This is a genomic window from Citrobacter sp. TBCP-5362, assembly GCF_005406305.1.
Taxonomy (GTDB): domain Bacteria; phylum Pseudomonadota; class Gammaproteobacteria; order Enterobacterales; family Enterobacteriaceae; genus Citrobacter_B; species Citrobacter_B koseri.
Genome location: NZ_CP040234.1, coordinates 2,246,922 through 2,304,592, shown reverse-complemented (window position 1 = coordinate 2,304,592; position 57,671 = coordinate 2,246,922). Strand labels below are relative to the sequence as shown.

51 protein-coding genes and 1 riboswitch (2 of these 52 cut by a window edge) are annotated in these 57,671 nt (G+C 55.4%); of the genes, 18 read left to right on the top strand and 33 right to left on the bottom strand.

Annotated elements, in window-relative coordinates; translation table 11 throughout:
- A protein-coding gene (gene pqqU / locus FD428_RS10990; RefSeq protein ID WP_012132367.1) for a TonB-dependent receptor PqqU crosses the window boundary here: on the top strand, nt 1-1,476 show its 3' portion. 648 nt of this gene lie to the left of the window's left edge; the window shows 1,476 of its 2,124 coding nt (coding positions 649-2,124); its start codon lies beyond the left edge, outside the window; it ends in the stop codon at nt 1,474-1,476.
- A 75-nt stretch (nt 1,477-1,551) separates the two neighbouring features.
- Here the strand turns inward: pqqU and FD428_RS10985 are convergent, their stop codons facing one another.
- Together FD428_RS10985 and FD428_RS10980 are read right to left on the bottom strand one after the other, a co-directional pair.
- Nucleotides 1,552-2,589 carry an NADP-dependent oxidoreductase gene (locus FD428_RS10985; RefSeq protein ID WP_114847896.1) on the bottom strand — a complete coding sequence of 346 codons (1,038 nt, stop codon included), beginning with the start codon at nt 2,587-2,589 and terminating at the stop codon, nt 1,552-1,554.
- Nucleotides 2,590-2,637: 48 nt separating this feature from the next.
- Nucleotides 2,638-3,213, bottom strand: a complete 576-nt coding sequence (locus FD428_RS10980; protein WP_012132365.1) for a helix-turn-helix domain-containing protein — start codon at nt 3,211-3,213, stop codon at nt 2,638-2,640.
- A gap of 37 nt (nt 3,214-3,250) precedes the next feature.
- On the opposite strand from FD428_RS10980, the gene mddA reads away from it, so the two are divergent.
- The gene (gene mddA, locus FD428_RS10975; RefSeq protein ID WP_114847895.1) at nt 3,251-3,769 is read left to right on the top strand and encodes an L-methionine sulfoximine/L-methionine sulfone acetyltransferase; all 519 of its coding nucleotides are present in this window, start codon (nt 3,251-3,253) and stop codon (nt 3,767-3,769) included.
- The gene (locus tag FD428_RS10970) at nt 3,766-4,215 is read left to right on the top strand and encodes a DMT family transporter (protein ID WP_104868649.1); all 450 of its coding nucleotides are present in this window, start codon (nt 3,766-3,768) and stop codon (nt 4,213-4,215) included. The genes mddA and FD428_RS10970 overlap by 4 nt, the downstream gene beginning before the upstream one ends.
- An 82-nt stretch (nt 4,216-4,297) precedes the next feature.
- Here FD428_RS10970 and FD428_RS10965 read toward each other — a convergent pair whose 3' ends face one another.
- Both FD428_RS10965 and FD428_RS10960 read right to left on the bottom strand, forming a co-directional pair.
- Nucleotides 4,298-4,531 carry a YdcY family protein gene (locus FD428_RS10965; RefSeq protein WP_012132361.1) on the bottom strand — a complete coding sequence of 78 codons (234 nt, stop codon included), beginning with the start codon at nt 4,529-4,531 and terminating at the stop codon, nt 4,298-4,300.
- Nucleotides 4,532-4,548: 17 nt separating this feature from the next.
- On the bottom strand, nt 4,549-6,147 hold the full coding sequence (locus FD428_RS10960) for an ABC transporter substrate-binding protein (protein ID WP_024130321.1): 1,599 nt from the start codon (nt 6,145-6,147) through the stop codon (nt 4,549-4,551).
- 282 nt (nt 6,148-6,429) lie between these two features.
- On the opposite strand from FD428_RS10960, the gene FD428_RS10955 reads away from it, so the two are divergent.
- From FD428_RS10955 to FD428_RS10945, 3 genes are read left to right on the top strand one after another with little or no spacing between them, the layout of a single operon-like run.
- Entirely contained in the window at nt 6,430-7,761 is a 1,332-nt protein-coding gene (locus FD428_RS10955; protein ID WP_114847894.1) for an SrfA family protein, read from the top strand.
- A gap of 4 nt (nt 7,762-7,765) precedes the next feature.
- Complete coding sequence (locus FD428_RS10950; protein ID WP_114847930.1) at nt 7,766-10,747, top strand: virulence factor SrfB; 2,982 nt, start codon at nt 7,766-7,768, stop codon at nt 10,745-10,747.
- Nucleotides 10,744-12,906, top strand: a complete 2,163-nt coding sequence (locus tag FD428_RS10945) for a virulence factor SrfC family protein (protein ID WP_114847893.1) — start codon at nt 10,744-10,746, stop codon at nt 12,904-12,906. Before FD428_RS10950 ends, FD428_RS10945 begins: the two co-directional genes overlap by 4 nt.
- A gap of 65 nt (nt 12,907-12,971) precedes the next feature.
- Here the strand turns inward: FD428_RS10945 and FD428_RS10940 are convergent, their stop codons facing one another.
- The gene (locus tag FD428_RS10940) at nt 12,972-13,145 is read right to left on the bottom strand and encodes a GhoT/OrtT family toxin (protein WP_049008504.1); all 174 of its coding nucleotides are present in this window, start codon (nt 13,143-13,145) and stop codon (nt 12,972-12,974) included.
- A gap of 191 nt (nt 13,146-13,336) precedes the next feature.
- On the opposite strand from FD428_RS10940, the gene yncL reads away from it, so the two are divergent.
- A complete protein-coding gene (yncL, locus tag FD428_RS10935; protein ID WP_071818853.1) occupies nt 13,337-13,432 on the top strand; it encodes a stress response membrane protein YncL in 96 nt (31 codons plus the stop codon).
- Nucleotides 13,433-13,530: 98 nt separating this feature from the next.
- Here yncL and patD read toward each other — a convergent pair whose 3' ends face one another.
- The 6 genes from patD to FD428_RS10905 form a co-directional block, all read right to left on the bottom strand.
- Entirely contained in the window at nt 13,531-14,955 is a 1,425-nt protein-coding gene (gene patD / locus FD428_RS10930; RefSeq protein WP_012132353.1) for an aminobutyraldehyde dehydrogenase, read from the bottom strand.
- 319 nt (nt 14,956-15,274) lie between these two features.
- Nucleotides 15,275-16,684: a PLP-dependent aminotransferase family protein gene (locus FD428_RS10925; RefSeq protein WP_114847892.1), complete on the bottom strand. Its 1,410-nt coding sequence runs from the start codon at nt 16,682-16,684 to the stop codon at nt 15,275-15,277.
- 50 nt (nt 16,685-16,734) lie between these two features.
- A complete protein-coding gene (locus tag FD428_RS10920) occupies nt 16,735-17,151 on the bottom strand; it encodes a type II toxin-antitoxin system HicB family antitoxin (RefSeq protein WP_123907537.1) in 417 nt (138 codons plus the stop codon).
- A 46-nt stretch (nt 17,152-17,197) separates the two neighbouring features.
- Nucleotides 17,198-17,374: a type II toxin-antitoxin system HicA family toxin gene (locus FD428_RS10915; RefSeq protein WP_071818852.1), complete on the bottom strand. Its 177-nt coding sequence runs from the start codon at nt 17,372-17,374 to the stop codon at nt 17,198-17,200.
- Nucleotides 17,375-17,593: 219 nt separating this feature from the next.
- Entirely contained in the window at nt 17,594-19,555 is a 1,962-nt protein-coding gene (locus FD428_RS10910; protein WP_114847929.1) for a U32 family peptidase, read from the bottom strand.
- 78 nt (nt 19,556-19,633) lie between these two features.
- Nucleotides 19,634-20,170: a helix-turn-helix domain-containing protein gene (locus FD428_RS10905; RefSeq protein ID WP_104868641.1), complete on the bottom strand. Its 537-nt coding sequence runs from the start codon at nt 20,168-20,170 to the stop codon at nt 19,634-19,636.
- A gap of 92 nt (nt 20,171-20,262) precedes the next feature.
- On the opposite strand from FD428_RS10905, the gene FD428_RS10900 reads away from it, so the two are divergent.
- Entirely contained in the window at nt 20,263-21,429 is a 1,167-nt protein-coding gene (locus tag FD428_RS10900) for a benzoate/H(+) symporter BenE family transporter (RefSeq protein ID WP_104868640.1), read from the top strand.
- On the opposite strand, the gene FD428_RS10895 is transcribed toward FD428_RS10900, so the two are convergent.
- Nucleotides 21,406-22,281: an AraC family transcriptional regulator gene (locus tag FD428_RS10895; protein WP_012132344.1), complete on the bottom strand. Its 876-nt coding sequence runs from the start codon at nt 22,279-22,281 to the stop codon at nt 21,406-21,408. The genes FD428_RS10900 and FD428_RS10895 overlap by 24 nt on opposite strands.
- 193 nt (nt 22,282-22,474) lie before the next feature.
- Between FD428_RS10895 and FD428_RS10890 the strand changes: the two genes are divergently transcribed.
- Nucleotides 22,475-23,383: a DMT family transporter gene (locus FD428_RS10890; RefSeq protein ID WP_114847890.1), complete on the top strand. Its 909-nt coding sequence runs from the start codon at nt 22,475-22,477 to the stop codon at nt 23,381-23,383.
- Nucleotides 23,384-23,415: 32 nt separating this feature from the next.
- Here the strand turns inward: FD428_RS10890 and FD428_RS10885 are convergent, their stop codons facing one another.
- The 3 genes from FD428_RS10885 to tehA all read right to left on the bottom strand — a co-directional run bounded on the left by FD428_RS10885 (nt 23,416) and on the right by tehA (nt 25,833).
- Nucleotides 23,416-24,084, bottom strand: a complete 669-nt coding sequence (locus FD428_RS10885) for a DUF3313 domain-containing protein (RefSeq protein ID WP_047463635.1) — start codon at nt 24,082-24,084, stop codon at nt 23,416-23,418.
- 151 nt (nt 24,085-24,235) lie between these two features.
- Nucleotides 24,236-24,832, bottom strand: coding sequence for a tellurite resistance methyltransferase TehB (gene tehB / locus FD428_RS10880; protein ID WP_114847889.1), 597 nt, complete (start codon nt 24,830-24,832; stop codon nt 24,236-24,238).
- A complete protein-coding gene (tehA, locus tag FD428_RS10875; protein WP_058669188.1) occupies nt 24,832-25,833 on the bottom strand; it encodes a dicarboxylate transporter/tellurite-resistance protein TehA in 1,002 nt (333 codons plus the stop codon). Before tehA ends, tehB begins: the two co-directional genes overlap by 1 nt.
- Before the next feature lie 112 nt (nt 25,834-25,945).
- On the opposite strand from tehA, the gene ydcK reads away from it, so the two are divergent.
- The gene (gene ydcK, locus FD428_RS10870) at nt 25,946-26,926 is read left to right on the top strand and encodes a YdcK family protein (protein ID WP_114847888.1); all 981 of its coding nucleotides are present in this window, start codon (nt 25,946-25,948) and stop codon (nt 26,924-26,926) included.
- Here the strand turns inward: ydcK and rimL are convergent.
- The 6 genes from rimL to FD428_RS10840 form a co-directional block, all read right to left on the bottom strand.
- Nucleotides 26,918-27,463, bottom strand: coding sequence for a 50S ribosomal protein L7/L12-serine acetyltransferase (gene rimL, locus FD428_RS10865; protein WP_012132338.1), 546 nt, complete (start codon nt 27,461-27,463; stop codon nt 26,918-26,920). The two genes, ydcK and rimL, sit on opposite strands and share 9 nt — an antisense overlap.
- Before the next feature lie 141 nt (nt 27,464-27,604).
- Nucleotides 27,605-27,829 carry a YdcH family protein gene (locus FD428_RS10860; protein ID WP_012132337.1) on the bottom strand — a complete coding sequence of 75 codons (225 nt, stop codon included), beginning with the start codon at nt 27,827-27,829 and terminating at the stop codon, nt 27,605-27,607.
- A gap of 178 nt (nt 27,830-28,007) precedes the next feature.
- Complete coding sequence (locus tag FD428_RS10855; RefSeq protein WP_024130319.1) at nt 28,008-29,663, bottom strand: glucan biosynthesis protein D; 1,656 nt, start codon at nt 29,661-29,663, stop codon at nt 28,008-28,010.
- 244 nt (nt 29,664-29,907) lie between these two features.
- Nucleotides 29,908-31,416: a carboxylesterase/lipase family protein gene (locus FD428_RS10850; protein WP_114847887.1), complete on the bottom strand. Its 1,509-nt coding sequence runs from the start codon at nt 31,414-31,416 to the stop codon at nt 29,908-29,910.
- Nucleotides 31,417-31,457: 41 nt separating this feature from the next.
- Nucleotides 31,458-32,801, bottom strand: a complete 1,344-nt coding sequence (locus tag FD428_RS10845) for a VOC family protein (RefSeq protein ID WP_049011627.1) — start codon at nt 32,799-32,801, stop codon at nt 31,458-31,460.
- A gap of 81 nt (nt 32,802-32,882) precedes the next feature.
- Nucleotides 32,883-33,785 carry a DHHA2 domain-containing protein gene (locus tag FD428_RS10840; RefSeq protein ID WP_114847886.1) on the bottom strand — a complete coding sequence of 301 codons (903 nt, stop codon included), beginning with the start codon at nt 33,783-33,785 and terminating at the stop codon, nt 32,883-32,885.
- 75 nt (nt 33,786-33,860) lie between these two features.
- Nucleotides 33,861-33,933, bottom strand: a riboswitch (Fluoride riboswitch).
- A gap of 230 nt (nt 33,934-34,163) precedes the next feature.
- On the opposite strand from FD428_RS10840, the gene FD428_RS10835 reads away from it, so the two are divergent.
- Nucleotides 34,164-35,087 carry a LysR substrate-binding domain-containing protein gene (locus FD428_RS10835; RefSeq protein WP_012132331.1) on the top strand — a complete coding sequence of 308 codons (924 nt, stop codon included), beginning with the start codon at nt 34,164-34,166 and terminating at the stop codon, nt 35,085-35,087.
- Between the two features lie 62 nt (nt 35,088-35,149).
- Here the strand turns inward: FD428_RS10835 and FD428_RS10830 are convergent, their stop codons facing one another.
- From FD428_RS10830 to cybB, 4 genes are all read right to left on the bottom strand, one after another.
- Nucleotides 35,150-36,838, bottom strand: a complete 1,689-nt coding sequence (locus tag FD428_RS10830; protein ID WP_012132330.1) for a methyl-accepting chemotaxis protein — start codon at nt 36,836-36,838, stop codon at nt 35,150-35,152.
- 169 nt (nt 36,839-37,007) lie between these two features.
- Entirely contained in the window at nt 37,008-38,126 is a 1,119-nt protein-coding gene (locus tag FD428_RS10825) for an S-(hydroxymethyl)glutathione dehydrogenase/class III alcohol dehydrogenase (protein WP_012132329.1), read from the bottom strand.
- A 32-nt stretch (nt 38,127-38,158) separates the two neighbouring features.
- Nucleotides 38,159-38,434 (bottom strand): metal/formaldehyde-sensitive transcriptional repressor, encoded by a 276-nt coding sequence (locus tag FD428_RS10820; RefSeq protein WP_012132328.1) that lies wholly within the window; start codon nt 38,432-38,434, stop codon nt 38,159-38,161.
- A gap of 203 nt (nt 38,435-38,637) precedes the next feature.
- Nucleotides 38,638-39,168: a cytochrome b561 gene (gene cybB, locus FD428_RS10815; RefSeq protein ID WP_012132327.1), complete on the bottom strand. Its 531-nt coding sequence runs from the start codon at nt 39,166-39,168 to the stop codon at nt 38,638-38,640.
- A gap of 190 nt (nt 39,169-39,358) precedes the next feature.
- Between cybB and gap the strand changes: the two genes are divergently transcribed.
- Together gap and FD428_RS10805 are read left to right on the top strand one after the other, a co-directional pair.
- Entirely contained in the window at nt 39,359-40,360 is a 1,002-nt protein-coding gene (gene gap, locus FD428_RS10810; RefSeq protein ID WP_047463617.1) for a type I glyceraldehyde-3-phosphate dehydrogenase, read from the top strand.
- Between the two features lie 132 nt (nt 40,361-40,492).
- On the top strand, nt 40,493-41,419 hold the full coding sequence (locus FD428_RS10805) for an alpha/beta hydrolase (RefSeq protein ID WP_114847885.1): 927 nt from the start codon (nt 40,493-40,495) through the stop codon (nt 41,417-41,419).
- 39 nt (nt 41,420-41,458) lie between these two features.
- Here the strand turns inward: FD428_RS10805 and aldA are convergent, their stop codons facing one another.
- Together aldA and FD428_RS10795 are read right to left on the bottom strand one after the other, a co-directional pair.
- Nucleotides 41,459-42,898, bottom strand: coding sequence for an aldehyde dehydrogenase (gene aldA, locus FD428_RS10800; RefSeq protein WP_058669193.1), 1,440 nt, complete (start codon nt 42,896-42,898; stop codon nt 41,459-41,461).
- 204 nt (nt 42,899-43,102) lie between these two features.
- Nucleotides 43,103-43,903, bottom strand: a complete 801-nt coding sequence (locus FD428_RS10795; protein WP_114847884.1) for a YdcF family protein — start codon at nt 43,901-43,903, stop codon at nt 43,103-43,105.
- Between the two features lie 270 nt (nt 43,904-44,173).
- On the opposite strand from FD428_RS10795, the gene FD428_RS10790 reads away from it, so the two are divergent.
- From FD428_RS10790 to FD428_RS10780, 3 genes are read left to right on the top strand one after another with little or no spacing between them, the layout of a single operon-like run.
- Nucleotides 44,174-45,826 (top strand): MFS transporter, encoded by a 1,653-nt coding sequence (locus FD428_RS10790; RefSeq protein ID WP_047463611.1) that lies wholly within the window; start codon nt 44,174-44,176, stop codon nt 45,824-45,826.
- Between the two features lie 41 nt (nt 45,827-45,867).
- Nucleotides 45,868-46,950: an HlyD family secretion protein gene (locus FD428_RS10785; RefSeq protein ID WP_110494243.1), complete on the top strand. Its 1,083-nt coding sequence runs from the start codon at nt 45,868-45,870 to the stop codon at nt 46,948-46,950.
- Nucleotides 46,947-48,323, top strand: a complete 1,377-nt coding sequence (locus FD428_RS10780; protein ID WP_114847883.1) for an efflux transporter outer membrane subunit — start codon at nt 46,947-46,949, stop codon at nt 48,321-48,323. The genes FD428_RS10785 and FD428_RS10780 overlap by 4 nt, the downstream gene beginning before the upstream one ends.
- A gap of 2 nt (nt 48,324-48,325) precedes the next feature.
- Here FD428_RS10780 and FD428_RS10775 read toward each other — a convergent pair whose 3' ends face one another.
- Complete coding sequence (locus FD428_RS10775; protein WP_114847928.1) at nt 48,326-48,961, bottom strand: LysE family translocator; 636 nt, start codon at nt 48,959-48,961, stop codon at nt 48,326-48,328.
- 128 nt (nt 48,962-49,089) lie between these two features.
- On the opposite strand from FD428_RS10775, the gene FD428_RS10770 reads away from it, so the two are divergent.
- Nucleotides 49,090-49,998 (top strand): LysR family transcriptional regulator, encoded by a 909-nt coding sequence (locus FD428_RS10770; RefSeq protein WP_114847882.1) that lies wholly within the window; start codon nt 49,090-49,092, stop codon nt 49,996-49,998.
- Nucleotides 49,999-50,006: 8 nt separating this feature from the next.
- Here the strand turns inward: FD428_RS10770 and hrpA are convergent, their stop codons facing one another.
- Complete coding sequence (gene hrpA, locus FD428_RS10765; RefSeq protein WP_114847881.1) at nt 50,007-53,909, bottom strand: ATP-dependent RNA helicase HrpA; 3,903 nt, start codon at nt 53,907-53,909, stop codon at nt 50,007-50,009.
- Nucleotides 53,910-54,110: 201 nt separating this feature from the next.
- Here hrpA and azoR point away from each other — a divergent pair, with 201 nt between their 5' ends.
- Complete coding sequence (azoR, locus tag FD428_RS10760) at nt 54,111-54,716, top strand: FMN-dependent NADH-azoreductase (RefSeq protein WP_114847880.1); 606 nt, start codon at nt 54,111-54,113, stop codon at nt 54,714-54,716.
- A gap of 62 nt (nt 54,717-54,778) precedes the next feature.
- Here azoR and FD428_RS10755 read toward each other — a convergent pair whose 3' ends face one another.
- From FD428_RS10755 to FD428_RS10740, 4 genes are all read right to left on the bottom strand, one after another.
- Nucleotides 54,779-55,648, bottom strand: a complete 870-nt coding sequence (locus FD428_RS10755; protein WP_012132313.1) for an aldo/keto reductase family oxidoreductase — start codon at nt 55,646-55,648, stop codon at nt 54,779-54,781.
- Between the two features lie 117 nt (nt 55,649-55,765).
- Complete coding sequence (locus FD428_RS10750; protein ID WP_024130313.1) at nt 55,766-56,089, bottom strand: YdbL family protein; 324 nt, start codon at nt 56,087-56,089, stop codon at nt 55,766-55,768.
- Nucleotides 56,090-56,096: 7 nt separating this feature from the next.
- Nucleotides 56,097-56,279: a YnbE family lipoprotein gene (locus tag FD428_RS10745; protein WP_012132311.1), complete on the bottom strand. Its 183-nt coding sequence runs from the start codon at nt 56,277-56,279 to the stop codon at nt 56,097-56,099.
- Nucleotides 56,276-57,671: the 3' portion of a YdbH family protein gene (locus FD428_RS10740; protein WP_114847879.1), read on the bottom strand. The gene runs 1,244 nt beyond the window's last position; 1,396 of the gene's 2,640 nt are visible here — the last part of the coding sequence; its start codon lies beyond the right edge, outside the window; the stop codon is at nt 56,276-56,278. Before FD428_RS10740 ends, FD428_RS10745 begins: the two co-directional genes overlap by 4 nt.

Genomic DNA, 57,671 nt, shown 5'->3' with positions numbered 1-57,671 from the left:
CGCGATCGCAGCAGCGCGCAAAAGAATCTGGCTAACGCAAAACTGGGGGTGCGTCTGGACGATGCCAGTAAGTTAAGCCTGATTTTCAATAGCGTAGACATTCACGCGAACGACCCCGGCGGCCTGACCGAATCCGAATGGAAAGCCAACCCGCAGCAGTCGCCGCGCGCCGAACAGTTCAACACGCGAAAAACCATCAAGCAGACTCAGGCAGGCCTGCGCTATGAGCGTCAGCTCAGCGAACACGACGATCTGAGCGTGATGATGTATGCCGGTGAACGTGAAACCACACAATACCAGTCCATACCGATGGCGCCGCAGCGGGATAACCCCGCGCATGCAGGCGGCGTAATCGTGCTTCAGCGTCATTATCAGGGTATCGACACCCGCTGGACGCACCGGGGCGAGCTGGGCGTACCTGTGACGTTCACCACCGGCCTGAACTATGAAAATATGAGCGAAAATCGCAAGGGATACGAGAACTACCGCCTGAATAACGGCGTGCCGCAGTTTGGCGTGAAAGGCGATTTGCGTCGTAATGAGCGCAACCTGATGTGGAACGCCGATCCCTACCTGCAAACGCAGTGGCAACTGACCGAAAAACTTTCGCTTGATGCTGGCGTACGGTACAGCTCAGTCTGGTTTGACTCTAACGATCATTACGTTACGCCTGGAAACAGAGATGACAGCGGCGAGGCCAGCTACCATCAATGGCTCCCTGCCGGGGCGCTCAAGTATGCGTTCACCGATGCGTGGAACGTTTATCTGGCCGCAGGGCGCGGTTTTGAAACGCCGACCATCAATGAACTCTCCTATCGCCCGGACGGACAAAGCGGCCTGAACTTCGGCCTGAAACCCGCCACCAATGACACGGTGGAAATTGGCAGTAAAACGCGTATTGGCGATGGTTTACTGACGGCGGCGCTCTTCCAGACGGATACGGATGATGAAATTGTCGTCGCCACCAGCGGCGGCGGGCGCACCACATATAAAAACGCCGGTAAAACCCGCCGCCAGGGCGCGGAATTATCGTGGGATCAGCGTTTCGCCGGTAACTGGCGGGTAAACGCCTCCTGGACCTGGCTGGATGCGACCTACCGCAGCAACGTCTGCAAAAGTGGCGATTGCAACGGTAACCGCATGCCGGGCATTGCGCGTAATATGGGGTTCGCCTCGTTGGGATATGTACCGGATGAAGGCTGGTATGCCGGCACCGATGCCCGCTATATGGGGGACATTATGGCAGACGATCACAACACGGCAAAAGCGCCCTCGTATACCGTGGTTGGCCTGAACACCGGGTATAAGTTTAACTACAGCAACTTAACGGTCGATGTGTTTGGCCGGGTCGATAACCTGTTTGATAAAGAGTATGTCGGTTCGGTGATCGTCAACGAATCAAACGGACGCTATTACGAACCGGCGCCGGGGAGAAACTACGGCGTTGGCGTCAATCTGGCATGGCGTTTTGAGTAAGCGCCAGAGCTAAAAAAGCTAAAAAAATAGCGGGGAATCGCCCCGCTATTTTTTAATGTCATGCAGCGTCAATTCTCAGGCATCATCCGCCAGGCGAATCACGACCTTGCCGAAGTTCTTCCCGGTCAGCAGACCGATAAACGCCCCCGGCGCTTTTTCCAGTCCGTCGGTGATCTGTTCGCGGTAGTGGATCTTCCCTTCTTTGACCCAGCGCCCCATCTCCTGCTGAAACTCATGAATCCGGTGCCCGTAGTCCTGACCAATAATAAACCCTTGCAGGTGGATGCGTTTTTTTAACAGCGTCGCCATTAATAGTGGCAGCCGGTCAGGTCCGTCGGGGAGTTTTGTGGCGTTATATCCGCTCACCAGACCACACAACGGGATACGTGCCGAAGTATTCAACAGCGGCAGAACCGCATCAAACACCTTGCCGCCGACATTTTCATAATACACATCAATTCCCTGCGGGCAGGCTTTCGCCAGTTGTTCCGCAAAATCCGCCGCGTGGTGATCGAGGCATATGTCAAAACCGAGAATCTCGGTCGCGTAGCGGCATTTTTCTGCGCCGCCTGCGACACCCACCACATGACAGCCCTTCAGTTTGCCGATTTGCCCGACGGTTGCGCCGACCGGCCCGGTGGCGGCCGCAACGACCAGCGTTTCCCCTGCTTTGGGCTGGCCGATATCCAGCAGTCCCATATAGGCGGTAAAGCCCGGCATCCCCAGCACGCCCAGCGCCCATGACGGATGCTCAGGGTTGTCACCGAGTTTCACCAGCCCTTTCCCGTCGGAAATATCATAATCCTGCCAGCCGCTGTAACTTAATACCCATTCTCCCGGACGGTAATCAGGGTGACTGGACTCCACGACCCGGCTGACCGTTCCGCCAACCATCACGCCGTCGATCTCCACTGGCTGTGAGTAGGACGGTTCGTCGCTCATTCTTCCGCGCATGTAGGGATCGAGGGACAGGAAAATTGTACGTAACAGCACTTGCCCTTCACCGGGCGTCGCCACGTCGTCCTCTTCCATGCGGAAGTTGCTCTCAACCGGCGCGCCATGCGGACGCGAAGCCAGAACCCAACGACGATTACGGTATGCTTGTTGGCCCATTATGTTCTCCTCTGCTTGTGGCATGAATCCCTCAATAGTAGCCGAACATTAATTACCCGCGTGGTTTAAGCGCACAACCAGGTAAACGCATGTTTCCTGCGTCTCATTGATAAAACGGCAGTCGTTTGGCGGCCCCAGCTCCAGGCAGTCGCCCGCTTTCATCTCATGGCGAACCCCGCCTTCGACAAAGACCAGTTCACCCTGCTGTAGCCAGATAAGCTGTCTTGCCAGCGCGTAGGATGCCGCAGGCATCGGTACGTCACTCCCCGCTGGAAGCGAGATTTGTACGAGATCGATGGGCAGGTCGCTGCGCGGTGAAACGTGGCGACGCAGGTAGTGCGTCTGCGGGTCGTGCCAGACGGGTTGATCGGCAAAACGCAGCAGCTTGCCCTCCTGCATTTCTGCCCGCGCGATCAGCGTTGACATGCTGATGCCAAACGCCCCGGAAAGCCGCCCCAGCAGCGTGGCCGTCGGGCTGCTCTCTCCGCGTTCGATTTTGTGGATCATGGCGCGCGATACGCCTGCCCGCTCGGCAAGCTCCGTCAGCGACCAGCCCCGCGATTCACGCTCAATGCGAATTCTTGCACTGATCCGTTGATTTATGCTGTCTTCGATAGTATTCATATCGTAATACTATAGTGAACAACAACTGAGGTTCAACATGTCTATTCGATTTGCTGGCAAAGAAGACTGCGCCGCCATCGCCGAAATCTACAATCACGCGGTATTGCACACGGCGGCAATCTGGAACGATCAAACGGTCGATGTGGATAACCGCATCGCATGGTTTGATGCGCGTCAGCTATCAGGCTATCCGGTTCTGGTCAGTGAAGAGAATGGCGTCGTCACCGGGTACGCCTCCTTTGGCGACTGGCGTAACTTTGACGGTTTCCGCCATACGGTTGAACATTCCGTATATGTCCACCCGGATCATCAGGGAAAAGGCCTCGGGCGGGCGCTTCTCAGCCGTCTGATCGAGGAAGCGCGCACATGCGGCAAGCATGTGATGGTCGCCGGAATCGAGTCGCAAAATCAGGCATCGCTGCATCTGCACGAAACGCTGGGGTTCAGCATTACCGCCCAAATGCCGCAGGTTGGCACCAAATTCGGCCGCTGGCTGGATCTGACGTTTATGCAGCTTCAGCTTGACGATCGCCGCGACCCGGATGCGCGCGGATGAACCAGACGCTGACCCTCGCCTTTCTGATTGCCGCCGGTATTGGGCTGGTTGTGCAAAACACGCTTATGGTGCGCATTACACAGAACTCATCAACGATTCTCATCGCCATGCTGCTGAATTCGCTGGTCGGGATTGTCCTGTTTGTCAGCATTTTGTGGTTTAAACAAGGCGCGGCGGGGTTTAGCGAGCTGGTTTCCAGCGTGCGCTGGTGGACGTTGATTCCCGGCTTGCTCGGATCGTTTTTTGTTTTCGCCAGTATTAGCGGGTATCAGTACGTTGGCGCGGCGACGACTATCGCGGTTCTGGTCGCCAGCCAGCTTATTGGCGGCCTGGTATTGGACATTTTGAGAAGTCATGGCGTGCCGTTACGTGCGCTGGCAGGCCCGGTTTGCGGCGCGGTGTTGTTGGTGATCGGCGCGTGGCTGGTCGCCAGACGCCAGTTTTAACTGCCGCTTCGCCGGATGGCGGCGTCGCGGCGTAAACGCCTTATCCGGCCTGTACATCCCTCACAGGCCGTGCTTATCAACGTCAGAGAATGCTACCACCTTTGGTAAGCTGTTCGCGACGCGCTTCCATATCTTCCTTGTACTGACGACCGTGATGCGCAATCGCCGTCCGTAGCCGCTGTTGCTGGGTGTAACGATCTTCCCGGCTCAGTTCGGCGTCATCGCTCAGCGCGATCAGCAGTTCGTTCATATGGGTAATGACGCTCTCTTCGATAGCGGCATCTACGCGCGCAGTGACCTCTTCCAGGTGCGACATAAACTCTCCTTAAACCATCAATTCAATTTAGCTTTTGAAAAATCACTGCCCATCAGGCTTACGCTGTATCCGGTTACGTTGCTGCGTGTGGCGTAGAACGTTTTGCCGTTTGCCAGCGCGATCCACGGCGCTTGCTGATAGAAAATATCCTGCGCCTGCTGGTAGAGCTGCGCACGTTCTTCCGGCTTGCTCACCCGTTTCGCTTTCTGGACGAGATCATCATACCCTTTATCGCACCAGCGCGCGGCATTTGAGCCGGTTTTTATGCTGTTGCAGCCCAGCAGCACATCGGCAAAGTTATCTGGATCGCCATTGTCAGACATCCAGCCGAACAGCGCGGTATCGTGCTCGCCTTTACGCATCCCGGACAGATACTCTCCCCATTCGTAAGAGACGATTTTCGCCGTCACGCCGACTTTTGCCCAGTCGCTCTGGATCATCTCCGCAATGCGCCGGGAATTGGGGTTATAAGGGCGTTGCACCGGCATCGACCAGAGCGTTGCCTCAAACCCCTTCTCCAGCCCCGCCTGCTTCAGCAAATCTTTGGCTTTTTGCGGATCGTAGTCGTAATCCTTCAGGTTGTTATTAAAGCCCATCATATTTGGCGGGATGGGCGATTTCGCCACCGTACCGGAACCGAGGAACACCGCGTTGATAATGGCTTTTTTATCAGTGGCGTAATTTAACGCCTGGCGCACCAGTACGTTATCAAACGGTTTTTTCTCGGTATTAAAGGCCAGATAGCCGACGTTCAGCGCATCGACCGAATGCAGCGTTAACGCGTTATTCTTTTTAATCTCGTCAAACTGTACGGGGGATGGCGCCGGAATAATCTGGCACTCGTTGGTTTGCAGTTTTGCCAGGCGCGTCTGGGCGTTAGGCGTAATCGAGAAAATAAGATGTCTGGTCGGCACTTCGCCATCCCAGTAGTTCGGGTTCGCCAGGTAGCGAATCTGTGAATCCTGCTTGTAGTGTTGCAGTACGTAAGGGCCAGTGCCGACAGGCCAGTTATCGACGTTTTCCGGTGTGCCTTTTTTCAGCATCGCATCGGCATATTCTGCGGAGAGAATGGAGGCGAAATCCATGCCCCAGTCAGCGAGGAATGCCGCATTGGGTTCGTTCAGCACAAACTGGACGTGATAATCGTCGACCTTTTTCACCTCTTTAATCAACTTATCGAGGCCGACATCATTGAAGTATTCGTAGCTGCCCTGCGACACATTATGGTACGGATGATCCGCATCCTTCTGGCGCAGCACCGAGAAAATAACGTCATCGGCATTAAAATCGCGCGTCGGTTTAAAGAATTTATTGCTGTTGAACTTCACGCCCTGACGCAACGTAAACGTGTATGTTTTCCCGTCCGGGGAAATCGTCCAGTCGGTCGCCAGCGACGGCACCGGCGTATTTTTTACCGGATCGAAATTGATCAGTCGGTTGTACAGCACCTGCGAACTGGCCACGAATGACGGGCCGGAACTGGCGATTTGCGGGTTAAACGATTCGGGTGAGGCTTCAGAACAGTAGATGATGGTATCGGTATTGGCCGCAAATGCCGCCCCTGCCGGTAAAAGTGCGCTGAGCGCCAGCGCGAGCAACGTTTTCCCTGTGGACATCGTTATAAGCCTTTTCATTTGATTATAAAGAGAGTCATATGAGCATAGCTTACAAAAGCTGACAAATAACGAATCACTCTCAGGTTATTCCGTTCTGGTATTTTTCGCTGATGAATGCGTCCTGCGGCGTGAAATAATTTCCCTTAAGTCTTTTTGAAAACGTCAAGATTTTTCCCCCGGCGCTATGCCATGAAAATTAGCCCCTTTTTGCCTCTCTTCCGCCGTTTGCTTGTCTTTGTAATCCGTAAAGTAGATGCGTGAAGAAGTCTAAGGGACAACAACGTGGCAAAAACTCTCTTACGTAGCGGCAATCTGGACGACTATCAGGCCGTGGGCGGCGGCGGTCAGGCCGTATTTGATTCCGCATTGCAAATTCGTGAAACGCTTCGTCTGCGTAAACAGCAGGCAATGGTGGATTGTCTGGCGATCCCGCAAATTAATGACAGCGGCGATCGCGTCGACTGGTATTCCCCGGTCGAGGGAAAAGCCATCGCATGGAAGGCCGCAGAGGAAGAGGCGCGATTTCGGGCGCTGCGCTACCTGAGCAGCACGCTGGAAAACGCGGCGGCGCTGAGCCGCAAAAGTCTGCAATCCGGGAAAACTTCGTTGCAGCTGTTCGGTTCCCTGCTGGAAAAAGCGGTTCAGTTCCCTGGGGAAAACCACGTTTTTCTGGTTGATGGCAAACCGGTCATCACCTTCTGGGGGTTTGTGAATCTTAATGAAAACACCCGTGAGGACGTACTTGACTGCCTGCGCGCCATTGATGTTCCGCCCGTCCTGCCGCCTGCCGCTGAACCCGAGCAGGAGGTGGAAGATGAGCCGTTGCCAGAGGTGACGTTTGCCCGTTCCGATGAGCCATTACTGACGCCGGTGATGATTGAACGCCCCCAGGAACCCGAACCTGAACCGGTCGCCCCTGTTGTTGTCAGCGAACCGCAGGCGCCTTCGCCATCTCCGACCGCTCCCGTGAAGCCCTCTTCACGTCTGCCGCTATGGAGCCTGCCGGTTGCCGCCGTGATTGTCGCTGCCGTTGCGGCGCCGCTGTTGTGGAAACCGTCTGCCCCCGTCGCCGAAGCCACGACGGTCAGTACGCCGGTTGTCGCCGCGAAAGTAGACAGTAAACCGTTGCCGAAGATGATTGCCCAACTGCCGCTGCATCAGGCGGAAGTGATTCCGCCGGTGAAAAAAGCGAAGCCCGCAGATGAACCGGTGGTGATCGCCGCCATCCCCAAAGATGCGCTGGTGATGGATGCCGGTCAGATGAAAGCGGGAGTCACGCGCTTTTTGAATGGAAACTGGCGCGTACTGATTGACGTTAAAGATCCGGTCAGCGGAAAAGCGCCTTCGCTGCGTTACCAGATCCAGAACAACAAAGGCACCGCCCGGGTGGTACACGGCGACAACATCGTCTGCCGGGCGGACATTTTCTCCGGCCTGCATCAGACCGGAGAGCTGATGATCAAGAGCCGTGGTCACGCACGTTGCACCGATGGTTCGCGCTACCCGATGCCGGAAATCACCTGTAAAGCCAGCACGAATGACGTTGCGGCTTGCTCAGCGCGTTATGACGCCCATGCGGAAGTCCCGTTGACGATCAAAAAGATAGGTGCCTGATTTTATGTTGGTGAATCTGTGTGATTACAAACAGAGCGTAACGCTCATCGCAAACAGCGGCGTACAATTCCTCGACTTCGGCCTGACGCCGCAGGAGTCTGCCCATCTTGGTCGTTTCGTGCGTAAAACGGCGAACGGCCCCCTGCTCCGGCTCGACTTTGATCTGACCAACGGGCGCTATACGGTACCGGGGCGCACGGGGGGGCAACCTGAAGTGGTCAAACCGGAAAGCACCCAGATGTTGCACTATTCGCTGGATGTGCTGGATGGCGTCTGGTTGCCGCTCCCTTTCCTGCGCTTTAACCCTCCCCGTACGTTTGTGGAAGGCCCCGACAACTGGGCGCGCGTACAGGTGCGTAAGCTGCCTGAACCCGACAGTGCGGGTCATACGCACCGCATTACCGTGGCGCTGGACAGCCAGTTAAGCGAGAACGCGCCGGCGGCGCTGGCGCCTAACGAAAACGACCTGCTCAATGGCACGCGGTTCGCGCTGGCCTGGCGCGATGATGAAATTGCCGATTTTCTTGACCAGACGTGGATTGACGGCTGGCTGCGCGAATCCTTCCTTCACCACGTCACCCAGGAGGAGAACCGCTCTGAGCAGGAGATTCAGCAGGCGCTGCGTAACTTTGAGTACCAGGCGCACTGGTTGAATCTGATGACGTTACTGGGGGAACAGCTTTCCGTACCAGAAGTGAAGCTGGTCACCCACACGCTCAGCACGCCTGCGATTCCGGTAGATCTGATTCTGGACGTCGGTAATACCCATACCTGCGGCGTGTTGATTGAAGATCACGGCGACGCCAATGACGGTTTACGCCAGACGGCGGAATTACAGGTACGCTCCTTAAGTGAGCCGCAATGTCTTAACGATCCGCTGTTCACCAGCCGACTGGAGTTCTCCGAAGCGCGTTTCGGCAAACAGCATTTTTCGGTTGAAAGCGGCCGTGACGACGCCTTTATCTGGCCATCGATTGTGCGCGTGGGCGACGAAGCCCGTAAACTGGCTATGCAGCGTCTGGGAACGGAAGGCAGCAGCGGGATCTCCAGCCCGCGTCGTTATTTGTGGGACGAAACCCCGGTTTTACAGGACTGGCGCTTCAGCCAGATGAACAGCAAAACGCAGCGAGAACCGCTCGCCACCGCCTTCCCGCTGATGAATCTGATGAATGACGACGGACAACCGTTATTCAGCCTGCCGCCCGATGACCGGTTGCCGGTCTTTTCGCCGCAGTACAGCCGCAGCACGCTGATGACGCACATGCTGTGCGAAATTCTGTCGCAGGCGCTGGGGCAAATGAACAGCGTGGCGACGCGGTTACGCCTCGGTTTTCCGGCGTCGCCGCGTCAGTTGCGCACGCTGATTCTGACCCTGCCATCGGCAATGCCGAAACAGGAACGCGAAATTTTCCGCCAGCGTATGTTCGAAGCCATCGCACTGGTATGGAAAGCGATGGGCTGGCATCCGCAGGATGAGGATTTTTCCTCCCGTAAACAGCAGGAAAAGAGCGTTGTTCCGGTGCCGGACATTCAGATGGAATGGGACGAAGCCAGCTGCGGACAGCTGGTATGGCTGTATAACGAAGCGATTTCCCATTACGCCGGGCGCACGGAGACGTTCTTCAACGCCCTGGCTCGCCCGGACCGTTTGCCGGAACCGGGCGAAACCAAAGGTCGGGCGCTACGCGTGGCGTCTATCGACATTGGCGGCGGCACGACGGATATGGCGGTCGTCCACTACCAGCTTGATGACGGCGTCGGCGCGAACGTCAAGATCACCCCGCACTTACTGTTCCGTGAAGGGTTTAAAGTTGCGGGCGATGACATGCTGCTGGACGTCATCCAGAAATGCATATTGCCTGCGCTGCAAACCCGCTTACAGCAGGCCGGCGTGACGGATGCCGCCGCCCTGCTGGCAACGCTGTTTGGAGATTCAGGCCGCATTGATACGCAGGCGATTTTGCGTCAACAAACGGCGTTACAGCTGTTTATGCCGCTGGGGCACGCCGTACTGGCCGCCTGGGAACAGAGCGATGTTAACGATTCGCTGGCGGGTCTACACGCGACCTTCGGCGAATTGCTGACTCAACGCCCTACGCGCAACGTGATGAATTACATCCAGCAGGCGATCGACCATGCGCTGCCTTCAGGCTCGCCGACGTTCGATCTGCTGAGCGTACCGTTGCAGGTGCAGTTCAGCCACTTACAGGAAGCACTACTGGCCGGTCAGTTTACCCTGACCTCGCCGCTGCATGCCGTTTGCGAAGCGATTTCTCATTACCGCTGCGACATTCTGCTGGTGACGGGCAGACCAACCTGCCTGCCCGGCGTGCAGGCGCTGATCCGCCATTTACAGCCGGTTCCCGTTAACCGCATCGTCTGGATGGACAAGTATCGCGTCCATGAATGGTATCCCTTCAGCCAACAGGGGCGGATTGGCAACCCGAAATCAACCGCCGCCGTGGGGGCGATGCTGTGCAGCCTGGCGCTGGATTTACGGCTGCCGCGCTTTAACTTTAAAGCCGCCGATATCGGCGCCTATTCCACCGTACGCTATCTCGGCGTTCTGGATAACACGGTCAATACCTTGCGCGATGAAAACGTCTGGTATCAGGAGATCGATCTCGATAAACCCGGCGCGAAGCTGGATACTCGTCTGCACTTCCCGCTTCGCGGCAATGTGACGCTCGGTTTCCGCCAACTGGCGAACAGCCGCTGGCCCGCGACCCCACTCTATACCCTGAGCATTAACTCAGCAGAGCTGGCGAAAACCATCGCCGGCGATGGCGTTCTTAATGTCCGGCTGCAACTGCGCGGCGGGAACAAAGAGACGGGGCCGGAATCGTTTGTGCTGAGTGACGCCTGGCTACAGGATGGAACGCCCGTCGCCGCGAATGCCCTGACCTTAAAACTGAATACCCTGGCCGACCGTCGTCATAGCGGCAGCCACTACTGGATCGACAGCGGGAGCGTGTACCTGAAATGAGCAAGACGTTGAACACCACACAGGCCGCCATTGAGTGGGTTAACCATACACGTCAGCACGCAGTACGCCTGGATGATGAAGCGGACGCCCTGCTGGCGCAGCTCACACTCGCCGCCGCCGGTGAATCGGCGCTGAATGCCGCGCAACAGGCAAGAGGCAGCATCGGTCTGTATGGCCATTCACAATCCTCAAAAGCGCATCTGCTTGGCGCGCTGTGCGGTAACGGCGAGGGAAAACTGAACATCGCCACGCCGGATCGCTGCTTTGACTATTTTACCCATATCAACCCAGGCCATGCGCCAGCCAATATGGCGATCCGTTTTACGCAGGATGAAAGCGCGGCGGTTGATAGCGAATGGCCGCTACGTCTGCGGCTCATCAGTGAAGCTGAACTGGTACAACTGTTTATCACCTGGGCCAGCGCCTCGCCCGATAACCGGCAGGTCGAAAAATCCATTATTGAGACGCGGTTAGAAAAGTGGCAGGCGCTGCGTCAGCGTCAGCCGGTTCAGGGCGTGACCGCAGAGGACGTCGCCGCCATTGCCCGTTTCTGGCGCACCTGCGTTCCTGTCGGGCAACAGCAAATCGACGATGCGCTCTGGCATCAGTTCGCCTCCCTGCTGCCCTCGGTGGATCTGACGACCCGCGCCAGCGCCTGGGCATTACTCTGGGGCGAACAGCCTGAGTTAACGCAACAGTGGCTAACGCTGGCGCGTACGCTGCAACAGACCGGCCATGCGCAGGAGTTAGCGGCGCCGTTGAGTCTGCTGGTCGATCATTTCGGCCTTCCGGCAGAAAGTTTTCTGACCCAGGGCGCGTTATCCGGCAACGACGCGCAGAGCGACGTCGTTGTACATCCTGTTGAGCACCATCAGTTACTCAATGCGGTGAGCCTCTCTCTGGATTCACTGGCTTTGCTGACGCGTGAACTGGTGCTTAGCGTTGAAAACACGGCGCTGGATAATGTCGATCTGCTGGATATTCCGCTGGCGCCGGATGCGCACCCGCATCCACTCTGGCGGGCAAAACTCGGCTGGATGCTGGAACATTATCGCCAACATTTGCAGCCCGATGTGCTGGTCATTTGCAATGCCACCTCCGCCCGATCGCAGACGCCCGCTGCCGCCCGCACGCTGCTGGGCTGGGTGAACGATACACAACCGCTGCGCGACGCCGCGCTACCGGGCGTGGTCTGGGCCATTACGCCGCAGGATGCGCGTTTCACAACGCAGCAGAATCTTGATGAAGCCGTGCAGCAGTTAATGGGGAAACCCGGCCTTCACTGGGGCACGCTTCAGGCGCTGGATAAACACAGCTTGCAGCGTCTGGTGGAATGGCTGTCACAGGCGACGTCGCCGTTACAGCGCCAGGCGCGGCTGGCCTCCCTGTGTGAGCAGCATCAACAACGGCTTCATGACCTGCTGTTGAGCCATATCACCCCAAAAGACAGCGGCAGTATGGCGACGGAATCCGTTATTCGCCAGCTTCAGGGGCAAGCCGCCCGGCATGGCGAGTTGCTCGACGGGCTTCTGCCGCCGATACACCATTTTGAGTCGCTTTTGCGTATCCAGCAGCCGCGCGAGGAGCAGGTCAGCGGCCTGTTTAATGAAGAGATCGATCTGTTTGCGGATGAGCCAGACGCTCCCCGCCCGGCAGAAAACAAAGAGACAGGGTATCTGGCCCACAAAATGTGGATTAACCATGTGCGCCAGTGGAGCCGAAATGAGAGCAACGCCCGTCGTTTAGGTCTGGAGTCGCATACGCTCAGGCTGGTCGTGGATATTCTGATTACCGCCAGCTATCGGCTTAACGTGCCTCAGCAGTTACAGCAGATTATGCAGCGTGAAGAGGTTTGCGGCGCGCAGCTGCATGCAGGGATCGGTAACTTTATCGCCTGGCTTGGCTACGAAAATGTGGCGGAGGACGCCCGACCCGCCAGCCGGTTCCAGAAAGGATCGGCGATCTTCAGCGCGCCTCGCCTGCAACCAATGGCCCGGCTCACCCAACTGGATGAACAGCCGGTACATGCCGCCAGTCGCTATGTGTATGACTGGCTGGTCGCGCTCTATACCCGGGCAAATGAAAATAAGGGGTATCAGCATCCGCAGGATGTGTCCGACGCCGACAAAAAACGGCTGATGGCGCTGCTCAATGCCTGATGGCGCTATGCAACATCGTAAGCCGGATAAGGCGCTCGCGCCGCCATCCGGCCATCTTCATCTCATCAAAACAACGAAAATAACAATGCGACGGGCAGACTCATCGGCCAGGTTGCGCCCACGAGAATGGCGCTCAGAAAGCGGATACGTTTTTTATCGTGGGAAAGAAACCAGGTAATCAGGCAGGCAATCGCCGCCATCACTGCGTAAAAAACCAACATTTTTTGGTAGAGCGACATTTCGGGCATCCGAACCAGAGGGGAAAAACGCGCGCAATATGCTCTTTTTTTTGACGTACATCAAGTTTTATCCGTACTATTCAGCAAAACGCTGAAATAGCGGCACCATTCACCATGTTCATATTTTGTCTTATTGCGGATTGCCTGAACCCGTACTATACACAAAGGGGTCATAACGAAAGGTGGCAAAAATGAATGTTTCCAGTAAAACCGTGGTGCTGATAAATGTCTTTGCTGCTATTGGACTTTTTGGCCTTATCTCATTGAGATTCGGCTGGTTTGCCTGATGTACTGAGTGCTTGCTGCGCATACTGGCAGAGAGCGTTCCTTCTCTCTGCCATCGATTTACGATCTTCCCATGCCGCGCCGGAACGGTAAATTATCCTTAATGTTTAACCATTATGTGGCGGATAACCGTATAGTCTTCCAGCCCATAAAGTGACATATCCTTGCCGTAGCCCGAGCGTTTTTGCCCACCGTGCGGCATCTCGCTCACCAGCATGAAATGCGTATTAACCCAGGTGCAGCCATATTGCAATCGTGCGCTCAGGCGGTGCGCCCGACCCACATCTTTCGTCCAGACGGATGATGCCAGCCCGTACTGAGTATCATTTGCCCACGCCAGCACCTGCTCTTCATCATCAAACACCGTCATGCTGACAACCGGGCCGAACACTTCTCGCTGCACGATGGCGTCCTCCTGTTTTGCGCCAGCCAGCAGCGTTGGCGCAAAATAGTATCCTGCGCCGTCCAGTTTCTGGCCGCCGGTCACCACGTTGATATGTCCGAGCGCTTTCGCCTCTTCCACCGCTTTTGTCACTCGCTCAAGGTGCGCCTGCGAGCTGAGCGGCCCAAGCTCAGTCGATTCGTCGTTTGGCGAACCGGTTTTCAGGCTGGCGACCGCCGCGCCGAGTTTCTCAACCAGCGCGTCATAGATCCCTTTTTGCGCATAGATACGACAGGCCGCCGTACAATCCTGCCCGGCATTGTAGAAACCGAACGTTCGCACACCTTCGACAACGGCATCCAGATCGGCATCATCAAAGACAATCACCGGAGCCTTACCGCCTAATTCCATGTGCGTGCGCTTAATGGAGGGCGCGGTATGTTGAATAATGTGCTCGCCCGTCGCAATCGAGCCGGTCAGGGAGACCATCCGTACTTTTTCATGCCCGGTGAGCGGATCGCCGACCGTCTTGCCCCGCCCGAACAGCACGTTAAGCACGCCTGGCGGGAAAATATCCTTCGCAAACTCCGCCAGCTTCAATGCCGTCAGCGGCGTGATTTCAGACGGTTTTATCACCACGCAGTTACCCGCTGCCAGCGCTGGCGCCAGTTTCCAGGCCGCCATCATCAGCGGATAGTTCCACGGCGCGATCGAGGCGACGACCCCAACCGGATCGCGGCGGATCATCGAGGTATGCCCTTCCAGATACTCCCCCGCCGCCAGGCCGTTCAGACAGCGTGCGGCGCCGGCAAAGAAGCGAAATACATCGACAATCGCCGGGATCTCATCATTGAGCGCGCAATGCAGCGGCTTCCCGCAGTTTTGCGACTCCAGTTCGGCGAATGTCTGCGCATTTTCCTCAATCACGTCCGCCAGCGTTAGCAGCAGCTCCGCTCTGGCTTTTGGCGTGGTTTGCCCCCATTCCGCGAACGCCCGGTCTGCGGCGCGAACGGCGGCGTCTACCTGTGCGGGCGACGCCTCTGCAATCTCCAGAATCACCTCGCCCGTCGCCGGGTTGTAGACGGGCTGTTTTTCACCTTCACCGCTGACCAGCTCGCCGTTAATCAGTAATTGATGTGGCATACATCTTACTCCTGTCGCAAAATATTGAGCGGCAGCCTTGCCGTAAATATATGTCCTTTCCTAAAAATAGTCGGCGCGTCTGCCGCGCACCTGTTGGGATAAGGAAATTTAATCAGGTTGTGAGCTGACACGCATTACGCTGCTCCACGCGGCGCGCATGTTCCATCTTTCGGAGTATAGACAAGGAGTTAGGCTGAGGATGGAAAAGACGGGGGGTATTGATATTTCCTATGGCGAGTCAGCGATAAATAACGTTCTGCCCTGATAATCGATACGCTTTCTCTATTTTGGCTAAAACCAAAAGATGGCAACGCGTATTTTATTTCAGCATATCGCGAATAAGTTTCCCCAGTTGAGATACCGCCTGCTCCTCTCTTTCTCCCCACCCCCATGCGGTATTAAACCGGAAAAAATGCGACCAGGTATCAGAGGTCGAAAACATTTTACCAGGGGCGATACTGATCTGATGCGCCAGAGCCTGCGCACTGAGTTCCCCGGCATCAAGAGATTCGGGCAGTTCCAGCCAGAGAAAATAGCCGCTGTCATTGTGGTGAATCTTCACCTCAGCGGGCAGATGGCGCAGCAGCGTTTGCCAGGCCTGCTGTTTTCGCTCCGCCAACTGGCGGCGCAGACGACGCAAATGCGCGTCATAGCGGCGTGTCGAAAGGTAATCGACCAGAGCAAGCTGCATTGGTGAACTGGTGGATAGCGTACTCATCAGCTGTAGCCGCTGAATTTGTCTGGCGTACTTTCCCGCTGCAACCCAACCGATACGAAAACCGGGAACCAGACATTTCGAGAATGACGAACAATGCAATATTTTGTCGTGGCGATCCCAGGCTTTGGCAGGCAGCGGTTTGTCGCGGCCAAAATAGAGCTCGCTGTACACGTCATCTTCAATCAGCACGATGTTGTACTGATCCAGTAACGCGACCAGCCGCGCTTTTTTCTCCGGGCTAAGGGTGAAGCCGAGCGGGTTTTGGCTATTGGTCATCAGCCAGCACGCCTTCACCGGATACTCCTGTAATGCCTGTTCCAGCGCCGCTAAATCGATCCCCTCTTTTACATCCGTGGCGACAGAAAGCGCTTTCAGGCGGAGTCGCTCCAGCGCCTGTAACGCGCCATAAAAGCAGGGATTCTCCACAATAACCCAGTCGCCCGGTTCGGTAACCGCCTGAAGGCTGAGGTTCAGGGCTTCCAGCGCCCCGGCGGTAATGACGATTTCATCAGGAGAGACGGTAATTCCCTGCTGCGCATAGCGTCGGGCGATGGCATGGCGCAGCTCGCTGTTCCCCGGCGGCAGGTTCTCAATCACGCTCATGGCCGTGGCGGTTTTACTGACCTGCGCCAGGGAACGGTTAAGCTGCTGCAACGGAAACAGACGCGGGTCTGGAAAGGCTGAGGCGAACGGCATCACCGACGCATCCCGGCTGGCCTGCAACATTTCGAAAATATAGGTATTAATATCAACGGATTCATCGCGCATTACCTGCACGGGCGGCATCGCAGGCTGGCGCACCGGGCGCGCCGCCACGTAATAACCCGACTGCGGACGCGCAATAATGCGCCCCTGGCTTTCCAGCAACTGATACGCGTGTCCTACGGTCATAAAACTCATGCCGCTGCTGACCACCTGCTCACGCAAGGAGGGTAATCGATCGCCAGGCTGCCACACGCCGGAGGCGATTTGATCGCAAATTTGTTCCGCCAGTCGCTGATATTTCTTCATCGTTTTTTTATTTCACATAATATGTAAGCCTGCTGGAACAACCGGAAAAGCTAAAGCATAGTCAGCGATAACTCTTTACCCAATGCTCTGGCCGCATTCTGTACAGCATCGATTTTCGTTGCGTGTTTCAAGTCGAATAGTCGGGTAATTTCCTGCTTGGGTCTGCCAATGCGCCTCGCCAGCTCCTGCTGCGTGATTTTTGATTCAAGGAACGCATTCAACAAAAGGACTTTAGACGCAATGCTTAGAGGAATCTCCACATAATCATCAGCTTCATCAACCATTGAAGGTAAAGGAATTGGCTGGTTATCTTCAAAATAAAATTCAAAGGCGGTGACTAATGCGCCCTGCGCGGCTTCGAGAGACTCATGGCGGGTGTCACCTTGTGTTAACGCCTCTGGAATGTCCGGGAACGACACAACGTAACCCCCTTCTTCTGCGGGAATGAGATTGACGGGATAACGCATAGTTTCTGGTAACGCTCTCATGTGATCAACCTTATATATCTGATGATTAATTCAAACCAAGCTGCTTTAGTATTGCTTTACGCAGGGTGTCTTTAATTTCATCACCAGGATGTCTGGGCATGACGCTTCGTTTGTCGTGATATCTCAACTTCAAATGATTCGTTCCATTTGTTACATCGACTCCCTGAGATTCAAGCCAGCGTCTGAACTCGCTCTGCTTCACCGCGCCTCCCTGCCATGTATTATAACCATAAGGTAAACATTTTTGTTTACCTTTTCTCTTTTTTTGAATGTTATACACCCCGAAATGGCTTTTGGCTGATTAACACTCAAAAACCGGAAAGCCGGTTCCAGTTTTGCGGGAAGGTTAACTATGGTGAGGGGTTTTGAGGTACATCAGGCGTGGCCGGGTGACGCTCAGCGTTCCCGGCCAGCCGCTGACTTAGCTTTTACGTTTTGGCAGCGTTTTCATCAGATCTTCCGGGCTTACGGAGGCGACAATGCTACCGGGCAAGGGCATTTTCAGAATATGATTTTTGATCTTGCCGATAACGTGCATTTCGCACGGACGGCAATCAAACTTCAGCGTCAATACTTCGTCGCCGTGTACCAGTTGCATCGGCGTTGCTTTCCAGCTTTTGATATTCCCTTTCGCCTGTTTCGGGCACAGGTTAAAGGCAAAGCGCAAACAATGTTTGGTGATCATCACCGGTACATCGCCCTTCTCCTGGTGCGCCTCATACGCCGCGTCGATCAGTTGGACGCCGTAGCGATGATAAAACGCGCGCGCTTTGTGATTGTAGACGTTAGCCAGGAAGCTCAAATGCGTTTCCGGGTAGACCGGGGCTGGTTGCGCCACCGGCTTACGGCTGCCGCGTTGATAGTTTGCCAGACGCGCCGCATCCAGCATTTCTGCCGCTTCGCGACGGAACTGGTTGAGTAAACTGTTCGGCACGAACAGTGCGCCGGGGAGATTCACCTCGACATTACGCGCGTAGTACATCGTCTGTCCCAGCTTCGCCACGCCTTCTTTCAGGTTGTTCAACGCTTTTTCGGCGTTGTTCGCCTCGTCAAACTGACCCTCCAGCGTATGGGTGACGCTCACGCCCTCTTCGCTGGTCAGCGTCAGAATTAGCTGTTCCTGCCAGCCGCCTAACGCGATATCCACCGCCACCCGGCGTTCGCTGGAGGTTTTGGTTAACGCCTGCTGCCAGTTGTGGTCGAGATTACGGTTCAGCGGATGATGCGGGCGCACTTTATGCAGGTCGGACGGCATTTCATTTGGCCAGACGCGATAACGGTTCTGCCCCGTCTTCTCCACCGTATTGGCGCGAAACCCCACCACTTCACGTTTGATCAGCACATTCAGGCCATCGCCGTTGGATAACGGTTCCGTCACCTCAACGTCCAGGTGATCTTTTGCCACTTTGACGACTTCGCCTACCGGCAAACCGATAAATTTTGGCGAATCGAACGCGCCGATATCCCCTTTACGGGCGTTAACAAAATAGTCGGTACTGCCGCGATGGAAGGTTTTATCCGTAGAAGGAATAAAAAAGTGCTCAGTACGACCGGCGGAAGCCCGCGCCAGGTCGCCACGCTCCTCGATAATCGCATCCAGCATCTGGCGATAGTGCGCCGTGATGTTCTTCACATAGCTCATGTCTTTGTAGCGTCCTTCAATTTTGAAGGAACGCACGCCGGCATCGATCAACGCGCCCAGATTGGCCGTCTGGTCATTATCTTTCATCGACAACAGGTGTTTTTCGTACGAGACCACCCGCCCCTGATCGTCTTTTAAGGTGTACGGCAGGCGACAGGCCTGGGAACAGTCGCCACGGTTAGCGCTGCGACCGGTCTGCGCATGAGAGATATAGCACTGCCCGGAATAAGCCACGCACAGCGCGCCGTGGATGAAAAACTCAATAGTGGCGTCGGTGGCCTGATGAATCGACTGGATCTGGCTCAGACTCAGTTCGCGCGCCAGCACAATCTGGGTGAAACCGACGTCGGCAAGGAATTTCGCCTTTTCAACGCTGCGGATATCACACTGCGTACTGGCATGCAGTTCAATGGGAGGGATGTCCAGTTCCAGGATGCCCATATCCTGCACAATCAGCGCATCGACGCCGGTCTGGTACAGATCGGTAATCAGCCGTTGCGCGGGCTCAAGCTCATCATCATGCAGAATGGTGTTTAACGTCACAAAGATCTTCGCGCCATAGCGATGCGCAAAAGGCACCAGTTCCGCGATATCTTTCAGGCTGTTACTGGCATTATGCCGCGCGCCGAAGCCCGGCCCGCCGATGTAAACAGCATCGGCGCCATGTAAGATCGCTTCACGAGCAATGACGGTATCGCGTGCCGGACTTAACAGTTCAAGGTGATGAGGTTGCTGGCGCATACGGTTAATATCATCCAATAACAGCAAAATGGCGGCTATTGTAGTCAGAAGCGCGACGTTTCGGAATACTTTTCCCGTCTAACTATGTGGGTAATGGATCAAGGAGTGAAAGTGAACCGTCTGGTCGCTGCTATTACGATACGCATGGGCGGCATCGCCCGCAAAACGCACGCCTTCGCCGGATTTGAGCGTGCGCCATTCCCCGGCAATACACATATCCAGCGTTCCCTGAATCACCACCACATGTTCGATGACGCCTGTCTCATGCGGCGTCGATTCGCTAAGCGCGCCCGGGGCCATCAATATTGAAAAATGGTCAAAACGGAGCTGCGGGTCCCACGGAAACAGCGGCGTGATCACCATTGCCTGTTGCTGCGGGTCGAAGGTCGGGAGATCCTCCGCTTCCGGCGGGGAGATAAACGTTGAAAACGGGACATTCAAACCGGTGGCAATCTTCCATAATGTGGATACCGTCGGGCTGGATTCGTTGCGCTCTATCTGGCCGAGCATTGCTTTTGAAACCCCTGTCGCTTCCGCCAGACGCGACAGACTCCATTCTCGCTGTTGGCGCAGCGCCTTCAGCGTCGTCGCCAGATAATGGGTCAGGTTGTCCATTTTTCTCCTCCGGTAAAGCCGCAGTCTATCACTTGTGCGCTATAGCGCACAATGCTACAGTTTGTGACCGTTATAACGCACAAGGGGCAATCATGCGGTCATTTTCACTTCCTCTGCCAACCGTGTTGTCTGGTTTCGTTGCGGTCCTGGTCGGCTATGCAAGCTCAGCGGCAATCATCTGGCAAGCCGCGATTGCCGCCGGCGCATCAACCGGACAAATTGCCGGATGGATGACGGCGCTTGGCATCGCGATGGGCGTCAGTACGCTGGCGTTAACCCTATGGTATCGTGCTCCGGTACTGACGGCATGGTCAACGCCCGGCGCCGCGTTACTGGTTACCGGCTTGCAGGGGCTCACGCTTGCGGAGGCCATCGGCGTATTTATTGTCGCAAATGCGTTAATCGTTCTGTGCGGCGTAACCGGGTTGTTTGCCCGCTTAATGCAGGTGATTCCGCATTCTCTTGCCGCCGCGATGCTGGCCGGTATTTTATTGCGTTTTGGTTTGCAGGCGTTCGGTCATCTGGATGGCGAGCTGTTTCTGTGCGGCAGTATGCTGCTGGCGTGGTTAGCGCTGAAAGTGCTGGCGCCGCGCTATGCTGTTATCGCCGCAATGGTTGTCGGTATTCTGGTTGCGGGCAAGAAAGGTGACATTGTCACGCATGGCATAACCCTCTCCCCGGTGTTACCGGTGTTTATCGCGCCCCATTTTTCGCTTGCTCATAGCCTCGGCGTCGCCATTCCACTGTTTCTGGTGACAATGGCGTCACAAAACGCGCCCGGTATCGCCACGATGAAAGCCTCCGGTTACTCCCTTCCGGTTTCGCCGCTGATCGTATTTACAGGGCTGCTGGCGCTGGTTTTATCTCCCTTTGGCGTCTACTCCATATGCATTGCCGCTATTACCGCCGCCATTTGCCAGAGTCCCGAAGCGCACCCGGACGCCGGGCGTCGCTGGCTGGCTGCGGCTGTCGCAGGTGGGTTCTATCTGCTGGCGGGATTGTTTGGCGGTTCCGTTACCGCTCTGATGGCCGCCCTGCCCGTAAGCTGGATTCAGATGCTGGCCGGGCTGGCGCTGCTGGGAACAATCAGCGGTAGTCTGTACCAGGCATTGCTTAATGAAACGGAGCGTGATGCCGCTATCGTGACCTTTCTCGTCACCGCAAGCGGGCTGACGCTGCTGGGCATTGGCTCTGCGTTTTGGGGACTGGTAGTCGGAGGCGTCTGCTACGGGGTGCTATCGTTTGCTCGCCGCGCGTAACTGCGACGGCGTCTTACCGGTCACCTGCTTAAAGCGATTGCTGAAATGGCTCGCCGAACTGAATCCGCAGGCCATCGCGATCTCTGACAGCGAACGGGTTGAATGACAGACCCATTGCTGCGCCAGCGCCATACGCCGCTGCATCACGTACTGGTGTGGCGCCATGTTCATCGACTGGCGAAACATTCTGGCGAAATGAAATTCGCTCAATGCCGCCTCGCGCGCCAGATCGCTTAGCGTCAGCGGCTCAGCAAGATGCGCTTCAATGTACGCCAGCACATTGCGCAGCGTGGCGGGCGCCAATCCGCCAGTAACCGTCGGGAGACGCCACTGCACGTTACTGTAATGCTGCACCAGATGCGTCAACAGCAGTGACGAGGCGGCGCTGAGCGTCATATGATTCGCCGGTTGCTGCCAGTCATTTCCCAGCAGGAACTGGCGATAAACCGCCGTTATTCCCGGATCGTTACCAAAGGTGCGCTCATCCAGGGTAAAGCTGTACGGGCTTTTATCCCAGACCTTTTCCCCAACATCCCGCAGATGGGCATCTGTACAGTAGAGATGGACAAACGACAGGTCGTCGCGAATATCCCAGACGGACTCACTCTCTTTTGGCATCAGACAGAAGCGATCCGGCCCCCCGCCATTCTTCCAGCCGCCCGGCGTTTTGTGGTAGCTCTCGTAGCCGTCAGCGACATACAGGCTGAGAGTATGGTGATCGCAATATTGCGTAATGTTGTCACGTTTATTTGACCATGCCGCCAGCTGGACACCCGAATGCAACGCAACCGAGTCATGCAGCACGGCATTATGTTTGCGTAAATTTTCAAAGGCATCATAAGACTGAGACATACCATCACATCACAAAGCAGTAATAAGTAGAATCTCAGTCTATAACAGCCACGACCCGTTTCCAGCCCTCACCGCTCAGACAGCGGCAAAAAAGCGCAAGATTTTGCAAGTCATCCGCAAACCGGTGCAAGCGCGCGCATTTTTTACATGTCACATTCCTTCTTCGGATAATAAAGATAAAGAAGAGAGTGTTATGAACGCATTATTATACTGTCTGGTGGTTGTCATTTGGGGAACCACCTGGATTGCGATTTATCTGCAACAAGGCCCGGTATCGGCGCCCGTGTCCATTTTCTGGCGGTTTGCCGTCGCCAGCGCGTTAATGATGCTCATCCTGCTGGCGAGCGGGAAATTACGTAAATTATCCGGGCGCGACCACCTGTTTTGCCTGTTACAGGGCGGATGCGTCTTCTGCTTTAATTTCTGGTGTTTTTATAGCGCCGCCGCCTGGATCAACACGGGGCTGGAGTCCGTCATTTTCTCAATGGCCGTACTGTTCAATGCGGTTAACAGCTTTGTGTTCTTCGGACATAAACCGCCGCTACGCTTTTATTACGCTGCCGGTCTGGGATTAACGGGCATTATCACGTTGTTCTGGCAGGATCTGGCCAACAGCGGCTGGAACCACTCGCTGTTACTGGGGATTGGTCTGAGCGCACTGGGAACGTTTGGCTTCTCTTTGGGCAATATGATCAGCATGCGCCATCAGAGAAAAGGTCTGGAAGTCATGACCACCAACAGCTGGGCGATGCTGTACGGCACGCTGCTGATCGCCGCCATTGCCTGTATACGCGGCGATAACTTCACGCCGCAATGGACGTTGAGCTACCTCGGCGCCCTGCTGTATCTGGCAATATTCGGTTCTGTTATCGCGTTTGGCGCGTATTTTACTCTGGTGGGACGCATCGGCCCTGGCAACGCGGCCTACAGTACGCTGCTGTTTCCTCTGGTGGCGCTGACACTATCCACACTCTACGAAGGTTACGTCTGGCAAATGAATGCCGTTGTTGGATTAGTGCTGATTCTGGTTGGCAATCTGGTGATGTTCACGCGTCCAGAGGCGTTAATGAGTAAATTAATTTACCGTCGCCGGGCGGCATAAAAAAATGCGCCATCCGAAGATGGCGCGTGAACTTATTTTTTACCGACATCAAACATGGTGGCATCAGTCGCCATGTCATCAATCACTTCTTTCAACGTTTCAAACGCCATCGGCGTATTTTCGTTGCTCAGGTCTTTACCCTCGCCCTGACGAACCACTTTCACCACCGGTTTATTGGTGGCGGCATCAATCAGCTCGCCTTCAAAGTAAAGATGCGTATCCATTGTGCGATGGCCTGTCGCCATCTGCGTACCCGCAACCACCAGGGCGACCGGCACCACTTCATAGAATTGCAGCCCCTCTTTGCTGGTATCAACGCCGGTTATCGCGCCGCGGAAAATCAGGCTACGCGGCCCCGGGGTCGTCACCAGAGGTTTACGTTTCTCAATGGCCGTTTTCAGTTGGGTATCGGTATAGCTTCGTAATTTATCCAGAACCTGCTGCCCGACCTGCGTCGTGGGTTTTGGCACCGGATAGTAGGTTATCGGGTTCCAGACGATGCTGTCATATTTAGATTCATCAAAGCTGGAGTCAACCCAACGGAGCACCGGTTTTCCCGTTGCGGAGGTTGTTTCTTTCAGCCCTGAATAATCTTTTAAGAACCCAGAATATTTATCCGGCTGAGTGATTTTTGACGCACAGCCAGATAAAGCCAATAAGCCAGAAAGCACTGCAACTTTAAATAAAGTATGAGTACGCATGGAAACTATCCCTTTTGTTTTTGCAGATATGCAATTGGAATAGTAGCAAAAGGAAACTAATCTGGATGGACTATAAATGGTATCGCCAGCACAAATTCAACATGGCGAGTTGCAGGCCGTATCAGGCCTGCAACGCTATCGTAAAATTGCGTTATGCGCTTTTACGCGCCAGCAGCGTCGCAAAACGCAGTTTGATGCGGTTGCCGTTGGCGTCCGTGCGGTGAAGTTCACCCACATCCTCGTTGTATTTCAGCAATTCCCAGCCTTCGTAGTAACGGCGCAGTTCCCCTTTTTTAAACGCAAACGGGAAACCCACGGTGCAAGGGAAATCTTCCGTATCCATTGCCGCCACAATCAGGTTATGCCCGCCCGGTTTGGTGCAGCGCTGCATATTGGCAATCAGCCCCGGAATGGTTTTCGCTTCCAGGAACATCATCACTACCGTTGAGAGAATAAAATCGTAGTCGCCTTCGAAGCTTAACGCGTTAAGGTCAACCACCTTTGCTTGCAGGTTTTCCAGCCCTTCCGCCGCTTTGATGCGCTCAACGTTGGCGATGCTCATCGGATTCTTATCCCAGGCGGTAACGTCATAGCCGTTCGCCGCCAGATAGAGGCTATTACGGCCATTTCCGCAGCCCAGATCCAACGTTTTACCCGGCGCGACCACCTTTGCCGCCTCAACGACGTCGGAGTGCGTGCGGGTTAAATCGTATTTTTCAGTAAAGTAATTTTCGTCACGAAGGGTCATTAGTTATCCTCAGATTTCAGTAATGCGGCGCGTTCTGTGCGCACGAGAAGTTTCCCCTGCATCAGCAGCGCAAACGTGCGTACGAGCAATAACGCTATGATAAAATTGGTAAAAATAAACAACGGAATCGCCAGCGTATGAAAAAATCCCGACGCGCTGGCGTGCCCTAAATGCAGCCCTGTCGTCGCCAGCGCTGAAACGCCGAACGAGAAGCTCCAGAAAGAGGCATTAAACGGCTGTGACAGATACCACGGCATCAGGCGCAGCATGAAAAGCAGTTGCAGCAAGCCATAGCCAAACAGCATTTTTGCCAGCGTATCGCCTTCTCCGCCGTTGACGCTCAGCCAGGCGCTACAGGCTACTAACGCCGGAGCCAATTGAATGCCCAGCGATGTGCGCAGCACCGCCGGTAATTCACCGGAACTGCGCAAACGTTGCAAAATAACGGGTTCCAGACTCAGCCACGAGAATACGCCAGCCCCTAAAAAGACCAGCCCGGCGTCGTTGTAACCCAACGCGCCGCAGGCCATCGCGCTAATAAAGTTGTTCGCTACCGTCGGCAGATACAGCCCCGGCGTTGTCGCCTCTTCAGGATGCGAACCGCGCCAGAGTCCCGCCGTTTGCCATGCGGCATAAGCCAGTTGCACCACGACGCCAATGCTGAACAATCCCACGGCTAACCCACGACACCAGGGGACAAAACCAATCGCCACCAGCATCGTGGTCGCAGGAAAAAGGCTGACAAAACTGCTCTTTACCGGATGCCGTACCTCCGCCAGTACGCTCTGTGGAAAACGCAGCAGACGGTTAAGAAAGGCAAGCGTCAGCAAGCTCCAGATGATCATTGCCAGGATCACCAGTCCATCGCCAATCCAGTGACTGACGGGCCAGATATGGCTGGCATAGCGCCACGCAAAGCCCATGCCAATGGTGCCCAGTACCATCCCAAAATAGCCAGCCGGAAGATTAAGCACCCGGTCGCTCTGCTTGTTCTTACTCATTTTGTTTAATTTATAAAGTATATTTTAAATGCATTTTATGGAATTTCGCCCTGTTTAGCCAGTGCTGAAAAATTTGCTACGGTTATCTTAAGCGAGCAAAGGGAAATTCCCCATGAGCAAATATCACCTGAGTGAAGAATCGCGTGCCTTTAGTTATCAGGATAACGGCCACAAGAAAAGCGTCCTGCTACGCCAGATCATTGCCCTTACCGACTTTAACGACGTCAAAGCCGGAACCGCTGGCGGCTGGATCGACGACGAAAGCGTGCTGGCGCAAGAAGGACACTGCTGGATTTACGACGAGAATGCCCTCGCATTCGCCGGGGCGATGATTTCAGGCAACGCCCGCATCACCCAGGCCTGCATCATCAGAGATCGCGCGCAAATCGGTGATAACGTCTGGATTGATCTGGCCGAGATTAGTCACGGCGCCCGGATAAGCAACAACGTCACCGTGCAGAATTCGGTCGTTCGCGGTGAATGTCATCTGTCTGGCGACGCTCGTATTCTGCACCATTCGGAGATTATCGCCGCAAAAGGCCTAACTCAGGAAAGCGACCTGACGCTGCAAATCTACGATCGCGCCACCGTCAGCAGCTCGCGCATTGTGCATCAGGCGCAAATCTACGGCGATGCGATAGTCACCCAGGCGTTTATTGAACACCGCGCGGAAGTGTTTGATTTCGCGATCGTCGAAGGAAATGAAGAGAATAACGTCTGGCTTTGCGACTGTGCCAAAGTGTACGGTCACGCCCGCGTTATTGCGGGAACGGAGGAAGATGCCATCCCTACGTTGCGTTACAGTGCTCAGGTGGCGGAGCACGCGACGGTTGAAGGTAACTGCGTATTGAAACATCACGTTCTGGTCGGTGGTCATGCCGAACTACGCGGCGGCCCTGTCCTGCTTGACGATCATATCCTGATCGAAGGCCATGCCCGCATTCTGGGGGACGTGCTGATTGAGCATCATGTGGAAATCACCGATCGGGCGACGATCGAAACCTTTGATGGCGACAGCATCCACTTGCGTGGCCCAAAAGTGGTTAACGGTGAACAGCATATTACACGAACACCGTTGGCAGGGTTACTCTGAGGCGTTCTCGATAATGCGGGCGTACAGGTTGACGTCGTGATACTCCCCGTTGAGAAACTCCGCTTGTTTCAGGCATCCTTCCAGTTCAAAACCATTGCGGCGCGCCACCTGGTTGCTCGCCTGGTTCGCAACCCGACATTTAATCACAAAGCGTCGAAGCTCGCCGCGCCCGGCATAATGGCCGATAAACGCCTGAAGCGCGCGCGACATAATACCCTGCCGCTGGTGAGATTCATCCAGCCAGTAACCGATATAGGCGGTTTTATTCAACGGCTCTATCAGATTAAACGAGATGACGCCCACCACCTCCTCTTCCTGAAAGATAAGGAACATTTTGGCGTAGCCGCGCTGGTGCAACATCATATTACCCTGCACATTTTTGCGCGTATCGTCTTCGCTGGCGACAAACTGCGGCCAGTTTAGCGATGCCTGTAGCCAGTCTTTGTTTTTAAGCACCAGTTGATGTAACGGCGTAACATGGCACTCTTCCACCGCTCGCAGTTCCAGTGTTTCGCTGATCGTGATGACTTCAGCCATTTCTCCATCCTTTACGGTGACAACAGCAGGATTTATTAGCTTATCACAGACTTGCCCGCATACCTGAAAACAGGAAGGGCTTCCTTGTCTGTCAGGAAGCCCTTTTGAGCAGGACAAAGACTGCGCAGTGCCTACAACGAATCAGCTCTCATTCAAACTTTCTTTCTGCAATATTCTGAGCAGATCCTCCTTCAGATGGAGTTTCTCTTTCTTCAGACGAACGATATCCAAACTGTATCCCCTGCCGTCAGAACCTTCCAGCCGGGCAATCTCATGATCAAGGGTGTTGTGTTTTTCGAACAAGGAAAGAAAGCGAGGATTCTCGGTTTTCAGTCGTGAAATCAGATCTCTGTATTCTGGAAACATACGCACTCCCTGTTAGTGGCTGTAAAACGTGTACTGAAGTACACACCGTCAGCTTACGCATTTGACATAAGGAATAATGCGAACGGGATCGAGTTTAAATAATGAGCAGAAAATGCGCCGGGAATCGTCGGGAGAAAAGAGCCGCCAGCAGTGTGGCGGCTCGGGGCAGCAGAGCGGATTAACGCATCACGCGGTCATCAACATAGCGACGCTTATCCGGCGCCGGCGGGAAATACTGATACAGCCAGGTTTCGCTAATGGCGTCCCCCTGGCAGCGCAGGAACATACGCATATCCACCGGGTCGGTCGAATCTGACGTCGGATACCAGTCAAACTGGATGCGATAACCATCGAACGGTTCGACGTAGAGGATCTCAATCTGTTTCGCTTCGCCGTTAGACAGCGTAATGACAGGCTCGATCCCCTTCGGCGCAGCGGCTTTCAGGTCGCCGCCGACAAAATCAATGGCAAAGCGGCGCGCCCATTTTTCCGGGTAGTGTTCACCCGGCGCCCACCCTTCGGGGAAACCGCCCATACCGGTACGGGTCGCCATCACGCGCGCCAACGGCGAGCGAACCGGCGGTTGCGCGCTCCAGTAAAGACGGTATTTGAATGCCAGATCATCGCCCGCTTTGATCGCTTTTTCCGGCTGCCAGAAGCACACCACGTTATCGAGCGTTTCACCGGTCGTCGGGATTTCCATCAGGCCAATAGACCCTTTCCCCCATTTGTTACGCGGCTCCACCCACAGGCTTGGGCGTTTGTTATACCAGCCCATGATGTCCTGATAGTGGGAAAAGTCACGGTCAAGTTGCAGCAGGCCGAACCCTTTCGGGTTATTGTCGAGATAGGCGTTGAACTGCAATTTCTGCGGATTATTCAGCGGACGGCAGATCCATTCGCCATTGCCCAGCCACATGGCCAGGCGGTCAGAGTCGTGAATTTGCGGATGAATGGTGTCGCACATCCGGCGTTCATTGTTGCCGCAGCTGAACATGCTGGTCATTGGCGCGATACCCAGCTGCTTGATGTCTTTACGCGCATAGATGTGGTTTTCCACATCCATGATCACCTGACTCTCTTCGCAGTGGATCACAAATTTATAGGCGCCAGTGACGCTTGGGCTATCCAGCAGCGCGTACACGGTAAACGTGGTGTCGCCCGGTTTCGCCGTCTCAAACCAGAATGCGGTGAAGTCCGGGAACTCTTCTTTGCTGTCGGTATAGGTGTCTATCGCCAGGCCTCGCGCGGACAGCCCGTACTGATAAGTGTCATCCACCGCGCGGAAGTAGCTTGCCCCCAGGAAGGAGACGATGTCGCGACGCGCCAGTTCAGGCGCTTTAAAGGCGCGAAAGCCCGCGAAGCCAAGGTCGGTTTGCCCTTCCAGTTGACGGGTATCGACACCGGCATCGTTGTATTTGAACAGTTCCGGGCGGAAATGAATTTCGCGCGCCTGATGCGTGCTGGCATCAAGCGAGAACATACGCACGCGACGACGAAAGCCCATTCCTACGTGGAAAAATTGCACATCCAGCTTGCGGCCTTCGATGTTGTTCCACAGAGAGTGCGCCGCATCGTACTGAATGCTGTTGTAGGCCTGCGGCGTCAGATTCGCCAGCGTATTGGGTAACGCCCGGGGTTCACCGCCCCACGGCTTTTGCGCTAAATCGTTCGCCATTGATTGCAGAACGGAAAAGTCAAAACGGACGGTTTGACCATCTGCAATATCAGACTCTGCCGCAAAAGCGGCGCGGGAAAAGAGTGAAGCAATACCGCTCGTACCGCACACGGCGGCCATTGCCATTGAACCTTTAATAAATCGTCTACGATCCATACCTGAAAGTGAGTCCTTCTGGTCGTGTGAATGGTCCCGCGCTGGTCTCTATCAGCGGCAAGAAGTGCAACGTTTCTGACCGCTCACTCTAGACAAAATTCATTAATAATCCAATTGTTGGCTGTCGATAATCTGTACAAAAGCCAAAATATTTTATGTCGATAAGAACAGACTGAATACCGTGTAAATACAGATGGGCGCGCTTTCAGGTTATGAAAAGCGCAACCTGCCAGACATCTCGCCATTATTCCAGACTGACGTGATGTTTCATCACCCGTTTGAACAGCGCCATCCGCGCGCCCATAAAGCGGTTCTCTACTTTAAAACCGGCAAATTTATTCAGTCCGATGCGTAACAAGCGATCCCGCCCCTGAACGCTGGCGGGCCAGCGCACCGGACCATGCAGAACATCGCAGGTCCGGCTGGCGTGACGGGCGAAATTAACCCAGTAATCGGCGATATGCCGGGCAAACGCCAGATCGTTGTCATTCACGTAATTGCGCGCGGGTTCCGCTAGCGTCAGCGTATCAAAGACATACGGCACTTCATTTCCATGCCAGGCGCCGTTGGCGTAGGTTGTGTGTTCAGTTTCCGCGACATAGTCAAACCAGTATCGCCAGCACGGTTCACCTACCCGCTGCTGCGCCTGCATCACCACATAACCCAACGTGGTGAACGCCATATCGCGGCAGACCTGACGCCCCAGTTCTTCATCGCCTTTCACGCCGGGATAGAGCAGCCTGATCAGCCCTAACCCCAGTCGGCGTTCGCGCCGCAATTTCGCGATCTGCCCGGCGAGATCAACGCCAAACACTGCCATCACGCTCGCTTCGTCGCTGTTGGAGCCAACCAGAACCGGCATTGGGTGCTGCTTTCCGGCAAAGAAGGTCTCCATCATCGGCTGTGGCAATACCGCATCGCCGGAAATCGGCGTCGGCGCGATTTTCAACGGTGCGCCCAGCGGCCAGAATGCCTCCGCCGGTAGCGCCCGCAACTGTTCAGCAGTAGCGTTCGGCAAATTAAAATGCGCCGCCAGTTCGATGCCCTTTTGCAGCGCGACCTCGCGCGGCGTATCCGGTAACGTATAACCACTCTGAATAATAGCTTTATGGAACAGGCCCTTTGCCCGTGGGGACGCCATCAACGACAGGACGCTACGCGCGCCAGCGGACTCGCCGAACAGCGTCACATTCTGCGCATCGCCGCCGAAAGCGGCAATATTGTCCTGCACCCAGCGTAGCGCCGCGATCTGATCGAGCAAGGCGAAGTTATGTACGCATTCGCCGTCCTCGTCATCAAGGGCCGGATGAGCAAAAAATCCCAGGTGACCAAGACGATAATTGAGTGTGACTACCACGACATCGCGCTTCGCCAGCGCACAACCGTCGTAAGGCGGTAATCCTCCCGCGCCGATGGTGTAGCCGCCGCCATGCAGCCAGACCATAACTGGCAACGGCTGCGGGCGCATCGCGGGCGCCCAGATGTTCAGATACAAGCAATCCTCGGAAAAACGCCCCGGATCGCCCCCGCCAAGCTCGCGACAATATTCAATATCCTGCCAGCTGGCGCATGAAAATGTATTCGCAGGGCGTTCGCCCTGCCAGGGTGCGACAGGCTGTGGCGCCCGCCAGCGGAGCTGACCCGTAGGCGGCGCGGCATACGGTATACCGCGCCAGATGTGGATGTCGTTTTGCACGACACCCATGACATTTCCCTGTTGCGTTTCGACAAGCGGGATGGAGGGATTCAACATGACGCATTCCTTTTCCTTCACATCCCGACAGCATACCGCGATCAGAGCAGTCCGCAACGCCGTTTACTGCGTTCTTCCGCCGCCTGATAAAGCGCAAACTCATCATATACCGGGCACCCTAACGCCTGCTCAAAGGCGTCGCGGCTGGCATTGCCGTGGCTGCGCGCCTGGGTTTCGTTACCCAGGTTAGACTGGAATATTCCGGCCGCGCTTACCGGCAGAAAATCTTCATAGGTAATGGGTTGTGCCACCACCCAACCGCGTTCAATCAGCGGCTGTGGGTCGTCGCCCGGATGAATAGACTGGCGGTGCGATTCACCGGCAGGCGTTAACCGGTAGCGAAACCAGGCGAGCCCCTGCTGGCGCAGTAAAAATTCGCTGTCCGGGAAAGCGTTAAAGACCGCCTGCAAATGCAGCTGATGCGTAAGATTATCTTTGCCCGTCCCCGCCTTATGCAGTAACGCATCGTACAACCGCCGCCCTTCAGGCGTCAGCGCCACGCCGCGCTGTTCAATCTCACCAAAACGTGCCGTATGGCTGCCCTCCGTTTCACCGGCAAACAGCACCGACTCTTCCAGCGCCTTGAAACTGGTCTGGCGTAACAGAATCGGCACCTCACGGCGCGGCGGCCCTTCAATCAGGATCTTGGGTTCGATACCGCATTCCGGCATCATCAACTGCACTTTGTCGATATCCAGCGTGCGCGGCGTCAGGTGGTTAATGTGGCACCCCGGAAAACACACCACGTCAGCAATCAGACGGTGTTCATTATGTAATGCCTGATACGTTTCCCTGTCCACCGTGGCGTGCCGGTGCCAGCGGAAAGTCTCCAGCGCCTCCTGCACAAACTCCCGCGCCTGCGCCCCGGTAAAATTGCCTTGCGCATCAAAGACGTCCAGAAGTTCGCGACAGCGCGGCGTAAAGATATCGCGCTTCGCCAGAATATCCGCCGCGCGTTGGCGCAGCGCCGCGTTCTCAATTAACTCCAGCCGTAATAGCGAGGTGAAGACGCGAAACGGGTTGCGGGAAAGCGACGCATCGTCAATGGGGCGAAAGGCGGTGGAATGAACGGGAACGCCCGCCTGAGAAAGGTCGTAATAACTGACGGGATACATCCCCATAATCGCAAACATTCGGCGCAAGGTGGAAAGCTCCTGCGCCGTACCCACCCGAATCGCGCCATGCCGCTCAACGTTCAGCCGCGCCAGCTCATCCGCGTTGGCCAGCTTTTCATGCAGCGTAGGATTATTTTCCAGTACCGTCAGATTCACATCAGCGACAAGTTCCAGCAATGTACCGTACTGTGGAACTTCCTGCTGGTACATTGCTGACATTGCCTGCGAAAAGTGTTCCCGAATCTCATCAGCCGCGATGGTGTTCGCCATAATGTCATGCCTCCAGTGAATATTACCTGGAGTGTAGAAAACGCCGTTCACTCTGGTGGGAAGAATTTACAAAGTGTGATCTCACCTGTGCGGATTCAGGTGATGTTCCAGCCAGGGGAGCATCTGTTTCTTACGGCTCAGCATCCCTTCCACCTCGCAGGGGTGCGGGACGTCCGGCTGGGCATCTCCGGCAAACCAGAGGCGGGAATAACCGAGATTGATATCCGTGAGCATCAGAACAACCAGCGCCGCATCTGCCCCGGCGGCATAGCGCGCCATTTCCTCACGCAGGTCGTCCATCATCGCATCAACCTGTTCCAGCGCATACAGCTCAAGCTGCGCCACGCAAACCCGCTGCCCGTGGACAGTAAAGGTTTTCATGTCCTTCTGAAGAAGCTGGCTGGCGTTCATCCCTTCCACGCTGGTTTTCGCGTACAGAAGATCGCGGCTAAAGCGTTCAAGAGACAAACCGGCGAGCTGGCTGAGCGATTCCACCGCAAGGCGGTCATCCGGGGTCGTTGTCGGCGAACGAAGCGTGACGGTGTCACTCAGAACGGCGCCCAATAATAACGTCGCTTCTGCGGGTGAAAGCTGTTTTCGAATGTCATCCGTCATCAGTTGCCACAGTAATGTTGCGCTACTGCCAACAGGTTTTACCCACACTTCCGGCGGCAGTCGGGTGATCAACCCGCCTAAGCGGTGATGGTCAATAATGCCAACAACGTTACTCTGCGCTAAAGAATCCGGCCCCTGGGCTGGTTCGGTAAAATCAACCAGCCAGACGTCCCGATCGGTGAGCGGAACGCTTAATCGTTCAGGAATGGGCAACCCCGCCTGCGCAAAAATAAACTGCGTCTCACGGTTGGCTTCCCCCGTGCGGAACGCCACTGCCTCCTGCCCGCGTAACGTCAGCCAGCGCGCCGTCATCATGGCCGTACAGATAGCATCGCTATCAGGATTGAGGTGACCAATTACATATATCATTGTTGTTTCCTGTTGGAAAAAGCATGAGGAACCGGAAGAGTATTGACCAGCCCGACACGCTCCTGGTGATAAAGAGTCATATCAGGCGTCATCAGCCTACTGAAACGAGGCGGTTGGAATAAGGTGGAACGCCATCACCCTGCACAGGATTGTGAACCCGCTTGATGTCTCTTTCAAGTATGAACTCACGTTATGACCTGTCGCTTTCTGCGCCACGCATTGTCATTATTCTCACATCACTGTGAATCGTACAAAACATAAGCAAAACAAACTTCTTGTAAAAGAAATGAGTTAGATGTTAATAATATTTTGCTATCAGGTTATCAAAAACCAATAACTTTACTTGTCACCGGCACCGCTCTGTTTTTAACATCGCTTATGGAAAAAAATAGCTTGTTTAGTCAGCGCATCCGTTTGCGCCATCTTCATACTTTTGTAGCTGTCGCCCAACAAGGAACACTGGGGCGCGCGGCTGAAACCCTTAACCTGAGTCAACCTGCACTCTCTAAAACGCTTAACGAGCTGGAGCAACTGACCGGAACCCGCCTTTTTGAGCGCGGTCGCCTCGGCGCGCAGTTAACGCTGCCCGGCGAACAGTTCCTCACCCATGCGGTAAAAGTGCTTGATGCGCTTAATACCGCGGGCCAGGCGTTGAATCGCAAAGAAAGCCTCAATAATGATGTGGTGCGCATTGGCGCATTGCCCACCGCCGCATTGGGTATCCTTCCGGCCGTTATTGGTCAGTTCCATAAGCAGCAAAAAGAGACGACGTTACAGGTCGCCACCATGAATAACCCGATGCTGCTCGCTGGCTTAAAAACGGGGGAAATCGATCTCGGTATTGGCCGGATGTCCGACCCGGAATTGATGAGTGGTCTGAATTACGAGCTGCTGTTTCTGGAGTCGCTGAAGCTGGTTGTGCGCCCTAATCACCCGCTGTTACAGGAAACCGTCACCTTAAGCCGTGTGATGGAATGGCCGGTGGTTGTGTCGCCCAAAGGCACCGCTCCCCGGCAGAATGCGGAAGGTCTGCTACAAAGTCAGGGCTGCAAAATGCCCGTTGGCTGCATCGAAACGCTGTCGGCCTCGCTGTCTCGCCAGCTTACCGTTGATTATGACTACGTCTGGTTTGTCCCTTCAGGCGCGGTGAAAGAAGATCTGCGCCAGGCTACGCTGGTATCACTGCCGATTCCCACTCTGGGCGCTGGCGAACCGATTGGCATCCTCACCCGCGTGGACACGCCGCTTTCTCCCGGCGCGCAGGCGCTGATCGCCGCTATCCGCAAATCCATGCCGCACTGAATGCGCCCTCAAATAAATGCCGGATAAGACGCGTTAGCGTCGTTACCCGGCAATATTAAGGCTTAAAACGTTTCCCAGTTATCACCGCTGGTTGTTACCGGCTGCGGTGATGAACTGGCGACGACGTCCACAGACGGCGCGCGTTTAATCGCACTTCCCCCCTGCAAACGAAACGCCCCGACCGCTTCGGTTAAGCGAGCGGCCTGCTCTTCCAGAGACGCGGCGGCGGCAGAGGCCTCTTCGACCAGCGAGGCGTTTTGCTGCGTGACCTTATCCATCTCGGAAATCGCCTGGCTCACCTGCACAATCCCACGGCTCTGCTCATCAGAGGCTGCGGCGATCTCCAGCATAATGTCCGTTACGCGTCGCACGGCATCGACAATATCATTCATGGTGTTGCCTGCTGCGACGACTTCCCCGGAGCCCTGGTCAATCAGTCTGACCGATTCGCTGATCAGCCCTTCAATTTCTTTCGCCGCCTGCGCACTGCGGCTTGCCAGCGTGCGCACTTCACTGGCGACCACGGCGAAACCGCGCCCTTGTTCACCCGCTCGCGCCGCTTCGACCGCCGCGTTAAGCGCCAGGATATTGGTCTGGAAAGCGATGCTGTTGATGACGGCGGTGATCTCGGAAATTTTCTTCGAGCTATTGGAGATGTTGCCCATTGTTTTTACGACGCCAGACACCATCTGACCGCCGTGACTGGCTTTGCCGGAGGCGTCTTCCGCCAGTTTGCTGGCATGATGCGCGTTGTCCGCATTTTGTTTCACCGTGGCCGTGAGCTCTTCCATGCTGGCTGCGGTCTGTTCAATTGCTGCGGCCTGCTCTTCCGTACGCGATGACAAATCGGTATTGCCGGCGGAAATCTCACTGGTGCCGCGATAAATCTCTTCCGCCCCCTGACGTACCGTTCCCACCGTTTGCCCCAGAGAGGACTGCATCTTCTGGAGATGGCGGCTTAAGCGACCGATTTCGCTGCGTCCGGTTGGATCATCCGGCATGGTGAGATCGCCTGCGGCAATCTGTTCAATACGCTGCGCAGCACGTTGCAGAGGGTTGATTACCGTCCGGCGGAGCGCGATAAACGTCAGTAGCGTAAGCACCAGCGCCAGCGCGAACGCCCCAATCATGAACATCAATCCCAGTTGGCTGCGCTGATGCGCCTGGTCGCTAAGCTGATTCGCGCGCGCCGTGCGTAGCTCAATCGCCTTGAGCAATACGGTGTTATACGCGGTATCGAGCGGTCTGGCCTGTTCGTTTTCATGGTTGATAATCGCCTCGAACATGCCGTTTCTGGCGTATTTCAACATAGGTTGCAGGCCATCAATATAGGCTTTGAAGCGGGTATTCAGCTCCGCATCCAGCGCTTCGTCAGCCGGTGTTTTTACCGCCCGCGCCATAAAGACGTTAAAGCCTTCCTGCGACTGCTTAATCCGCTTCTCCGCCTCAGCGATATTGGCTTTCATGTCATCCATTTCAGCAATGCGGCTCGCCGCGCCTGCATGGATCATATTGATACGCGCGGTACGCAGATGGTTAGAACTGTTGGATAAGCCCATCCGCACCTGAATTTCGTCCGTCACATCCCGCTGGTCACGATCTGCCTGTAGCAGGAAGTACCCCGCCAGCCCGGAACTGAGTGCGAACAGAAGAAGGATGCCACCGAGAATGGAGGAAAACAGCGGAACCAGCCGAATATGATGCAGAAAACCCAGTTTATGCGGTGCTTGCATCGTTGATGTGTTGTCCATGACCGTCGACTCTCTTGTAGGTTATTGCGTATAAAACACGCCCGTTAGATAGTCATCGGCATTCCAGGAAGTTTGCTTACGGTGAAAATCGGAATGTTTGTCACATTTTCACAACATTTATTCCTGAAAATTCAGGAAAGTGCCAGCGGCAAACCCGCTGGCATGTGAATCAGTTATCACCGAAATGGATAACGGTACGAATGGACTTGCCCTGATGCATTAAATCAAAGGCATCGTTGATTTGATCAAGCGGCAAGCGATGGGTAATGAACGGGTCCAGACGAATTTTCCCCGCCATCGCCTCTTCCACCATGCCTGGCAGTTGGCTACGCCCTTTCACACCGCCAAAAGCGGAACCGCGCCAGACGCGCCCGGTAACAAGCTGGAACGGACGGGTTTTAATTTCCTGGCCTGCGCCAGCCACGCCGATGATGATGCTCTCGCCCCAGCCTTTGTGGCAGCATTCCAGCGCTGCGCGCATCACATTGACGTTACCGATACATTCAAAACTGAAATCGACGCCGCCATCGGTCAGCTCAACAATCACATCCTGGATGGGTTTGTCATAGTCATTCGGGTTAATGAAATCGGTCGCGCCCATTTCTTCCGCCAGTTTGAATTTCTCCGGGTTGGTGTCAACCGCCAGAATACGCCCGGCTTTCGCCTGCACTGCTCCCTGAATCACCGCCAGGCCGATACCGCCCAGGCCAAAGACCGCAACGCTATCCCCTTCTTTTACTTTTGCCGTGTTGTGTACCGCGCCAATCCCTGTGGTGACGCCGCATCCCAGCAGACAGACTTTATCCAGCGGCGCCTGCGGATTGACTTTCGCCAGGGAAATTTCAGCACAAACGGTATATTCACTGAATGTGCTGGTGCCCATATAGTGATAGACAGGTTCGCCGTTGTAAGAAAAACGGGTGGTGCCATCCGGCATCAACCCTTTACCCTGCGTGGCGCGCACCGCCTGACACAGGTTGGTTTTGCCGGATTTACAGAACTTACACTCGCCGCATTCTGCGGTGTACAGCGGAATAACATGATCGCCTGGCTTCAGACTGGTGACGCCTTCGCCAACGTCAACCACCACGCCACCGCCTTCGTGACCCAGCACCGCCGGGAACACGCCTTCCGGGTCGTCGCCGGAGAGCGTAAACGCATCCGTATGGCAAACGCCGGTATGGGTAATTTTGACCAGCACTTCGCCTTTTTGCGGCGGCGCGACGTCAATTTCAACAATCTTTAACGGCTGGCCGGGGCCAAATGCAACTGCTGCACGTGATTTCATTTGTCTCTTCCCATTATTGTGAGGTGATCTGTTTATTTTAGATAAGCGCGCAGAAGGTGGCCGATTTCAGCCATGCGCACGGCGCGTTGATCCGGCGTGGTGTCGCCGCTGACCAGTTCATCTTTCAGGTGAATCTCAACCATCTCTCCCATCAGCCCGTTAGATGCGCCGCGAACGGCGGCAATCTGTTGCAGGATCGCCAGGCAAGGTTCTCCTGACTCCAGCGCCCGTTCCAGCGCGTCAACCTGCCCGCGGATACGGCGAACCCGAGTGAGAATACGTTTTTTATCTTCAGGTGAATGCGGCATACGCCCTCCATACTATAGGGGGGTATACTATCAGATTTGTTATGTGACTGTAAAACCAACAGCAGCATCTCGCTATTTGTATGACAAATGGCTATACTGCCCGCTTCCGATGTAGACCCGTTTTCTTCACCTGCGTCACGGGTCTGGTTACACGCAGGTGTTTTCTAAAAGAAACCCCGCATTACGCGGGGTGGTGAGAAGAGTCAGGAACGTTTGCGCGGCATCATGCGCAATAGCGTATTGTCTTTCCAGACGTAGTGATGCATCAGCGCCGCGGCGGCATGCAAACCAATGACAAAATACCCCAGTTTCGCCAGCGTGATATGCCAGGTTTTCAGCATATCCACCACCTCAAAATTAGCGTCTGACGCATGCGGCATCACCAGGCCGAACGCAACCCAGGGATTGCCCCGGTTATACATCATCACCAGACCAATAATCGGCAAGACAATAAACAGCAGATAGATCACCAGATGCCCAAGATGCGCCATTCCGGTCACCATCGGCTTTGGTTTTGGCACAATGGGCGGCGCCGGGTATTTCAGTCTGACCAGCAGACGCGTCACCATCAACACCAGGATGGTCATCCCGCACGAGACATGAACCATATTGATCCACGGACGATAGCTGCGGGGCGCAAATCCCCTCAACTCCATTGCACAGTAGGTCACAATAACCAGTAAAAAGACCAGCCAGTGGATGCCAATTTGCAGGCTTGTGTACTTATTGCTCATAACACGTCCTGAGTAAAAAAATAAAGCGTCAACATAGCGAGCTTTTGTTAAAAATTCATTAACTTTTGTTCACCCAATTTCAACCAGTTACGCTTAGCCGCAAAATCTGTTATTGCCCTGGACGCCTGACTGGACTATGCCTGGTAGGGAAAAAATGTGTCGTACCGTTGCATCCTGACAGGAGAAAACCATGAGTAAAATTGGCATTAACGGCTTTGGTCGTATCGGTCGTCTGGTGTTACGTCGTCTGCTGGAAGTGAAAAGCGACATTGATGTCGTCGCCATCAATGACCTGACCTCCCCTAAAATTCTCGCGTATCTGTTGAAATATGACTCAAACTACGGCGTATTCCCCTGGAGTGTAGATTTCACCGAAGACGCGCTGATTGTGGACGGCAAAAAAATTGCGGTTTACGCAGAAAAAGAGGCTAAAAATATTCCGTGGAAAACCACCGGCGCCGGGATCATTGTCGAGTGCACCGGCTTCTATACCTCAGCCGAGAAGTCCAAAGCGCACCTCGACGCTGGCGCTAAAAAAGTGCTGATTTCCGCCCCGGCTGGCGATATGAAAACCATTGTCTTCAACGTGAATGACGACACGCTGGATGCCAGCGACCAGATTGTTTCTGTCGCATCCTGCACCACCAACTGCCTGGCGCCGATGGCGAAAGCGCTGAATGACAACTTTGGCATTCAGGTTGGCACCATGACCACAATTCACGCCTACACCGGAACCCAGTCGCTGGTTGACGGGCCGCGCGGGAAGGATCTGCGCGCTTCGCGGGCGGCGGCGGAAAACATCATCCCCCACACCACCGGCGCGGCGAAAGCCATTGGTCTGGTGATTCCTGAACTGAGCGGAAAACTTAAAGGCCATGCTCAGCGCGTTCCGGTGAAAACCGGCTCTGTAACCGAACTGGTCTCGATTCTGGAGAAAAAAGTCACTGCGGAAGAGATCAACGCGGCGCTGAAGAAAGCGACAACCCATAATCCGTCGTTCGGCTATACCGATGAAGAGATCGTCTCTTCCGATATTATCGGCTCACATTTCGGTTCGGTGTTCGATGCCACGCAAACTGAAATCAGCACAGTGGGCGATCTGCAACTGGTGAAAACCGTCGCCTGGTACGATAACGAGTACGGTTTTGTAACTCAGCTCATTCGCACGCTGGATAAATTCGCCAAACTCTGACCTTCTGGCGGAGGCATTGTTCCTCCGCCGTTTTCACCATTTATCTGGTTATTCAAGACGATGTGAATCCCTTCCGATTTTCAATGGATTAACTGTGTTATAGATAACGTTTATCACTGAGTGAGCACAGTCATGGACGTATTCAGCCGCGAAACCTTAGAAGAAATGATGGCGCAAGCCGTCTCCCGCTCAGCCACATTTACCCTCTGGCCTGATGGCGAAGCCCCCGGAGCGAAAAACAGCGATGCTGTTTTTACGCCAGAACCGCGGCATACCGGTACATCCATCTTCGATCGCGCCGTCACGGGTGTCCGATCTCCTGAAATCACCGTTTACGCGCCAGATAAACCCAACGGCGTGGGGCTTCTCGTGACGCCAGGCGGTTCCTACCGGCGCGTCGTGCTGGACAAAGAAGGCAGCGCGCTGGCGCCCTTTTTTAATGCGCGTGGTTATACCCTGTTCGTGATGACCTACCGGATGCCCGGAGATGGCCATGATGAGGGGGCAAACGCGCCGCTGGCGGATGTGCAGCGCGCGATGCGCTATCTTCGCGCCAATGCGCAAGCGTGGAAGATCGACCCGGAACGCATCGGGGTGCTGGGTTTTTCTGCCGGTGCGCATGTCGCCGCCAGTCTGGGGACGCGTTTTGCTGAACCCGTCTATTCCCCTATAGATAGCCTGGATGAAATCAACGCCCGCCCTGCTTTTATGGCGCTGGTCTATCCGGTCATCACCATGCGTGACGACATTCATCATCCCGGCTCTCGCCTTGAACTGATGGGCGCGGAACCTGACGATGAACAGATTCGCCACTACTCGCTTGAGGAACGCGCGGATGCCGCTACGCCGCCCACATTTCTGCTGCATGCCATCGACGATCCGGCGGTAAAGGTGGAAAACAGCCTAGTATTTTTTAACGCGCTGCGCCGTTCTGGCGTAGCGGTGGAAATGCATCTGTTTGAGCGAGGAAAACACGGGTTTGGCATGCGTGATACGCAGGGATTGCCGGTCGCGGTCTGGCCGGAACTGATGATGAACTGGATTGCGACCAAAGTGTGACCGCCATTAGCAGGCCGGGGAAAACCCCGGCCTGCTACATCAGAACTGCAAATAGACCACCTGCGTTTGCAGATACTCGTTCAGACCGTGTTTGCCATCCGCCCCGCCAATACCTGACTTGCGCCAGCCAGCATGGAATCCCTGCATCGCCTCAAAGTTTTCGCGATTGATATAGGTCTCGCCGAATTTCAGCCCGCCGATCGCCTTCATCGCAACATTCAGGTTTTGCGTATATACAGACGATGTCAGACCGTAATCGCTGTCGTTCGCCATCTCCAGCGCCTCTTCCAGCGTATCAAACGCCACAACCGGCAGCACGGGGCCAAATGTCTCCTCATGCATGATGGTCATCTCCTGGCGAACGTCCAGCAGCAGCGTCGGTGGATAATAATAACCTTTGCCCTCCACGGCCTTGCCGCCCAACGCCACGCGAGCGCCTTCCTGTACGGCACGCGCCACTTTCTGCTCTACCCGCTCCAGCGCGGCAGCGTTAATCAGCGGCCCCATTGCGATGTCATCACGCTGTGCCGGATCGCCAAACTGAACCGCTTTCATCGCCTCGCCCAGACGATTCACAAAGCGATCGTAAATCCCTTTTTGTACATAAACGCGCTCAGCACAGTTACAGACCTGCCCGGTGTTGATCACTCTGGAATCCACAATCGCTTTCACGGCCAGCTCAAGATCCGCATCGTCCATCACGATTGCCGGGGCTTTCCCGCCCAGTTCCAGGCAAACTTTAGTGATGTTTTTCGCTGCCGCCGCCATAATTTTCTCGCCGGCGACCACGCTGCCGGTCATGCTCACCATCGCGACTTTCGGGTTCCCCGCCAGCTCCTGCCCAACCGTTTCACCGCGTCCCAGCACCAGGTTGAATACGCCTTTCGGTAAGCCGATGTCATGCACGATCTGCGCGAAAGCAATGGCATTGTTTGGCGTAAATTCGCTGGGTTTAATGACGATGGTATTCCCGGTCAACAACGCCGGAGCGAGCTTCCGGGCAATCAAAAAGAACGGAAAGTTCCACGGCAGAATCCCGGTGGTGACGCCCAGCGCGCGTTTAAAGACCAGAATATTTTCTCCGGGGCGGTCGCTTTGCAGGATCTCGCCTTCATAACGGCGCGCCCACTCGGCCATATATTCGATGTAGTCGGCGGTGAACGCGACTTCCACCTGCGCCAGCTGCTGGATTTTTCCGCCTTCCGCGACAATCAGCGCGCTGATCTCTTCTGCCCGCTCACGAATCCCTGCCGCGATCTTTCTCAGCCACCCCGCGCGTTCAATCGCAGGCAGCGCCTCCCATTCCGGCTGAGCGCGCGCAGCGGCGTCAATGGCCTGACGCGCCTCTTGCGCGCCGCCATCAGGAATACGGGAGAGCAGTTCTTCGGTGGCAGGATTCACCACATCAATCCATGCGTCTCCCTGCCAGCTAACAAATTGACCATTGATATACATCGGGTGTTGTACGGGTGCGGACATGCGCTGCTCATGTAATTGAATTGTTTTTAACAAGTAAAATCATTGTTAAGTAATAACAATCACATGTTCTCAGGGTCGTCTGCGGTGCTGGTTTTGTGATGTGCTTCATAAAAGCAGCCAGGAAGGTTCTGTCAGAGGGGCAATATCGGGGAGAGAGTTTGCCCGTTTGAGCGTAAATTTCCGCAAACGGGCAAGAAAGTAACATTAACGCAACGAACGACTGTTCATGGTCTCAATCAGGTCAGCGTCATTTTGCAGCGTCTGCCACGCCGCCTCAACGTCAGCGGGAATATCAACGTGCACAATAAAGTCGCGGCCACGCGGCCCGTAGCCGGTTTCATCATCCCGTAAGCGCGGAAGCTCTCCCGCAATCAGGGAGAGATAGCGATCCACGGACCACAACCCCTTCTGTTCTCCGGCAAAATCCACGCCGTCATCGTGCTGGCACAGCGTCGGGACAATACCAGGATAGCTCAACCAGCGGGGCGAATCGGGATCGTCGCAGGTGACGCGGCGGAACGTCGCCATCGTCCGGCGTTGCATTGTCGGGTCCTGTACGATAATGGCGGTGTTAATGGGCGCCGATACCTGACTAATCAGGGCGCAGCTAAACTGCGCGTTCTCACCGCAGTTTGTTGACTTGTCTTCTGGCCAAATGTTCTCCGTCGGGATCTGCCAGAACTGATGAGCGATATCCGCGAGGATTTTGGCTTCCGTACGCCCGGTGGTGCGTATGGTGTTGTAGCGCGGGTGCCCGGCGATGGCGGCATAGAGAAACGTGGTGGAATGGCCGATGCCGCCGCTGATCAACAGCGGGATCTGCTGCGCTTTCGCTATGTTGCAGGCGGCGTCTATCGCCGGGATGACGGCATTCCCCGCCAGCACAACGCAGTCAGCCTGATACGGCGCGTCACCAGAGAAGTCATTTTGGGCCAGCCAATGCCCCAGCGTGTTCGCTGCTTCCAGCGTTGTACTGGATAATGCCGGAAACGGTCTCATTCTCATGGTTCTTCCTCCTGTGTTCCTTGCAGAGTACCGGAGTGGCTTCTGGTGAGTACCAGATCACTCCGAAAGACGATCCGCTGATTATCCTGTGGTGCGAGGGTGAGATAAAGCGTTGATGTCAAACAACGTTCAATGAGCGAAAATCCCGGCTTAACGGCAATGAATATTTGATTTACCGGGCGTTTTCATATTCACTTGAATTATGGTTTACGTCAGACGTAGAATCATTAGCCCGCTAACCATTAAAATAATACAAAGGTATACGACGTTATGCGCCTGCCCCAACGCGATCCTTATGCTCCTCGCGAGTGGCAGCCTCACGAAAAGCCCGCGCTGTTAGGCTCACCTTCGACTCCCATTCACAGCACGCCGAAACGCATCGCCTACGGCGTGGTCGGCCTGCTGGTGTGTCTGACCGGCGCACTCGGGAACGCGGTCGTGACCGCGAATCTGCAAAATTTACAGGGCACCTTTGCCGCCTGGTCGACGGAGATCGCCTGGCTGCCAGCCGTTTATGTCATGACCAATGTCTCAATTAACCTGCTGCTGGTGAAATTTCGCCAGCAGTTTGGTCTGCGGGCATTTACCGAAGGTTTTCTGGTGCTGTATGTGCTGGTCACCTTTTTTCACCTCTTCGTCAACGATCTGAGTTCCGCGCTAATGGTACGCGCGGCGCACGGTATGGTCGCCGCCGCGCTCAGTTCGCTGGGTATTTATTATCAGATACAGGCCTGGCCTGCGAAACACCGTCTGAAAGCGTTAACGATCGGTATTACCGGGTCGTCGCTGGCTATTCCCCTCGCCCGGTTGTTCTCTACCGAACTGCTGCAACTGGATGAGTGGCGCGGCCTGTACTTCTTTGAGCTGGGACTGGCGCTGGTTTCGCTGGGCTGCGTCATCGCCTTAAAACTGCCTCCCGGCGACAGACGTAAGGTTTTTGAAAAGAAAGACTTTATTACTTTTATTCTGCTCGCGCCCGGCATGGCGCTGGTCTGTGCCGTGCTGTCGCTGGGGCGACTGGACTGGTGGTTTGAAGCGCCCTGGATTGGCTGGTCCCTGGCGCTGGCGACGGTACTCATCATCAGCGCAATTGTGTTCGAGCATAACCGCAGCAATCCGCTGTTGAATACGCGCTGGCTCTCCAGCGGCAGTATTCTCCGCCTGGGGCTGATTATGCTGCTGATCCGCATTGTGCTGGCGGAGCAAAACACCGGCGTAATTGGCTGGCTGCAATACGCTGGCTTACAGAATGAGCAAATGACACATCTGGCCTGGTCAATTTTCGCTGGCATTGTGTGCGGCATCATCACCAGTTGCCTGACGATTAAACCGACGAGGCTGGCCTGGCCCGTGATTACGTCGCTGGCATTGATGATCGTCGCCTCGCTGCTCGACAGCCACTCCACAAACCTGACGCGCCCCGACCAGTTAATGGTCAGCCAATTCTTACTCGGCTTTGGCAGCGCGTTTTTCCTTGCCCCGGCAATGCTGGCGGGTATCGGCGGCGTCATCGCCGATCCGCGCAACCTGGTCAGTTTTTCCGTCTTATTTGGGATGAGTCAGAACATCGGCGGTCTGCTGGGCTCCGCCATTCTCGGCACGTTCCAGACCTGGCGTGAAAAATATCACTCCAGCCTGCTGGCCGATCAGCTCACCACGCTAAATCCGCTAGTGAATGAGCGTCTACAGATGTACAGCCAGATGTACAAAAACCTGATTGGCGACAGCGCATTGCTGAACACCCAGGCGATCGCCCAGCTACAAACCGTTACGTCGCTTGAGGCAAATATCCTCGCCTATAACGATACTTATTTACTGACGGCCAGCATTGCCGCCGCTACGCTAATCTGGATTTTATGGCGCTTGCTGCGACTGCGTATTACCGCCCGGATGGCGCTGAAAAAAGCCACCGGAACCAAGTAACAGATGAAAATTATGTTTATCGCTTTACCTCAGGAGCCGCTATGAGTCAGCAGGATGCCGCCAAAGAGCAGGCAAATACCCGAAACAATCTCCGTGTGGTGTCAATTTTTGCCGCTGCCGCCATTGGCCTCGTCGGGGTTCTGGTGATCCTCTACGCCTGGCAATTACCGCCGTTTACCCGCCATACGCAATTTACGGATAACGCCTATGTGCGTGGACAAACCACCTTTATTAGCCCGCAGGTGAATGGATATATCACGCAGGTGAATGTGCAGGACTTTGTGCAGGTGAAAAAAGGCGAACTGCTGATGCAGATCGACGACCGTATTTATCGCCAGCGTGTCCATCAGGCCGAAGCGCAGCTGGCCATGAAAATCGCCGCGTTAAATAACAACCTGCAACAGCGTAAAAGCGCCGAAGCCGTGATTGCGCGCAATGAAGCGGTACTGAAGAACGCCAAAGCGCAAAGTCTGAAGACTCAGGCAGATTTGAAACGCGTGAAAGATCTCACCGCCGACGGTTCACTGTCGATTCGTGAACGCGATGCGGCGCTGGCCAGCGCCGCGCAAGGCAGCGCGGATATCGACCAGGCGAAAGCCACGCTGGAGATGTCACGACAGGATTTACAAACGGTGATCGTCAACCGGGGAGCGCTGGAAGCCGACGTTGAAAATGCCCGCGCAGCGTTAGAACTGGCGCAGATCGATCTGCAAAATACCCGCATTGTCGCGCCGCGCGATGGCCAGCTTGGGCAGATTGCCGTCCGCCTCGGCGCGTATGTCACCGCCGGAACGCACCTCACCACGCTGGTGCCGCCGCAGCACTGGGTTATCGCCAATATAAAAGAGACGCAACTGGCGGAGTTGCGCGTGGGTCAGCCGGTACGGTTTACCGTCGATGCGCTGAATGATCGGGTTTATGAAGGCCGGGTGGAGAGCATTTCTCCGGCAACCGGCGTGGAGTTCAGCGCCATTACGCCGGACAACGCGACCGGCAACTTTGTCAAAATCGCCCAGCGTATTCCGGTTCGGGTAGAGGTGTTGGGTAAACCGGAGGAGATTGCGCGATTGCGTCCGGGCATGTCGGTGCAGGTACATATCGATACCCGGGAGGCGAAACAATGACGCGCCGTCCCGTTGCCGCTTTACTGTTCGCCCTGCTGCTCAGTGGCTGTCAGTCGGTTGATGTGGCACCCGCAAAACCGTCTTTGCAAATCCCCGCCGCCTGGCGAACCGCCACCGGCCCCGCCAGCGCAACAGAACAGGTATGGTGGAGAAATTTTCACGACATTCATCTGAATCGTTATGTCGATCAGGCGCTGCAAAATAACAGTGACGTGCTGATTGCCCGCGAACGGGTAAATGAATACCAGGCCAGGGTCTATGCCGCCGAAGGCAGCCTGTTCCCCTCGCTGGATGCGGGCGTTAGCGGGGCGCGGGCGCGAACGCAGTCTGCGGCAACCGGACTTCCGATCTACAGCACGTTGTATAAGGGCAGCCTGACGGCAAGCTACGATGTCGATATCTGGGGCGTTAATCGCAGCACCGCCAGTGCGGCGCAGGCCTCGCTGGCGGCGCAAAAAGCGGCGGCGGCCGCCGCCGATCTGACCGTTGCCTCGTCCGTTGCGTCCGGTTATGTCACGCTGCTGGCGCTGGATGAGCAGCTCAACGTGACAAAATCGACGCTGAAATCGCGTGAAGAAGCCTGGAATCTGGCAAAACGGCAATATGAAACAGGCTACAGCTCGCGCCTGGAATTGATGCAGTCGGATTCTGAGCTTCGCTCGACGCGCGCGCAAATTCCCCTGCTTGAGCACCAGATCGCACAACAGGAAAACGCGCTGAGTCTTCTGCTGGGCAGCAACCCGACGCGCCTGGCCCGTAGCGACCGTTTTGATGCGCTGACGCCCTTAACGTTGCCGTCACAGTTGCCCTCTTCGTTGCTCAACCGCCGTCCTGATGTTGTGCAGGCCGAGAGACAGCTTATTGCGGCTGATGCGACGCTTGCCGCCTCTCGCGCCAGCCTGCTGCCGTCGATCAACCTGACGGCGACCGGATCGGTGCAGGATCGCACGCTCCCCGGTCTGCTTGACGACCCGCTCCGCTTATGGAGTATCGGCGGCAGCATTCTCGCCCCTCTGCTTAACCGTCAGGCATTGAATGCGCAGGTCGATATTTCCCAGTCCCAGCGTAATCAGGCGCTGTACAGTTATGAAAAAACCGTGCGTAACGCCTTCAGAGAGGTAAACGATAGCCTCGACGCCATCACCCGCTATCAGGAACAACTCAGTGAATTACAGGCGCAGCAGGATGTGGCGCAGGAAACATTGCGCATCGCCCAGAATCGCTATCGCAATGGCTATTCGTCTTATCTGGATGTACTGGACGCCCAGCGCACGCTGTTCTCAGTGCAAACCAATGTGGTGCAGGTGAAAAACAATCTGCTGCTGGCACAGATTGATCTCTACAAAGCGCTGGGCGGCGGCTGGTCAGTCTGACGTCATCCGTACGGCAAGTGGTGAATGATTTCGCGGACGTTATAGACCAGGCCAGACAGCGATATCACCAGCAAAAACAGCGATGACGCCAGCCCAATACGCCTGCTGTGATGCGGTGACAACCAGTTATTGATGAGCAGGATGTACAGCGATAAAACAGCAAAATCAAAAATGATCCACACCACCGTCAGCGTCATAATGCTGGCGGCGAAGTTCTGCGTCACCGCAATAAACTGAGGGAAGAAAGCGACAAAGAAAAGGATGTCTTTCGGATTTGAAATGCCGGTAATAAATCCCCGGATCACCCCGCCGTCGCCCGCAGCGACCGTGTTTTCTTGCGCATTTGCCTGCGGATTCCCCGCCCGCAGGCTGATTAACGCGCCGTAGCCGATATACAACGACCCTGCGATCCCCAGCAAAGACAGAAACAAACCGGAGATCGACACCACCCCGGCCAGCATCAGCGCCGCCAGGATAATCAGCACCAGAGAGGCGCTGTTCGTTCCGATCACCGTCGCAAAGGCTTTACGCGCACCGTGCCGGGCCGCCGTTCCGGTTACCAGCGCAACCACCGGGCCGGGCGTGACCAGCAACAGTAAAACCGATAAACTATACGCACTCAGCAATGTCAGATTAATCAACGCCTTTTCTCCTTCATAACGCACACAGGCCCGGAAACTCCCGGCATTATTCAGCGAGCGATGACATTTGAAAAACGAATAAAACTGCTATTTAATGTGAGTAAAACTCACAATAGCGTATCGCCATGACTCTGCCGCCACTGTATGCCCTGCGCGCTTTTGAAGCCGCCGCCCGCCTCGGATCATTCAGCAAAGCCGCTGACGCGCTGAACGTCACTCCGGGCGCGATCAGCAGACACATCCGTACCCTGGAGACAAGATTTGACTGCCCGCTGTTTCACCGCAACGGCCCGCAGGTTGAGGTAACGGAAGCGGGACGCACGCTGGCGGAGCAGCTGGCCACAGGCTTTCGGACGCTGGAAAACGCCTGCTCCGCGTTTCGCAACCAGCAGCACGGTCTGCGCTTAAAGGCGCCCTCAACCCTGACAATGGGCTGGTTGCTGGACGTGCTGAACAGCGTACATCAGCAGGAGCCCTCGCTTAACGTGGAGCTTTCCAGCGTCTGGATGGACACCGATACGGTGGATTTCAATCGCGAACCCTTTCACTGCGCCATCCTGTTAGGCAACGGTCATTTTGGTTCCGGCACGCAAAGCAGGCTGCTTTTTAAAGAGTGGCTGATCCCGATATGCGCCCCCGCGCTGCTTGAACAGGTACGAGAAAACATTGCCGACTGCGAGCTTATTCACCCTTCGCCAGACCGGCGCGACTGGACGCGATGGCTGGCGCGCAGCGGTAAATTTAACGGGCTGAATACCCGTCGGGGAAAAGTGTTCGACACGCTGGAACAGGGAAATCAGGCGGCGATAAGGGGGCATGGCGTCTCCGTGGGCGATCTGCTGCTCAGTCTGGAGGCGGTAAAAAGCGGTCTGCTCGCCCTTCCGTTCAATGAAGCAGTGGCAACCGGAGAAGGCTACTATCTGGTCTGGCCGCAAGATACGGCATTCGAAAAAGACATTGCGCTGCTTTATGACAGGCTAAAGTGCGCCGCCCCGCAGGAGAAGATACCCGAAGGTATCTCCTGCCTGAGCTGAGCATGGAGCTACAGGCTGATTTGCTCCATCGCCTGTAAAATGCGCTTATCGGAGATCGGGTACGGCGTGCCGAGCTGTTGTGCAAAGTAGCTGACGCGCAGCTCCTCAATCATCCAGCGGATTTCTTTGACGTCGTCGTCATCACGGCGGGCTGGCGGCAGCTTGTTAATCCACTGCTGCCAGGCCTGCTGCACGCTTTCGATTTTCAGCATCTGCGCCCTGTCACGGTGCGGATCAACCGCCAGTTTCTCCAGCCGTTTTTCAATCGCCTGCAAATAGCGCAGCGTATCGCCGAGGCGCTTAAAGCCGTTGCCGGTGACAAAACCGCGATACACCAGCCCGCCCATTTGCGCTTTGATATCAGACAGCCCCAGCGCCATCGTCATATCCACGCGTCCTTTCAGACGTTTGTTGATCGTGAACACGGCGGTCAGGATCTGCTCGACCTGCTTCGCGATATCGACAACGGTGTCGTTCAGCTCAGCACGCACCTTCTCATGCAGCGCGGCAAAAGCCTCTTCCGTCCATACCGGGCCGCCATTGGCGTCAATCAGCTTGTCCACGCCGCAGGAGATACAGTCGTCAATCAACTCCAGCACTTTGCCATACGGGTTGAAGTACAGACCGAGCTTGGCTTTATTCGGCAGTTTTTCGTGCAGATACTTAATCGGCGACGGAATATTCAGCAGCAGCAAGCGGCGTAAACCGCACCACATTGCCTGTTGCTGCTCCAGCGGATTGTCGAACAGCCTGATGGCGACGCTATCACGCTCATCTACCAGCGCAGGCCACGCCTTCACTTTATAATTGCCGCGTTTCTGCTCATAGCTTTCCGGCAACTGACCGAAACTCCAGATGTGCAGCCCACTCTGCTCGATGCCGTCATCAGCCACCGCCGAGAGTGTTTCCTGGACTTTCCCTTTCAGTGCCTCTTTCAGCCCCTGCAAAGCGCGCCCTTCCTGCAACTTCTTGTTTTTGTCATCCACCACGCGGAAGGTGATCTTCAGATGATCGGGCACCTGATCCCAGTGCCAGTCTTCGCGATCTACCGTCACGCCGGTCATCCGCCGCAATTCACGCTCCAGCGCATCCAGCAACGGTAGCTCCAGCGGCGTTACGCGACCTAAAAACGCTTCGGCATAGTTCGGCGCCGGAACAAAGTTCCGCCGTACCGGTTTCGGCAGCGATTTAATCAGCGCAATCACCAGCTCACGGCGCAGACCTGGAATTTGCCATTCAAACCCGGACTCTTCCACCTGGTTTAACAACGGAAGCGGGATATGGACGGTGACGCCGTCGGCGTCGGCGCCCGGTTCAAACTGATAGCTCAGCCGCAGCTTAAGATTCCCCTGGTGCCAGAAGTTCGGGTAATCCAGCTTGCTGATTTTTTCCGCGCCCTCTTTGATGAGCATACTCTTTTCAAAGTTGAGCAGATCCGGCGTTTCACGGCTGACTTTTTTCCACCAGTTGTCGAAGTGGCGCGCGGAGATCACGTCATGGCTGATGCGCTGGTCGTAGAACTCAAACAGCGTCTCATCATCGACCAGAATGTCGCGACGGCGCGATTTGTGCTCCAGCTCTTCCACTTCCGCACGCAGCTTCAGGTTGTCGCGGAAGAAGGCGTGGCGCGTCTGCCAGTCGCCCTCTACCAGCGCATGACGAATAAACAACTCGCGACACAGCGCCGGGTCGATCTGGCTGTAATTCACCTTACGCGCGGCCACTATCGGCAGACCGTACACGGTCACTTTCTCCGTCGCCATCACCGCGCCCTGCGCCCGCTCCCAGTGCGGTTCGCTGTAAGAACGCTTAATCAGATGCTGGGCAACCGGTTCCACCCATTCTGGATCGATGCGCGCCGCAATGCGCCCCCACAGGCGGCTGGTTTCCACCAGTTCTGCGACCATCGCCCACTTCGGCGGCTTCTTGAACAAACCGGAACCCGGGAAGATGGAGAAACGGGCGTTACGCGCGCCGGTATACTCCTGCTTGTCGGCATCTTTCATCCCGATATGCGACAGTAGCCCGGTCAGCAGCGCGATATGCACTTCACGGTATTGCGCCGGTTCGCTGTTTACCGGAATACCCAGCTCTTTCACCACCTGGCGCAATTGGGTGTAGATATCCTGCCATTCGCGCACGCGCAGATAGTTCAGGTAATCGGTGCGGCACAGGCGGCGGAACTGGTTCGACGACAGCGCTTTCTGCTGCTCGCCGAGGTAATTCCACAGATTCACAAAGGCGAGGAAGTCAGACTCTTTATCGTGGAAACGACGGTGTTTCTCATCGGACGCCTGCTGTTTATCCATCGGGCGCTCACGCGGGTCCTGAATAGACAGCGCGGAGGCGATGATCATCGCCTCACGCACGCAGCCGTGTTTCTGCGCTTCCAGCACCATCCGCGCCAGACGCGGGTCTACCGGCAGCTGCGACAACTGGCGTCCTGAAGGCGTCAGTTTATAAGCCGTTTGCTGCTCATCGGTCGTAATCGCCCCAAGCTCTTCCAACAGACGCACGCCGTCCTGAATGTTGCGTTTATCCGGCGCTTCAACAAACGGGAATGCGGCGATATCGCCCAGCCCCAGCGCCGTCATTTGCAAAATAACCGAAGCCAGGTTGGTACGCAGAATCTCCGGGTCGGTAAATTCCGGGCGCGACAGGAAGTCATCTTCCGAATACAGACGGATGCAGATCCCTTCCGACACACGGCCGCAGCGGCCTTTACGCTGGTTAGCGGAAGCCTGTGAAACCGGTTCAATCGGCAGCCGCTGCACTTTGGTACGGTAGCTGTAGCGACTGATGCGCGCAGTGCCGGGATCGATAACGTACTTAATGCCCGGTACGGTCAGCGAGGTTTCCGCCACGTTAGTCGCCAGCACGATGCGACGTCCGCTGTGCGACTGGAACACGCGGTTCTGCTCGCTGTTAGAGAGGCGTGCATACAGCGGCAATACTTCGGTATGGCGCAAATTGAGTTTATTGAGCGCATCGGCGGTATCGCGGATTTCACGCTCGCCGCTCATAAAGATCAGGATATCGCCGGGACTTTCACGCCCCAGTTCATCCACCGCGTCAAAAATCGCCTGAAGCTGATCGCGCTCGGTATCGTCCGCTTCTTCGACAATCGGACGATAGCGCACTTCAACCGGGTACGTTCTGCCGGAAACTTCAATGATCGGCGCATTGTTAAAATGACGCGAGAAGCGCTCCGGGTCGATGGTCGCGGAGGTGATGATGATTTTCAGATCCGGGCGACGCGGCAACAGCTCTTTCAGGTAGCCAAGCAGAAAATCGATATTCAGGCTGCGCTCGTGCGCTTCATCAATGATGATGGTGTCGTACTGCATCAGCAGCCTGTCCTGCTGGATTTCCGCCAGCAGGATACCGTCCGTCATCAGCTTGACCATCGTGTTGTCGCTGACGTGATCGCTGAAACGGACTTTATAACCGATGCAGCCGCCCGGTTCCGTTTGCAACTCTTCGGCAATACGGTTGGCAACGGTACGCGCCGCCAGACGACGCGGCTGCGTATGGCCGATCAGCCCTTTAATACCGCGCCCCAGCTCCATACAAATTTTCGGCAGCTGCGTGGTTTTACCCGAGCCGGTCTCCCCCGCCACAATCACCACCTGGTGGTCGCGAACGGCCTCCAGGATGGCCTGTTTTTTCTGGCTGACAGGCAGGTTTTCTGGATACGTTATTTCCGGTCTGGCGGCTTCGCGCAGCACAATTTTACCTGCTGCCTGTTCAATCTCTTTCGCCATCTCCAGGAGAATGGCCTGTTGTGCATCAGGTTTTTTAACCTTCTTCACGCCATGCAGGCGGCGGGCAAAGCGCTGCCTGTCACGCAGCATCAGCGTATCCAGCTGCTGCTGAAGTGCGGCGAAGGTGATTTTCTGTTGTTCTGTCATAGCATTAGAGGGCAGTGCTCTGCCGGGTAAAATCTCTTTTTAATGATTGGTATAGAGTACCACATCGGCGCTTTTCGTGTGTTGTTCAATAATTTCGAACATAGGATTCGATATATTGCGCTATCTCTGCGACAGGATTGTGAATAGAGTGTCAACAAGCAACGGGGCTCACCCCATTCAAACACATAAAAGGAAACACCCATGAGCAAAGTATTAGTTCTTAAATCCAGTATTCTGGCAGGGTACTCTCAGTCTGGTCAGTTGTCTGATTATTTTGTTGAACAGTGGCGCGAAAAGCATCCTGCGGATGCGATCACCGTGCGCGACCTGGCCGCGAATCCTGTTCCGGTACTGGATGGCGAACTGGTGGGTGCCCTGCGCCCGAGCGACGCTCCGCTGACTCCGCGTCAACAGGACGCGCTGGCGCTGTCCGACGAGCTGATCGCGGAACTGCAAGCGCACGATGTGATCGTCATTGCGGCGCCAATGTACAACTTCAACATCCCTACTCAGTTGAAAAACTATTTTGACCTGGTTGCCCGCGCAGGCGTCACCTTCCGTTACACCGAGAAAGGGCCGGAAGGTCTGGTGACCGGTAAACGTGCGGTGATTCTCTCCAGCCGTGGCGGTATCCACAAAGATACGCCGACAGACCTGATCGCGCCGTACCTGAAAGTCTTCCTGGGCTTTATTGGTATCACCGACGTGAACTTCGTGTTTGCTGAAGGGATTGCTTACGGCCCGGAAGTCGCGGCCAAAGCGCAGACTGATGCCAAAGCGGCGATTGACAGCGTTGTTGCTGCATAAGATTTATTTGCCTCATCCGGCCTGCAAGGGGTGTCATCCTCCCGCAGGCCGGATAACCTCCATCAGGCATTCATGCCATTCAGCACCGCAAGAACCTCATCCGAAAGTTGCAAATCCCCTGCCGCCATATTTTCACGCAAATGCGTCACTGACGACGTTCCCGGAATTAACAGGATATTGGCTGAACGTTGCAGCAACCATGCCAGCGCTACCTGCATTGGCGTCGCATTCAGGCTGGCGGCAACGTCGGAGAGCGTTGATGACTGCAACGGCGTAAACCCGCCCAGCGGGAAGAACGGCACATAAGCGATACCCTCGCCCGCCAGCGCGTCAATGAGTGCGTCATCCTGGCGATGGGCGATATTGTACTCATTCTGCACGCAAACAATTTCGGCAATCTTCCTTGCCTCAGCCACCTGTTTCGCGGTGACATTGCTCAGACCGATATGCTTCACCAGCCCCTGCTGCTGAAGTTCAGCCAGCACGCTAAAACTCTCTTCGATAGATCCTTCATGCGGGCCATGACCGTCGCCGAACATAACGCGCAGGTTGACCACATCCAGCACATCAAGTCCGAGATTACGCAGATTATCGTGAACCGCCTGCTTCAATTCCGCAGGCGAGAAAGCGGGCAACCACGACGCATCTTCCCCGCGACGGGCGCCAATTTTGGTGACGATCGCCAGATCGTCAGGATACGGATGCAGCGCTTCTCGAATGATTTGGTTCGTAACATGCGGGCCGTAAAAATCGCTGGTATCAATGTGATTCACACCCAGCGAAATCGCCTCCCGAAGCACCGTCAGCGCGACGTGACGATCTCTCGGTGGGCCAAATACACCAGGTCCTGCCAGTTGCATGGCCCCATACCCCAGCCGTTTTACCTGCCGGGAACCGAGAGAAAACGTCGCTGAATTACCGTGACTTGCCATAACTGCCCCTCTTGCTGAATATCGCTTCGGAGCAGACAGTATAGAAACTTACCCTGCAAATTATCGCGCTTTATCATACAAAACAGAAAATACGTAGAAGCTACGCACTGTTGCCAGTTACTTTTTCAGCCACTTACCGTTAATGCCCTGCACATACTCACCCGGCTTTGCCCGGTCGACCAGCTTTTGTCCGGCCATTTTCGCCACCTCATCCACCGGAATCTGATGGCTTTTCGCCAGCTGTTGATAACTGGCGCTACGCTCTTTATTAATCTCGCTGACGAGCGAGCGCGTTTCTGGATCGGTTGCCAGCGCCACCAGATAACCATTAAGCGTTTCCCCCACTCGCCCTTGCGTTCTTGCTTCGCTCAGGGTCAACGCGATGGCGTTGCAGCTCAATAAACTCAGGATAAGAACGGTCGCTCTAAGCTGTTTTTTCATCATGACCTCAGAACAAATCACTACGTGACTTCAATAAACTTTCCACGTCCTTATCAACCTTGATATGAATTTCATGCTCAATTTTGACGTTCATATTGATGGTGATCGGTTCCTTCGGCGCTGCAACTTCAATACGCGGCGTACAGCCCGCCAGTAAGAAGAGCGCCAGCATGGCAATCATCGTTTTCATTGTTGTTCCTCACATTCCTTGCCTTCCGGGCAACGGGTTTCCGGCAACGCGGTGTTTTGTTCAAGCCATGCCTGTAAGTTGTCGCCAAAACGCAAACTGCGCCAGAGCGTAAAGACATTTTCTTCATGGGTATAGTTCAGGTTAACCGTGCCGACTTTACCGTCCACATGGCTTTTACCCGTGACCGTCGCCTGCATGGTCAGCACGCCCAGATTGTCCAGATTAATCTTCGTCCACGAACGGGCAATCTCCATATAGCGTAACCAGTTGATTGCCGCGCCCGCCGCCATATTGTCTTTGACGACCGCATCGGCGGTATCTTTATCGATACGCAGCGTCATCGGGCCTGGATTGGTTAACCAGCCGTCTTTAATGATCCATTTTTCATTACTCAGCCACAGCGGAAGCGCGCCGCTAACCGGGCCGGACATCGCAAATTGTTTGGGATTCACCGCGCTGATCAGTTCGCTGGAAGAGACATTTTGCACCCGCAGTAGTGCCGGATCGTGCTGCGGCATACGCAGCTGTTTCATGATGATTTTGCCGCCCAGCACATCCACGCTCACGTCACTCAGCAATAAAGGATTCTCTTCGCTCCACGGATAACTTCCCTGGAGGTCGGCCGTGATATTTTTCGCGGTGACCTGGTTTACCACCTCTGCGATGCGTAATGACACCGGCCCGCGCGTCCCCAGTTGCCAGGCACCCTGACTGAAACGGAACGGCAACACAAAATCGACGCCGTTGATTTGGTTGTCCGGCATCCAGGCGCTACCGCCTTTCAGTACGCCGTGTCCACCCGCTTCGAACCCCTGATCCTCTGCGGCGGAAAAAGCCACCTGCGCATACAGTTCGCCTGCGCGCAAATTCATTTTCCAGTCAGGAGGCAGCAAGGGCTGGAAGACCGTAACCGACTGTTTTGGCCACCAGGCCTGCCCGCGTAAACGAATGCCGTCCCAGCGCCCATTTACCCGCACTGGCCCAATCGCCCCGGCGTGCAGGTCGCCTTTGAACTGGAATACCGTTGGGTCCGTTCCTTCAACGCTGAATTTGAGCGTTGACGGCGGTAAGACGCTGCCGCCGGTGAATACGGTATTGCCCGCATCCAGCGATAACGCGCCGCTGAAGGTCGGGTTCCCGGCATCACGAACCCACACGATCGGTTTATCCAGCACCAGGCGCGGAGACGCCACCGTCATCGTGCCGTATTGCAGTTGATCGAACCCGGTGGACAGGTCGGTAAGCGTGATGGTGTTATCGTGCCATTCTCCTTTCCCGGCGACATCCCAACCGGCGTTCATCGGGGTGAAGCTGCCCTCGCCCCAGTAACGCCACTGCCAGCGCCCTGCATCGGGAAGAAAATCATTCGCCAGCCCATCAAGATGCAGGACA

Excerpts from the sequence above, each read along its gene's own strand:
- azoR (WP_114847880.1), top strand. The coding sequence starts at position 54,111 with ATGAGCAAAGTATTAGTTCTTAAATCCAGTATTCTGGCAGGGTACTCT.
- FD428_RS10950 (WP_114847930.1), top strand. The coding sequence starts at position 7,766 with ATGTTGGTGAATCTGTGTGATTACAAACAGAGCGTAACGCTCATCGCA.
- FD428_RS10960 (WP_024130321.1), bottom strand. The coding sequence starts at position 6,147 with ATGTCCACAGGGAAAACGTTGCTCGCGCTGGCGCTCAGCGCACTTTTA.
- FD428_RS10755 (WP_012132313.1), bottom strand. The coding sequence starts at position 55,648 with ATGGCAAGTCACGGTAATTCAGCGACGTTTTCTCTCGGTTCCCGGCAG.
- FD428_RS10845 (WP_049011627.1), bottom strand. The coding sequence starts at position 32,801 with ATGGCGAACACCATCGCGGCTGATGAGATTCGGGAACACTTTTCGCAG.
- FD428_RS10965 (WP_012132361.1), bottom strand. The coding sequence starts at position 4,531 with ATGTCGCACCTGGAAGAGGTCACTGCGCGCGTAGATGCCGCTATCGAA.
- FD428_RS10820 (WP_012132328.1), bottom strand. The coding sequence starts at position 38,434 with ATGCCGCATTCACCTGAAGATAAAAAACGTATTCTCACTCGGGTTCGC.
- FD428_RS10885 (WP_047463635.1), bottom strand. The coding sequence starts at position 24,084 with ATGCGTACTCATACTTTATTTAAAGTTGCAGTGCTTTCTGGCTTATTG.
- FD428_RS10940 (WP_049008504.1), bottom strand. The coding sequence starts at position 13,145 with ATGTCGCTCTACCAAAAAATGTTGGTTTTTTACGCAGTGATGGCGGCG.
- rimL (WP_012132338.1), bottom strand. The coding sequence starts at position 27,463 with ATGGCTGAAGTCATCACGATCAGCGAAACACTGGAACTGCGAGCGGTG.
- FD428_RS10920 (WP_123907537.1), bottom strand. The coding sequence starts at position 17,151 with ATGCGTTATCCCGTCAATCTCATTCCCGCAGAAGAAGGGGGTTACGTT.
- patD (WP_012132353.1), bottom strand. The coding sequence starts at position 14,955 with ATGCCACATCAATTACTGATTAACGGCGAGCTGGTCAGCGGTGAAGGT.
- FD428_RS10745 (WP_012132311.1), bottom strand. The coding sequence starts at position 56,279 with ATGAAAACGATGATTGCCATGCTGGCGCTCTTCTTACTGGCGGGCTGT.
- FD428_RS10910 (WP_114847929.1), bottom strand. The coding sequence starts at position 19,555 with ATGCGCCAGCAACCTCATCACCTTGAACTGTTAAGTCCGGCACGCGAT.
- gap (WP_047463617.1), top strand. The coding sequence starts at position 39,359 with ATGAGTAAAATTGGCATTAACGGCTTTGGTCGTATCGGTCGTCTGGTG.
- FD428_RS10790 (WP_047463611.1), top strand. The coding sequence starts at position 44,174 with ATGCGCCTGCCCCAACGCGATCCTTATGCTCCTCGCGAGTGGCAGCCT.
- FD428_RS10895 (WP_012132344.1), bottom strand. The coding sequence starts at position 22,281 with ATGTCTCAGTCTTATGATGCCTTTGAAAATTTACGCAAACATAATGCC.
- FD428_RS10890 (WP_114847890.1), top strand. The coding sequence starts at position 22,475 with ATGAACGCATTATTATACTGTCTGGTGGTTGTCATTTGGGGAACCACC.
- FD428_RS10780 (WP_114847883.1), top strand. The coding sequence starts at position 46,947 with ATGACGCGCCGTCCCGTTGCCGCTTTACTGTTCGCCCTGCTGCTCAGT.
- FD428_RS10860 (WP_012132337.1), bottom strand. The coding sequence starts at position 27,829 with ATGTTTCCAGAATACAGAGATCTGATTTCACGACTGAAAACCGAGAAT.
- FD428_RS10925 (WP_114847892.1), bottom strand. The coding sequence starts at position 16,684 with ATGAAGAAATATCAGCGACTGGCGGAACAAATTTGCGATCAAATCGCC.
- FD428_RS10830 (WP_012132330.1), bottom strand. The coding sequence starts at position 36,838 with ATGGACAACACATCAACGATGCAAGCACCGCATAAACTGGGTTTTCTG.
- yncL (WP_071818853.1), top strand. The coding sequence starts at position 13,337 with ATGAATGTTTCCAGTAAAACCGTGGTGCTGATAAATGTCTTTGCTGCT.
- FD428_RS10905 (WP_104868641.1), bottom strand. The coding sequence starts at position 20,170 with ATGGACAACCTGACCCATTATCTGGCGACGACGCTGAAGGCGCTGCGC.
- tehB (WP_114847889.1), bottom strand. The coding sequence starts at position 24,832 with ATGACCCTTCGTGACGAAAATTACTTTACTGAAAAATACGATTTAACC.
- mddA (WP_114847895.1), top strand. The coding sequence starts at position 3,251 with ATGTCTATTCGATTTGCTGGCAAAGAAGACTGCGCCGCCATCGCCGAA.
- FD428_RS10855 (WP_024130319.1), bottom strand. The coding sequence starts at position 29,663 with ATGGATCGTAGACGATTTATTAAAGGTTCAATGGCAATGGCCGCCGTG.
- FD428_RS10985 (WP_114847896.1), bottom strand. The coding sequence starts at position 2,589 with ATGGGCCAACAAGCATACCGTAATCGTCGTTGGGTTCTGGCTTCGCGT.
- aldA (WP_058669193.1), bottom strand. The coding sequence starts at position 42,898 with ATGTCCGCACCCGTACAACACCCGATGTATATCAATGGTCAATTTGTT.
- FD428_RS10945 (WP_114847893.1), top strand. The coding sequence starts at position 10,744 with ATGAGCAAGACGTTGAACACCACACAGGCCGCCATTGAGTGGGTTAAC.
- FD428_RS10805 (WP_114847885.1), top strand. The coding sequence starts at position 40,493 with ATGGACGTATTCAGCCGCGAAACCTTAGAAGAAATGATGGCGCAAGCC.
- hrpA (WP_114847881.1), bottom strand. The coding sequence starts at position 53,909 with ATGACAGAACAACAGAAAATCACCTTCGCCGCACTTCAGCAGCAGCTG.
- FD428_RS10900 (WP_104868640.1), top strand. The coding sequence starts at position 20,263 with ATGCGGTCATTTTCACTTCCTCTGCCAACCGTGTTGTCTGGTTTCGTT.
- FD428_RS10850 (WP_114847887.1), bottom strand. The coding sequence starts at position 31,416 with ATGTTGAATCCCTCCATCCCGCTTGTCGAAACGCAACAGGGAAATGTC.
- FD428_RS10825 (WP_012132329.1), bottom strand. The coding sequence starts at position 38,126 with ATGAAATCACGTGCAGCAGTTGCATTTGGCCCCGGCCAGCCGTTAAAG.
- FD428_RS10770 (WP_114847882.1), top strand. The coding sequence starts at position 49,090 with ATGACTCTGCCGCCACTGTATGCCCTGCGCGCTTTTGAAGCCGCCGCC.
- FD428_RS10835 (WP_012132331.1), top strand. The coding sequence starts at position 34,164 with ATGGAAAAAAATAGCTTGTTTAGTCAGCGCATCCGTTTGCGCCATCTT.
- FD428_RS10795 (WP_114847884.1), bottom strand. The coding sequence starts at position 43,903 with ATGAGAATGAGACCGTTTCCGGCATTATCCAGTACAACGCTGGAAGCA.
- ydcK (WP_114847888.1), top strand. The coding sequence starts at position 25,946 with ATGAGCAAATATCACCTGAGTGAAGAATCGCGTGCCTTTAGTTATCAG.
- FD428_RS10970 (WP_104868649.1), top strand. The coding sequence starts at position 3,766 with ATGAACCAGACGCTGACCCTCGCCTTTCTGATTGCCGCCGGTATTGGG.
- FD428_RS10980 (WP_012132365.1), bottom strand. The coding sequence starts at position 3,213 with ATGAATACTATCGAAGACAGCATAAATCAACGGATCAGTGCAAGAATT.
- cybB (WP_012132327.1), bottom strand. The coding sequence starts at position 39,168 with ATGAGCAATAAGTACACAAGCCTGCAAATTGGCATCCACTGGCTGGTC.
- FD428_RS10785 (WP_110494243.1), top strand. The coding sequence starts at position 45,868 with ATGAGTCAGCAGGATGCCGCCAAAGAGCAGGCAAATACCCGAAACAAT.
- FD428_RS10750 (WP_024130313.1), bottom strand. The coding sequence starts at position 56,089 with ATGAAAAAACAGCTTAGAGCGACCGTTCTTATCCTGAGTTTATTGAGC.
- tehA (WP_058669188.1), bottom strand. The coding sequence starts at position 25,833 with ATGAGTAAGAACAAGCAGAGCGACCGGGTGCTTAATCTTCCGGCTGGC.
- FD428_RS10840 (WP_114847886.1), bottom strand. The coding sequence starts at position 33,785 with ATGATATATGTAATTGGTCACCTCAATCCTGATAGCGATGCTATCTGT.